Genomic DNA, 57,671 nt, shown 5'->3' on the forward strand with positions numbered 1-57,671 from the left:
GGCGCAGCTGGATGACGCGGATGCGCGCTCGCATTTCGGAATGGTGGAAGCGGTGGCGCTGCTCTCGCGGGATGTGCGCGGGATGCTGGAAGCCCGTTTCAGCAAGGGGCCGTAGGTTCTTCGCTGCCGGGGCGGCGCCACGCCGCTCCGGCGTTTCAGGCGGGTTGCCGTTGTTGTGGTGTTGGGTGGTGGCCTATCGCGGAAACCTGACGCCGTTCTTCAGACTTGCGACTCATGAGGCCTGCCGTTTGAGCTGGGCGGCGGACGGCGGTGCCATGCCGATGACCGTCCGCTCGAGCGAAGGGTTAGGCTTCACCACGGGGCGAATGCCATTACCGAAAAGATGCCTGCAAGAACAAGCAGGCACAAGGCGAGCCACCACAACCACTGCCCGCCACTGGCAGCTTGCGAAGGACCGAAACTGTACAAGCGCCCGCTGCGCAGCGCGGCAAGTTTGAGCACCAGCAGGCATACGAGACTTGCGATCGATAGGCACAGTGCAATGACCAAGCCCGTGAGACGCTCTTGGCCGGCCGCAAAGGCGCAGGCCAAGCCTAGAGCGATGGGAAGGAGTGCGGCTACCGCATTGAAGATGGCGCTTTGACGACCCACGAATTTCCCCTTGTCGCTTTTCAACTGCTCGACAATTCTTCCATCTCACCGCGTGCCACCTGCGTGGTTGCTGTGAGGCCTAACGCTTGAGTTGAGGGGCGCCCGGCCCGCGAATTTCAAAGGAGCCCGGGTGCCGCGCCGGTTTCCCCCGTTGGGGCTGGCCGATGTGAGCTCGACAATACGGATGAAGTTGGAGTGGCCCGCACGACTAGGACATTCAGGCTGCGCAAACGGGCTGCGCACAAACGGATTGCGGTCCGGCTATGTCGGAAACGCGTATTCGCGCTCGATGACGCAGACCTGGACGCGGTATTCGCTGAACAGCCGTTCCTGGCCGATCTGCTGGGCTTGCAGGTGCTCGGGATGGTTGCGCCATGCCGCCAGCGTCTCGGCGGAGGCGAATTCGACAAGGGATACCGATTCTCCGTCGGCGCCCTGGAATTCGCGGTACGACACGAAGCCCGGCATCGATGTCGCGATCTCGTACATGCGTGCGCCGAGCGCTTCGGCTTCAGATTCTGCGCCGGGATTCAATCGGGTATGGAATACGGTCAGCAGCATGGAGTTTCCTCGCCGTCAGCGTGACTTGGTGCGGCGGCCCAGCAGCATCGCGTAGATGTCCTGGTCGCTCATGACTTCGTCGCCGGGAACCAGCCCGCAGGATTTCTGGATCAGCTTCATCGGGCCGCGTGTGGTCTCGAGATAGCGCTGCTTGTGGTCGAGCGCATCGAGCGCGTAGGCAACCGCGTCGGCGTCGACGAGGTTGGCGTGCTCCCAGACGAAATAGACATCGTTGAGGCAGATGCCCTGGGCGGTGGACGCCTTTTCGGCGGCTATGCATTTCCACAGGTAGGCCGAATAGACCTCCGCATCGTCGATGAGCGGTTCCACGATGTGCGCAGCGTCGTCAGCGTTGAGCCAGAGGCAGTAGTCGAGCAGACCGCCGAACAGTTCCAGTGCCATGCCGCCGGTCTGCGCCTCGAAGTGCTCGCGCCGTCCGAGCAGACCCGTGACCTCGGCCTGCACGCCGCCCCAGCGCTCGAATTCGCCGAGGATAGACTCGGCTTTCTCGCGCGGTATCAGCACAGGCAGCGAATTGGCTTCGTCGCCGTCGCCGATCTGGGCGATGAAGTAGGGGCGGTGCTTGTGGACTTCCCACTGGTCGATGTTCCAGGTGAAGTCCCACGAGGGTCCCCATTGGTGGAATCCGTGAAACAGCCATTCCTGCACGCCGTCACGCCAGCGGATGCGCCGGATCTTGGTTTCGGTCGAGCGCTCCCACCAGCCGCTCGACAGCAACGCGCTCGGAAACAGCGTGCCGACGACGGTGAGTTTCGTTGGCCGCGCCAGCGGTGCATCCCCGTGCAGCAGTTTCGCGCGCAGGTCGGAAATCGATTCCTTGCCGCGGATCGTGCTGTCCCACGGTTCGCCGGGGCGGCGCACCCACGCGCGGTGGGGCGTCGCGCGCCCTTCCATGTACGGCCCGAGACTGATGACGAAATCCCGCCCGACGGTGGTTTCCGCGATACGTATGCGGGTTTCCTGCGACGCGTCGTGCGGATGCGCGGTAGCCGTGCCGCGGGCGGCTACCGCTTCTGAGGGTTTGCGCCGATTCCCGACAGGATGATGTCGCCGGTGCGTGCCGTCACTTTCTCGATGCTGACATCGCCGGCTGCGATCAGGTTTTCGATCGTGACATTCGCGTAGGCGTCGAGGTCGGCGATGCGGATGCCCGCCTTGCCGGCGGCTGCGGCGGCGTGCTCGCGGACAAGGTCGATGACCATCCGCGCCTGCTGCACCACTTCGAGATCGCGGCCTGCGCCGGCCTCGGCCAGCGTTTCGCTGACGGCGCCGAGCTGGGTCTTCGAATCAGGCTTGCGTTCGAGCGCATCGATGCCGATGTGTGCCCATTTGCGCTTGATCAGTGCCTTGAGGCCGTCGTAGGCGTCCTTGACGATGCTTTCGGTCGTCGGCTCGATCACGGCTGCGGCGCCGGTTGCCAGTGCAGTGGCTATCAGTCCGATCACGTCCATGACGCCCCCTGGCATTCGATTGACTCGCGAATCCTATAGTCGCCGATGCGGCGTTACAACGGCCGTACTACACATGCACGTTTCGCGCTTGCGCGGTGTCGACGGGGTGCGCGGCGCACCGCTCCGCACTGGCGGCGCACGGCACGTGCGGACTTCGGAGCCTTTCGGCGTCGCACCAAGAGAAACGCCACACCGCAGATTCAGGTCTGCGGCGTGGCGTTCCGGGCGTGCCGCCTACCGGGGGGGGTAGGGATCTTGGCGGCATGCCACAACGGGGACGGAAATCCGCTGCATAGCGTCGCAGCGTTTTCCGCTATGGCTCATTCCTTGCGATTGCCGGGCGATAGGCAAAGTACATAACGCGATAAGCGGGATAGTGCTACGTGCGGGTTTCTTCTGCACGCGCGCGTCGCGTGCGGGCTTCGCGTTGCCGCGTTATTCCAGCGAGTCGGCGAACAGGCGGTCGGCCGCGTAGACGTAAATGCCGGCGGTCGTCGTGAGTGCATACACGCGCGCGTCGCTGCCGAGCTGCAGTCGCGCGACCGCGGTGGGCAGGTCCCAGCGCTGCAGGCGCTGCGGCTGGGACGGGTTCGCGAAGCTGACTTCGTCGAGGCCGGTCTCGCTGCCGATGAAGGCGCGGTCGCCTTGCAGTGCGACGCTGAAGCCAGCGTCGGCATAGATGCCGAGTGGCTGCGGCTGGGCCGGGTTGCTCACATCGAGCAGATGAGCGGTCGTGCCGCAGGCGATCAGCGCGCGGCGGCCGTTGGCGCTCAGGGCCACGTCGCGCACGGAGCCGCAGCCGGTGTAGCGGCCGGCTTCAACCGGTGCGGCGGGATTGCTGACGTCGATCACGATCAGTGCGCCGTCCTTGTCGCCGAACGGCGATTCGTCAGCGATGAAGACGTGGTTGCCGTGCAGCGCGAGGCGCAGGATCTTGCTGGTGGGGAGGCTCCCGAGCGGCTGCGGCTGGGCCGGGTTGGTCACGTCGAGCACGACGAGTTCGCCGCCGTTGGTCGAGCGGCCGACATAGGCCAGGTTGCCGCGCGCCGCGATGGCGGTGGCGAACGGGTATTCCCAGAAACCGATCTGCTGCGGCTGCGCCGGGTTGGACAGATCGGCGATGACCAGGCCGCTGCCCCAGCTGGTCAGGTAGGCGCGGTCGCCGTCGACGGCGAGCTGTTCAAACGCGCGGCCCTGCAGCGAGGCTTCCAGGCTGGTCTCGAAGCGCGCGAGCGGCGCGAGGTCGCTCGCGCGCGCCACGTTGAGGCCGTAGGCATTGCCGAGGATCAAGGCGTGATCACCGCGCACGGTGATGTCGTAGGCCGCAGTGCCGCCGGGCAGCAGCGCTTCGCCGCGCAGGGCGGGTGTGGCGGGCTGGCTCGCGTCGAGGCGCACGAAGCGGTCGGCGCGCGTGGCGAGCAGGGCGTCGGCGTCGAGCACGGCGGTCGCGTCGGTCGCGAAGGTGTCGATGGCGGCGTGGCCGGCCGGGAAGATCTTGTCCGGATCGCCGATCGCCCATACGTCGATGCCGTCCAGTCCCAGGCTCCAGGCATGCGAGCCGAGCACGAGGCCGTCGTAGGCGACGGGCGCGTCGATGCGGCCGCGGGGCGTGATGTTGGCCGGGTCGCTGAGGTCGGTGACGTTGATCGCGAGGCCGAAGCCGTAGGCATACGGCGGCTGGACCTTGAGGCGGAAGTTGTCAAAGCCGTCGAGCGTGGCGCTGCCCGTCAGCTGCGGCGCGAGCGGCGTGCTCAGGTCGAAGATCGACAGCGCCGTGCCGGACACGAAGGTGCGGCCGGTCGTATAGAGGCGGTTGCCGTGGGTGAAGGCATGGTCGAAGTTGCCCCAGCCGGTGAAGACCTGGCTGAACACCGGCACGGCCGGGCTGGTCAGCGGGCTGGCGAAAATGCCCTGTTCGTTGTCGAGCACATAGAGATAGCCGTTCGCGACCGCGATGCTCTGCGCGAACAGGAACCCGGCGTTGCTGTAGGTGTACTGGCCGAGCAACTGCGGCTGGTCGCGATCGGCGATGGAGTAGACGGCGACGCCGGAGATGGTCGAGTCGTAGCCGCGGTAGCTGGCATAGAGATAGTCGCCTTCGCGCACGAGCCCGTTGAGGAATCCGTGTGCCGGCGTGGTGCGGCTGTCGCCGGTGTAGTCCAGCGCGCCGCTGGCGTTACGGTTCCATGCGGTCACGGTGCTGCCGGTCGCGAGGTAGACGTGCGTGCCGGCGGCGACCGGCGCGCTGACGCTGCCGCCGCGCGCGGCGATGAACGTGGACGGTGCCGGCGGTGCGGCGGCGGCGGTCGCCGCGAGCAGGGACAGGAACAGGGCAGCAGGCGTTTTCATGGACACTCCAGGCAGGGGTTCAGCCGGCCCCAGTGTCGAAACGCGCGCGGTATCGCGCACTCGTCGCGCATGCGTTTCGCATGCGGATTGCATGTTTCGCGCGTATTACGGCAGCGGCCGCTCGCCTGCCAGGGCCCGGACGCGCCGCTCGGCGGCCTCGAGCGCGTCGGTGCGGCCCAGCGCGGTATGGATGCGCACGAATACCCCGGCCGCGCGCAGGTCGCGGTCGGACCACGGCGCCACGCGCGCGCTGAGCGCCTTCGCCGCGTCGAGCCGGCCACTCTTCACGAGCAGCGCGACATAGGGCGCAACGACCTCGACGACGTCGTCGGGAATCGCGCCGGCCGCGTCGAGCTGGCGCAGGGCTTGCTCGAACAGCGGCAAGGCGGACTCCGCATCGCTGCCGGCGGCGCGCTGTTCGGCCTCGGCCAGGCTCGCGTAGGCCAGGCGCCACGGGTCCGTATGCGCGTCCACCCATTCGCGCAGCTGGCCGGTCTCGCGCGCGGCGGTCACCAGGTCGCCCTGTTGCCGCAGCGCGCGTAGCCGCAGCAGCCAGGCCTGCACGTAGCGCACCGGGTCGCTGTTCTGCAGCACCGGTGTCAGCGCGAGTCCGGCCTGCGCCGCCGCAGCGGCGGCATCGTCGCGGGCCGCGGCAATGCGCGCGCGCACGACCTGGCTGCGCGCGATCGTGACTGCGTCGAGTTCCGCATCCGCTTGCGCCAGCACGGTGTCGGCCAGCGCCGCGGCCGCCGTGAGCGCTCCGGTCTCGAGCAGCGCCTCGGCGCGCACGTGGGCCAGCTTGTGGCGCAGGCGCAGGTTCTGGCTGTGCGCCTGCGGCGGCCAGTAGCGTTCGGTCGTCGCCAGCGCGCCTGCGTGGTCGAGCAGGAGCTGCTGCACCTCGGCGATGCTCGCGACGGTGAAGACGTATTCCTCCTGCGCGCCGAGGCGCTGGAAGCGCGCGGCCGCCTCGGTCAGCACCGGCAGTGCGGTGGCCGGGCGCAGGCGGCGCACCTCGATCAGCCCGAGGTTCAGATCGACCTGCGCCGTGCCGAGCGCATTGCCGGCCGCCTCGGTTTCGCTGCGGGCGAGGCCGAGGTCGGCCAGCGCCGTGTCGTAGTCCTCGCGCAAGGTCGCGATCAGGCCGCGGCCGAGCAGGGCCAGGCCCAGCGCATCCGGCGCCTTGCGCCCCTGCAGCAGCGCGATCGCCTCGTCATAGTGCGGCGCGGCATCCTGCGGCCGCTCGCGGCGGATATAGCTCGCCGCGAGCGTGACCAGCGCGCGGCCGCGCAGCTCGGCGTCGCGACTGGCCGGGATGGTGTCGAGCAACTGCACGAGGTGCTGCTCGACCGCGAGATAGTCGCCGGCGCGCAGTTCGATCTGCGCCTGGCGCAGCGCGATCTCGGGCCGCGCGCGCAGCGCCGGGTCGGCACGGCGGATCAGTTCCCCGGCCAGCTCCAGCTGGTCGGCCAGCATGGCCGCGCGGCTGCGCTGCAGCAGTTCGGCGAGGTCCTGCGGCGTGTCGTCCTGGTTTTCGGGCGGCAGGTGGCCCAGGCGCAGCAGCAAGGTGTCGGCGGCGTCGCGCGCGGCGGTCATCGCGTCGCCAGCGCGGGTTTCGACGTCGATGCGCCGCGTGCGGTCCTGTGCGCGCAGTTGCACGCGCCATTGGCCGTGGCGCAGTTCGATCTCGGGCAGCACGCGCAGGCTGTCGGGTGCGGCGAGATCGGGCGCGCCGAGCAGCGCGGCGGCATCGGTTTCGGTGCGTTCGCGCAGCAGCGCGACGACGCTTTCGCTCGACGCGGTCGGCACGTCGCCGCGGCGCAGGCGGCTGGCAATCAGGTCCATCAGGCCCAGGCGCAGCCAGGCCCATTCCTCGCCGGCATCCACACGCGCCGGCAATACCAGCGCCAGTGCGCCGCTGGGTGCGCGCGCGGCGGAGGGCCCCGCGGTGGGGCCGTCGGCGACGCGCTGTTCGCGTCGCGCCGACAGCGCGAGTACCAGCAGCAGGGCAGCGACGGCCGCGGTGGCGGCGATGCCGGGCCAGCGTGGCCGTACCGGTGCGGCAACGGGCGGCGCGGGCAGGGGGTTGGCCGCAGGCGGCGCGGGCGGCATCGCGAGCGGAATCGACGCGGCGCTGGGGATCGGTACGGTTTCCGCTTCGGGCCGGGATGCGGCGATTGCCGCCGTCGGGTCCTGCGCGGATTCGTCATTAGCGACGATCTCCTCGACCGCGCCGACCCAGCGATAGCCGAAGCGGGGCACGGTGCGTATCCACTGCTGCGTATCGCCGCTGTCGCCGAGTGCACGGCGCAGGCGCACCAGGGTCTGGCCGAGCAGGCTGTCGGCCACGTCGGCGCGGCCCCAGATCGCGGCCATGAGTTCGTCGCGCCCGACGGCGCGGTCGCGGTGGCGGACCAGATACACGAGTCCGTCGAACGCGCTGCTCGGCAGTTCGATGCGCGTGCCGTCGCGGTGCAGCTCACGTGCGGCGGGATCGAGTTCGAACCCGCCGAAGCGGAAGGACGGAGGCGTCATGCGGACGGCGACGGGGAAAAGGACGGCCAGACGCCGCGGACCAGCGCATCGTCGCACTGTTTGCCGGCCGCGTCGCGCGACGCGGGTCGCAGTGGGGGCCGCAGTGGGGGCCGCAGCGCGACGCGCTCCGCACGACGGCGTGTCAGCACGCGCAGCGCACCGCCATTCGCGACCGCGCATCGTGCCGTCATCGGCAACAGCATCGCGCTAGCGCAGCGCCGATCCGCGCCTCAGCGCAGGCTCAGGAAATCCTGGCTGCAGACGAAGCGCACCGCATCCAGCCGCGGCCGTGCGCGCGGCAGCGCGTCGGCAATGGCCGAGCGTTCGGCATCGAGTTCGTCGATTTCATCGGCGCGCACGGCCGGGTTGACCTCGCGCAGCGCGCGCAGGCGCGCGATGTCGGCACCAAGGGCAGACTGCGACGTGGCCAGTGCCTTGTCGATCTCGCGCGCGGCGATGTCGCGCGCGACCGTCTCGCAGCGCTCCAGCATCGGCGGCACGAGCTGGGCCAGGAACTTGCGGTAGCGGTTGAAATCGATCGCGCGGTCGACGGATTTCTTCAGCGAGACCGGATTGGGCTTGTACTCGCGCGCCTGCAGCCGCGTGTCGACGACGACGCGCAGCGGCATCGGCGGCAGGAAGCGGTCGATGCCGAGGCTGCGCCGGGCGATGCATTCGAGCACGTAGACGGCCTCGATCAGCACGGTGCGCGGCGGTAGTGCGTCGTCGACGAGGAACGCGGCGTTGCCCTGTTCCCCTTCGAGCAGCAGGTCCAGCGCGCCGATCACGAGCGGATGGTCGTTGCGCAGCAGCGGCAAGTCTTCGCGCGCGAGCGCGGTGGCGCGATCGAAGGTGACCTGCTGCGGGCCGTCCTTGAGGCCTGACAGGCCCTCGGTGCTGACGTATTCGGGATCGAGCACCCAGGTGCGCGGCGCGATTTCCTCGTGTTCGATGCCGAACTGTTCGAACAGGCGCAGGATGAAGTCCTCGGTTTCGAGGTCCGCGTCGACGGCCGTCAGCGCATCGCGCAGGGTTTCCTCGCGCGCCTCGCGCGCGCTGGCGAGTTCGAGCAGGCGGTCGCGGCCCGCATGCACGAGGCGCGACAGCTCTTCGTGCGTGGCGCGCGTCTCGGCGATCAGCGAATCCAGTTCCTGGTCGGGGTCGGTGCCTTCCATCGCGTGCGTCGCCGCGCGTTCGGCCAGGTCGGCGCCGAAGCGCTTGTACAGTTCGCGGCCGTCGGCGGGACTCAGGCGCAGCGCGTCCAGACCTTCCTGGTACCAGCGCAGCAGCACATGCTGCGCGCTGCCGCTGTAGGCGACGGCGTGCAGTTCGATATCGTGCTGCTGGCCGATGCGGTCGAGACGGCCGATACGCTGTTCCAGCAGGTCCGGATCCAGCGGCACGTCCCACAGGATCAGATGGTGCGCAAACTGGAAATTGCGGCCTTCCGAGCCGATCTCCGAGCAGATCAGCAGGCGCGCGCCTTCGGGATCGGCGAAGTAGGCCGCGTTGCGGTCGCGGTGGATGATCGACAGGCCTTCGTGGAATCGCGCGAGGTTGATGCCGCTGCGCGTGCGCACGGCTTCTTCCAGCGCCAGCACCTTGGCCTGGCTGCGGCAGATCAGCAGGAACTTGTCGCGCGGGAATTTCTCCAGCACGCCGATGAGCCAGGCCAGGCGCGGGTCGGCGATGTAGTCGTATTCGTGCTGCGACGGCGGCTGCTGGATGTCGGACAGGAATTCGGTCAGCAGGCGCTGGCGCTCGTCGTCGGAAAGGTCGACGCCGTCGAGGATCTCGATGTTCGCCACGCGCCGCGGAAATCCGCCGACGACGGCGCGGCGGTTGCGGAACATCACGCGGCCGGTGCCGTGGCGATCGATCAAGGCGTCGAGCAGTGCGCTCGCGGCGGAGGCGTCATCGCCGAGCGTGTCGAGCAGTGCGAGGCTGGAGGCGTCTTCACCGAGGCGCTGCGCCAGTTCGGCACGCTCGTCTGCGTCGAGTGGTTCGCCGTCGCCGAGCTTGGCCGCGATCTGCGACAGCTTGAGATAGCCGTCGGCTTCGGCGGTATAGCGCGCGAGATCGTGATAGCGCGCCGGATCGAGCAGGCGCAGGCGCGCGAAATGGCCGGTGCGGCCGAGCTGCTCCGGTGTGGCGGTCAGCAGGATCACGCCGGGCGTGGTCGAGGCCAGGGTTTCGATCAGCGCGTATTCCGGGCTGGCCGCCTGCGGCGTCCAGGCGAGGTGATGCGCCTCGTCGACGACGAGCAGGTCCCAGCCCGCGGCGATGGCCTGCTCGGCGCGGCGCGCGTGGCCGGAAAGGAAAGCCAGGTCGGTGATGACCAGCTGCTCGTCCTCGAACGGATTGCGTGCGTCGCCGGCGACTTCGATCGCGGCGCAGCGTTCTTCGTCAAAAATGGAAAATTGTAGATTGAAGCGTCGCAGCAGCTCGACGAACCACTGGTAGACCAGCGGTTCGGGCAGTACCACGAGTACGCGTTCGACGCGGCCGGCGGCGAGCAGGCGCGCGAGGATCATGCCGGCTTCGATGGTCTTGCCGAGGCCTACCTCGTCGGCGAGCAGCACGCGTACCGGACGGCGGCTCGCGCCGATCTGCGCGACGCGCAGCTGGTGCGGCACCAGCGCGATGCGCGCGGCGCCGAGGCCGAAATCGATGCCGCGGCGTGCGCCGGCGCGGCGGTTCAGGGCTTCGAGGCGGAAATCGAAGCGGTCGGGCCGGTCCAGGCGCCCCGACAGCAGGCGCTCGTCGGCCTGCGACAGGCTTTGCACGTCGTCGAGCTCGCCCTCGACCAGGTCGTGGCCGCCGCCGTGGTAGTGCAGCAGGCCCTGGTGGGTCTCGACGCGTTCGACGGTGAAGCTGTCGCCCTTGCCGCTGACCTTCTGCCCGACGCGGAACTCCGCGCGCACCAGCGGTGCCGCGTGGGCCGCGTAGTGCCGCAGCACGCCGGCTTTCGCGAACAGGACCTGGATGCTGCGCCCCTCGATGCGCAAGATGGTGCCCAGCCCGAGTTCGGGTTCGGCATTGGAAATCCAGCGTTGACCGGGGGTGAAATGCATCAGCAGGTGATTCCAGGCGAGTGGGCCGCCGATTATCCCGTGTGTCCGTGGCTTCTGGGAACTGGCCGTGGGCGGCAGTAACGGAAACCCTTGGCTAAAGCAGGCTCCAGAAGCAGGGCGTTCGTTATGTCTCCAGTCGTATCTAGGCTTAAGCGTCTAATGAGCGCAAAGGTCGTGACAAGCCCTCCCCTTCAAGGGGAGGGTTGGGTGGGGATGGTGTTCGCGTGACGCAAGAGCGTGGCGCAAGATGCTGTATTCGCCGTAGCGAGCGTATTTCTTGTTCTCGCTCGACTGAGCAACGTCAACCCCATCCCCACCCAACCCTCCCCTTGAAGGGGAGGGCTTAGTGCTCTCGGCGTGGCTTTACGCCCTGGCATGCCGTTGTGCGGTCTTAACAACAGCGCGAGCGCCCGCGGCCGTAGCGCGCTTCGAGGCGGTCGGCGAAGAACGCCTCGTAGCTCAGCGGCGGTGTGTCGGGGTGTTGCGCCGCGTGATGGCGTAGGTAGGTGCCGTAGTCGGGCACGCCGACCGCGAGCCGCGCGGTTTCGTTGAGCGAGCGCCAGAATCCACGCAGCGCGGTCCCCAGGGCGGACAGCGCTGCGCGTGCGGCGGGTCGGTTCACGCGCCCACCGTCGATGCCGCCACGTACGGCGTTTCCTGCGCGGTCGAACTGCTGTTGCGGCGGGCCGCGAGAGCCGCGCGGATGCCGAACACCAGGGTCACGATCACGACGGTCATGAACAGGCCGCACAGCGCCGCGTCCAGATAGTTGTTGAACGCGACGCGCTGCATGTCGGCCACGGTCTTGGCCGGTGCGAGGATCTCGCCGCGTCCGGCCGCGTCGGCGAAGCGCCGGGCATTGGCGATGAAGCCGATCTTCGGATTGTCGTGGAACAGCTTCTGCCAGCTCGCGGTGATGGTGCAGATGACCAGCCACGTCGCCGGCAGTGCGACGATCCAGACATGCCGATCGCGCTTCATCTTGATCAGCACGACGCAGGCGAAGATCAGCGCGAGCGCGGCGAGCATCTGGTTGGCGATGCCGAACAGCGGCCACAAGGTGTTGATGCCCCCGAGCGGGTCGACCACGCCCTGGTACAGGAACCAGCCCCAGCCCGCGACGCACAGTGCGGTCGCGATCAGGTTGCCGGTCCACGATTCGGTATGCCGCAGCGGCGCATGCACGGAACCGAGCAGGTCCTGGATCATGAAGCGGCCGACGCGCGTGCCGGCGTCCACTGTGGTCAGGATGAACAGCGCTTCGAACAGGATGGCGTAGTGATACCAGAACGCCATCATTCCATCGCCCGAGATCACGTTGTGGAGGATCTGGGCCATGCCGACGGCCAGCGTCGGCGCGCCGCCGGTGCGCGAGAGGATGGTGGTTTCGCCGATCTCGCGCGCGGTCTGGCTCAGCATCTCCGGCGTGATGACGAAGCCCCACTGGCTGATCGCCTGGGCGGCAGATTCCACCGTGCCGCCGAGTACGGCCGCCGGCGCGTTCATCGCGAAATAGATGCCGGGCTGCAGCGCGGTCGCGGCGACCAGCGCCATGATCGCGACGAAGGCTTCCATCAGCATGCCGCCGTAGCCGATAAGACGGATGTCGGTTTCGTTCGCGATCATCTTCGGCGTGGTGCCCGAGGAGATCAGTGCGTGGAAGCCCGACACCGCGCCGCAGGCGATGGTGATGAACAGGAACGGGAACAGGCCGCCGGACCAGACCGGACCGCTGCCGTCGATGAAGCGCGTGAGTGCCGGCATCTGCAGGTCCGGCCGCACCAGGAAGATCGCGAGCGCGAGGATGACGATGGTGCCGATCTTGAGGAAGGTCGACAGGTAGTCGCGCGGCGCGAGCAGGAACCACACCGGCAGCACCGAGGCGACGAAGCCGTAGGCGATCATGAGCCAGGCGAGCTGGCGGCCGTTGAAGGTGAAGGCGTTGGCCCAGGCCGGATCGGCCGCGACATGGCCACCGGCCCAGATCGATGCGAGCAGCAGCACCAGGCCGATCATCGACGCCTCGAGGATTTTGCCGGGCCGCAGCCAGCGCATGTAGCAGCCCATGAAGATCGCGATCGGGATCGTCGCGGCGACCGTGAACGTGCCCCACGGACTCTCCGCCAGCGCCTTGACCACGACCAGCGCGAGTACGGCGAGCAGGATGATCATGATGGCGAGGATGCCGATCATGGCCGTGGTGCCGGCGGTGTTGCCGAGTTCGCCGCGGATCATGTCGCCGAGCGAACGGCCGTCGCGGCGCGTCGAGCAGAACAGGATGATCATGTCCTGCACCGCACCGGCGAAGATCACGCCGGCGAGTATCCACAAGGTGCCCGGCAAGTAGCCCATCTGTGCGGCGAGCACGGGGCCGACCAGGGGTCCGGCGCCGGCGATGGCGGCGAAATGGTGGCCGAACAGCACCCAGCGATTGGTCGGCACGAAATCCAGGCCGTCGTTGCGGCGCCAGGCCGGTGTCGCACGGGTCGGATCGAGCTGCAGCGCCGTATCGGCGATGTAGCGGCTGTAGAAGCGGTAGGCGATCGTCAGGATCGCGACGGCCGCCGCGACCAGCCAGATCGCGTTGACCGGCTCGCCGCGCTTGAGCGCGACGACGCCGAGGCAGGCCGCTCCCACTAGCGCAAGCGCTACCCAGCCGAGTTTGCTGAGCAGCGTGTTGCTCCCCATTGCTGTCGTCATCGATGCCGTCCCCACGTCCGCGATGCGCAAGCGTCGGCGGGTTCGCGACGAGGGTCAAGCCCACTTTAGTCCCGCCGGTTCGGCGTCGGCACGCGGATTGTTCGGGGTCTGTTGGTGCTGCGCTGCGTCATGGTCGCTGTGGTCGACGGGTGCTTTCCACAGACGCACCGCGTGACAGGGCGCCGCAGGGGCCGGCGTGGCGGCTCTGGCATACTACGCGGCCCTCGCTTCCAGCCAGCCGACACCGTCATGTCCAGCACCGAGCCGCGTGGTCCCCGACAGATACTCAAGGCGCTGCGCTGGTCGTGGCAGGGGCTCAAGGCGGGATTCGCGTTCGAAGCGTCGTTCCGGCTCGAGGTGTATCTGTTTGTGATCTTCGCGCCGCTCGGCCTGTGGCTCGGCATCGGGCCGATCGAGAAGGCCATTCTCGTCGGCAGCCTGATCCTCGTGCTGTCGGCCGAACTGCTCAATTCGGCGATCGAGGCCGTGGTCGACAAGGCCAGTCCCGAATTCCACGAACTGGCCGGCCGCGCCAAGGACATGGGCTCGGCCGCGGTGTTCATGCTGATGACCAACGTGATGCTGTGCTGGGGGCTGATACTCGGGACGCGGTGGATGTTGTAGCGCGCGTTGACGCGATGTGGCGTTCGCCACGCGCTGACGGAGAAATCGGGTCTGCTCGTGTCGGATTTTGTGCGGGGTAACACCATCCCCACCCAACCCGCCGGCCCGTTGGGCGTTCAAGTCGACCAGAACCTGCGGTCCTAAGCGGTCGCCTTTCACCCCCTTGAAGGGGAGGGCTAAAACTAGCCCGAACGCGCTTTGAAGCCCTCCCCTTCAAGGGGAGGGTTTGGGTGGGGATGGTGTTGCTCGACAACGAGATCAGAAATTCAGTGCATTGAAAATGCGGAGGAGCGAATCTTCTTGCATTCTGCTGTGCATTGCTTGTAATTATTTTCTTTTTATACTTTTTAAAGGTTCCCCATGTCCGACGCCGTCGAATACCCCGCGCTGTTCCTCAAGAAAGGCGAGGACGCGCGCCTGCGCGCCGGACATCTGTGGGTGTTCTCCAACGAGGTCGACGTCAAGCGCTCGCCGCTGACCGGCTTCACGCCGGGTGAGCTGTGCATCGTCGTCGACCATGCCGCCAAGCCGATCGGTGTCGGCTACGTCAATCCGAATTCGCTGATCTGCGCGCGCCTCGTCGCGCGCGGGCTGGAACACGCGCTCGACCGTTCCCTGATCGTGCACCGGCTCAATATCGCGCTGAGCCTGCGCGAGCGCCTGTTCGACGAACCGTACTACCGCCTCGTCTACGGCGAGTCGGACGGCTTGCCAGGGCTGACCCTCGACCGCTTCGGCGACGTCTTCGTCGGCCAGACCACGACGGCCGGCATGGAACGCTTAAAGGACGAGATCACCGAAGCCGTGGTCAAGGTGTTCAAGCCGCGTGCGCTGGTGTGGAAGAACGACGCCGGCAGCCGCAGCATGGAACAGCTGCCCGAATATTCCGACATCGGCTACGGCGCGCTCGATGCGCCTGTGGTGGTGCGCGAAGGCGGCGTCGAATTCGAATGCGACGTGATCGGCGGACAGAAGACCGGCTGGTTCTACGACCAGCACGCCAACCGCGACCGCATGGCACGCTATGTGTCGGGCAAGCGCGTGCTGGACGTCTGCAGCTATCTCGGCGGCTGGGGCCTGCGCGCCGCGGCCATGGGCGCGAGCGAAGTGGTCTGCGTCGACGCGTCCGGGCATGCGGTCGATGCGATCCGCCGCAACATCGAACGCAACGGCATGGGCGACCGCGTCACCGCGGTCAAGGCCGACGCGTTCGACGAACTCAAGCGCCTGCGCGAACAGCGCGAACGCTTCGACGTCGTCGTGCTCGATCCGCCGGCCTTCGTCAAACGCAAGAAGGATTTCGCCGAAGGCCGCATCGCCTATCGCCGCCTCAACGAGATGGGCATGCAGGTGCTGTCGCGCGACGGCATCCTCATGACGTTCTCGTGCTCCTACCACATGCCACGCGCCGCGCTGCTCGACAGCGTGCAGCAGGCCGCGCGCCATCTCGACCGCCAGGTGCAGGTGCTCGAACAGCTGCAGCAGGGTGCGGATCACCCGGTGCATCCGGCCATTGCGGAGACTGATTACCTCAAGGGGTACATCTGCCGCGTGTTGCCGGCGTGAGCGCTGGCCAGTAGACGAACTCCGTCCGGTTCGCGCCTGCGGCCGGATGCTCGTCGCGCCCGGCCGTCACGGTGCTGGGAGGATGGTCGCGCAAGTGGCACATTGACGGTTCGCGGGGCCGTTTGCACGACCCTGCTCCTATCCTTGCCGGAGGCGTGGCTTGGAAAGCGTGCTGCGCTCGATCCTGGATTACTGGGGCAAGGCCGGGAACGATCCGGCGGGCGGGCCGTCCTCGCATCCGCTGATCCTTCACTGCCTCGACGTCGCCGCCGTTGCCGATGCGCTGATGACGGCTCGCCCGGAAACGCTGCGCCGTATCGCCGCCGCATTTCGTCTGCCGGTGTTGGCGGCCAGGCGACTGCTGCTATGGCTGATCGCGTTGCACGACCTGGGCAAGTTCGCCGGCAACTTCCAGGTCCGCGTGCCGGAGCTGGCCGCGCGACTCGGCCTGCACGCTAACCACTACGGCGGATCGGCGCGTCACGATGCGGTAGGCCTGGCCATGGCGGAACAGCTCGCTGCAGAGTTGCATGCGCAAACCGTGGCGCGCGTGTCCGACGTGCTCGAGGTCCGCGAGTTGATTCTGCTGCTTTCGGCCACGACCGGGCATCACGGCGCGCCGCGCTCGTCCGGTGCCGTCAGGTGCAGCGAGTGCTGGAAGCCGCAACAGATGACGCACGCTCGGCAGTTCGCCGAGCTGATGTGGACGTTCTTCGGTGTCGACACGATTGAGCCGGCTGTGGCGGCGCCGCTGGATGAAACGGAGTTCAACGCGGCCAGTTGGGATATTGCCGGCCTGACCATCGTGGCCGACTGGCTCGGATCGAACACGGACTGGTTCCCCTACGCGGCCTGGCTGAGCGCAGCGGACCCCCGGGCGACGCCCGCGAACCTGGACGACCTGCGCGAGTACTGGAACGACGCACTGAAAAGGGCCGCCGAAGCGGTTGTCGGGTCGGGGCTTTGTCGCGCAGATCCATCGCCGTTCGACGCGATTCACGTCGTTCCCGCGCAATACCGGTTGCGTCCTGCCCAACAGGCTGCCTGCGAGTTGCCGCTATCGGCGGAGGGCAGCCTGACCGTGCTGGAAGACCAGACCGGTTCGGGCAAGACCGAAGCAGCACTCCTGCTGTTCCACCGTCTGTTCGCCTCGGACCTGGTCGACGGCATTTTTCTGGCGTTACCGACCCAGGCGACCGCCAATGCGCTGTACGCGCGTGCCTTGCCCATCCTGACGAACCTGGTGCTCGACCCTGCCCAGGCCAGTGCTGTGCTCTCGCATTCGGCGCGCGACCACAACAGTGTGTTCCGCCGCGGGTTGATCGCGCCTTCCCGAACGGAGCGACTGGTGAGTGGCGAACAGGAACCCGCGAGCATCGGCTATACCGCCTGGCTGGCGGAAAGCACGAAACGTGCGCTGCTGGCCCAGTTTGGCGTCGGCACGATCGACCAGTCCCTGCTGACCGTACTGCGCAGCAAGCACCAGGCGCTGCGGCTGTTCGGTCTCGATCGCAAGTTGCTGCTGGTCGACGAAGTGCATGCGTATGACAGCTATCAGGCGCAAGTGCTGAAGACGCTGCTGGCGCGCATTGCTGCCCGTGGCGGCCATGTCGTGCTGCTGTCCGCGACGTTGCCCATCGCGCAGCGTCAGCAGTTCATCGATGCGTTCGCCCGCGGCTTGCGGGGACGCACGTCGATATCGGGGCGCCGATTCGAGCCGATGGTGGCGGACACTCATTATCCGTTGCTGACCCGACTCGACGGTGCGGGAATAACTGAAACTCCCTTCGCTGCGCTGCAGCGCCCGCACGCCTACGCGATCCGCTATGCGACGCGTATCGAGGACGTCGTCGAAGCGCTGGTTGCCGCTGCGGGAGCAGGAAAGGCCGCGGTCTGGGTGCGCAATACCGTCGCCGAAGCACACGAGGCATTCGTCCTGCTGCAACGCCTGCTTCCGCCCGCGCTGCAGCAGAAGCTGCAACTGTTCCATTCGCGTTTTGCGCTCGGCGATCGTCTGCGCATCGAGCAGGACGTGCTGGCGCGTTTCGGCAAGGGCTCCACGGCCGAACAGCGAGCTGGCTGCATCCTCGTCGCGACGCAGGTGATTGAGCAGTCGCTGGACCTCGATCTCGACGTGATGGTCACGGATCTCGCCCCGGTCGACCTGCTGATCCAGCGAGCGGGCCGCCTGTTCCGGCATATGCGCGACGAATCCGGCAATCCGCTGCCGGTCGGCCCCGACCGGCGCGGCGAGCCACTGCTGTGGATCTTTGGCCCCGAGCGCGAAGGCGAGGTATCGGCGGACTGGGTGTCGGCCTGGTCACGCGGCACCGCTCTTGTCTACGACAACCACGCCTACCTCTGGCGTACGGCCCGGGAGCTGGGCGATCGCCTGGATCTGGGCGCGGCGCCGCGCGCGGCGATGGAGGCGGTCTACGACGTGGGCGAGGACGACTACCCGCAGGCGCTGCAACGATCGGCGTATCAGGCGGAAGGACGCCGGCGAGGCGATGGACAGGTCGCTAACTTCAATACGATCGCGGACAACGAGGCGTACGAGAACAACGGGTTGGACTGGCCGGACGATATGACCGCGCCGACGCGGTTGACGCAGCCGACCATGGAACTGGTGCTCGCGCGAGTGGAACGAGGAAGCATTGTGCCGTGGGCAGACGGCGCGGACGACTGGGCAATGAGCGTTGTCAGAATTCGCAAAGACAATCTGCGTGGCCGGCCGTCATTGGGCGATCTGGAAGCCGAGGCGTGCCGCATTGAAGAATGCAATCCAACCGTACGTTGGAGAACATTATTTGTTTTGCAAAAAAATCCTTATTTATATATAGGTGGCCTGGAAGCGGTCGACGGAACATCTGTCTGTTTTTCGTACGACTCCACGCTGGGCCTGAGGCGGACGTCGCAAGAAGCCGGGGAGAGCGCATGAACTTGTTGTTCGACACCTGGATCCCCGTCATCACGCGCAGCGGCGCCCGGCGCAAGGTTGCGCCTGTCGATCTGACGGATGGCGATGACCCGCCGGTCGAGCTCGCTGCCGTGCGGCACGATTTCGATGGCGCGCTCGCGCAATTCCTTATCGGTGTCTTTCAGTCGTTCCTGCCGCCACGCGGCGACAGGGAATGGGAGCGGCGGCTGCGTGAGCCGCCGCATCGCGATGAACTCCTACAGGTGCTTGGCGCGCGGCGCGGCGCGTTCGAACTGTTCGATGCAGAACATCCATTCCTGCAGGACACGTCCGTGTCGGGTGGGCTGGCCGAAGCGGACGCTGTTTCCGCGTTGCTGATCGATGCGCCCGGCGGGAATACGCTGAAAGAGAACAAGGATATTTTCGTCAAGCGCGGCAAGCTCGCTGCATTTGCACCGGATATTGCCGCACAGGCGCTGCTCAGCCTGCAGATCAACGCGCCCAGTGGCGGCGTTGGCTACCGTACCGGCCTTCGCGGCGGTGGCCCGCTCAGTACGCTGGTATGGCCACGCTGGCACGGTGGCCCGACGGCGCAGGCCACGACCTTGTGGGAAAAAGTCTGGCTCAATGTGCTCAAGGTCGACTGGGAGGACGACGATGTCGACTGGGCTGTCGCGCTGCCGTGGCTGCGTCCTGCGCGCACCAGCCGCAAGGGCGATCGTGACGAAAGCATCATGCACGGGTCGCTGCGGCAAGGCCGTGGCGTCGATCCGCTGTGCTATTGGGCCAGTCCGCGCCGGATTCGCCTGCTGCGCGGCGATGTCACCGCGCGCTGCGATCTCAGCGATGAAGTGGTCGACCAGCCGGTCATCGGCGTGCTGGCCCAGAACTATGGCCCCAACTATCCGAGCGACCGTTTTGAGCATCCGCTGAGCCCGTATTTTCGCGGTAAGGACGACCCTTCCCAGTGGTTGCCGCTCCATCCGCGAGGTAGCGGCCTCGGATTCCGCGACTGGCCGACCTTGTGCGCCGATACCGGTGATGGTTCGGCGCTGCGCCGGGCGGCGGCGAACGTGCGCGAGCTATCGCGCACATCGCGCCGACATAGCCTGAAGTCGCTCGCGGCCGGATCGAAGGCACTGTGGGCATTTGGCTATGAACTGGACAATGCCAAAGTCCTGACCTGGCAGGAAAGCGAGTTGCCGCTATTTCCCGAATACGAGGATCCTGTGCTGCTCGCGCAGTTCGCCGGCTGTCTCGTGGCGGCGGCGGAGTCCGCGCGCAGCCTTCTGCGCGGCGCACTCAAGGAGGTCTTCGGCAGCGCGGATACCTCACTGTCCGATGCGGCCGAACGCCTCCTGTTCGATCAGTCGGAGCCAGCCTTCTACGCGGCGCTGAATGCGTTTGTCGGCTTGCCGCCACAGTCCGACGGCGAACCGGCCGACCGCGATCTGCGCGAGCGCTGGGCTTCGACCCTGCGACATGTGCTGTTGCACGTGTTCGACAGCTACGCCGATTCCGCGGACGTGATTGCTGACACGCGGCTGCGGCACGTGAAGCTCGTCGCTCAGGCGCGCGGCCGGCTGCTTGGCCTATGGCAATCGCAGTACCGCAAGATCCTCAGCCTTCCTGTTCCCGACGACGGCGCTGCGGCCGTCGTATCCCGTCAATCCCGGAGTGGCGCATGAGCAAATTCGATCTCCGCAAGCGCATCGCGACGGTCGTTCCGCCGTGGCTCAGGCAGTTGGAGGAGCGCAAGGGAGACCGTGCCGCCTTGCGACGCGCACAGCAGGGTGCCGACGTCTACGCGATCGAGCTCGCACATCGTCTTGCCGATCAGCTGGATCTCGGGCGGGAAGAGTCGGACGCCCCATTCTTCCTCGCCGCGCTGCTGGCGCATGTGCGCGAACCGCAGGCCCGCCCGTTGATTGTTAATCTGGCGGAAACCGCGAGCAACGGAAAACCCGAGGACGGGAAACTCAAGCCGCAGCGTTTCGCGCGGCTGCTGCAGGCGAATGACTTGCCTGACCGGCTGCGTCTGTTCCGTCGTGCACTGCAACTGGTCGACGGCCGTGCGGACGTGATCAATCTTTCCTACATCTTTCTTACCTGGGCGGAAAACGCGACGAAGCGCGAGTTCGCGCGCGTCTATTACGCGCCCCGAAGCCTTCACGATGCCGGCGACGATGCCGTCGCCGCCACTTCTTCCACTGATGCGTGAGAGAGCAGCCATGTCCCGATTCCTGCAGTTGCATTTCCTGACCAGCTACGGCCCGGCCAATCTCAATCGCGATGATCTCGGCCGCCCCAAGACGGCGTTTTTCGGCAACGCCCAGCGCCTGCGCGTCTCCTCGCAAAGTCTCAAGCGCGCCTGGCGTACCAGCGAGCTGTTCGAAGCAGCGCTCAAGGGCCATGTCGGCAAGCGCAGCAAGCGTTTCGGCCAGGAGCTGGTCGGCATCCTGCGCGAAGCCGGTGTCGCCGAGAAGCAGGCCATCGAATGGACGGCGGCGATCATGGCGCAGTTCGGCAAGCTCGAAACGGTCAAGTCCGGGAAGAAAAGCGAAACGGCAGAGTCCGCGCTCAAGGCCGTCGATCTCACGACGCTGCTGTTCCTGAGCCAGGACGAGATCGCGAACCTCGGTGCTCTTGCGCGCAAACTGGCGGCGGAAAAGCGTGCTCCGCTGGCCGAGGAACTCAACGCGTTGCGTGCGAAAGGCAAGGCCGCGGATATCGCGATGTTCGGGCGCATGATCGCCGATCATCCCGGCAGCAACCTCGAGGCCGCCGTGCAGGTGGCGAACGCGATTACCGTCAATTCGACGGAAGTCGAGGATGACTATTTCTCCGCGGTCGACGATCTCAATACCGATGCCGAGACCGGGTCGGCCCATCTGGGCGAAACCGGGTTCGGTGCCGGCGTTTTCTACAGTTACCTTTGTGTTGATCGCGAGCTGTTGCGGGAAAACCTGGACGGTGACGACGACCTGGCCCGGCGCGCCATTGCGGCGTTGGCCGAATGCGCGGCTACCGTGGCACCGCGAGGCAAACAGGCGAGCTTCGCGTCGCGTGCATACGCACTGTATGGCCTCGCCGAGAAGGGCGACCGTCAGCCGCGTTCCTTGAGCATGGCGTTCCTCAAGCCTGTCGCCGACCAAAACCTGGGACATGATGCGATAGCGGCGCTGGAGGCTGCACGCGACGGGCTCGACGCCGTTTATGGCGCGCATGAGCGCCGCTATGCCTTCAACGCGCTCAAACCCGAAGGCAAGTTCGCCGAATTCCTGCAGTTCGCCAGTGCCGACGAATGAGGTTGCCATGAACTGGCTGCTGTTTACGCTGGCCGCACCGCTGGTCAGTTTCGGTCGCGCGGGACCGCTCGAAACCCGCGGGTCGTCACCACTGCCGACGCGATCGGCGCTACTGGGAATGCTCGGCGCCGCTCTGGGGATCCGCCGCAGTGATGCGGCCGGACTTGAGGCGCTGGCGGATACCGTGCGCTTCGCCTGTCGCGTGGAGCAGCCGGGCCGGTTGCTACGGGACTACCACACCATACAGACGCCGTCGCAGTCGCTGCTGAAGAAGGCCCCGCACGCGACGCGCCGGGACGAACTTGCCTTCGACTCAAGTGAACTCAACACCGTGCTTTCCACGCGGGAGTATCACGAGGATTTCCGCGCTACGGTGGGGGTGCACTGTAACGACGCGCAGATCCTGCAGCACTACGCCCGTGCGTTGACCGAACCGAAGTTCGTGCTTTACGTCGGACGCAAGGCCTGCGCGCTGTCCTGGCCTCTTGCGCCGCATCTCATCGATGCCGCGCATTGGGAAGCCGCGCTTGGGCAGTTCGATGAGCGGCGGGCGCAGGAATCCGAGTGCTGGCGCAACGCCGTACGCAGTACGTCGCTGCCCTGGCCGATGAAGCGCACGCAACGCGTCACGCATGCGGTCGAACGCGACCTCGCCGATGGTGTGGTCGACCGCTCGCAGTGGCGAGAGACCATCAGTCGCGATGATCCGCGAGATCGCCTGCGATGGCTGTTCTCGCGCAATACCTGGCTGGAGCGCACCGAAACGGGAGCGGCCGCATGAGTGCCTATTTTTCCGAGGCGGTGTTCAGGCCGACGGCAGCGGCTGACTACCGCGAGCTGGCGAGGCTCGGCAGCGACGTCGACGTGCAGCACAAGACGTTGTGGGGATTGTTTCCGAGTCCCGCCGGAACGGCGCGACCCTTCCTGTATCGGCAGCGCGTCGACGATGAAACCCAGGACGGCAACGCTGCGCGATTCTGGTTGCTGTCAAACGCCCTGCCGGAAGCGCCGGATGTACGCTGGCGCATCCGGTCCAAACCGTATTCGCCGATTTTCCGCGAGGGCCAGCGGCTGCGCTTCGAATTGCGTGTTGCCCCCTCGGTGACCCGCATCGATCCACGACAGGCAGTCAAACCCGGCAAACGTGTGCCGCGTTCGACGCGTTTTGATCCGGTTGCCGTTGCTTTGGCGGCGTTGCCTGCTCAAGAGCGCGCAATCGAACGCCAGCGCTGGGTCGACGGGAAACTCGGGTTGTGGTTGCACGACAAGGCCATGCGTTGCGGCTTCACGTGGGGTGATCCCGACCGCGTCTGCGTCGTTCGTTACGAGGCTGCCTCGCAGGAGCGCAGCGAACGCGAAAACCTGCGCTTCAGCATCGCCGACTTCCGTGGCGAACTGGAGGTCACCGACGCGGCGGCGTTTACCCAGGCTGCGCTGCACGGCGTGGGACATCAGCGAAGTTTCGGTTGCGGGCTGTTGCTGTTGCGGCCTGCGCGCTGTGATGACAGCGACGACAGCGACGATAGCGACTGAGCCGGCTCATGGGCGAGACCATACTGCCACCGCTTACGCCCAGTCCGATCAAGGACAGAGCCAGCATGGCCTGGGTCGAATACGGGCGACTCGATGTCATCGACGGCAGCTTCGTCCTCGTCAGCGAGCAACATGTGCGCACCGTGATTCCGGTCGGCGGCCTGGTCTGCATTTTCCTGGAGCCCGGGACGCGCGTTTCGCATGCGGCCGTCGCACTGGCCGCACGAGCAGGCACCTTGCTGGTCTGGGTCGGCGAGGCAGCGGTCCGGCTGTATGCCGCCGGTCAGCCGGGCGGCGCACGATCGGACCGGCTGCTGTTCCAGGCAAGGCAGGCGCTCGACGAGTCGGCACGCCTGCGCGTAGTGAGAAAAATGTACGCGTTGCGTTTTGGCGAGCCGGCCCCCGAGCGTCGTTCGGTGGTGCGGCGCGAGCCCGTTGACTGGCAGGGACTGCGATTGGTCAGCTTCCATCCGGATCACTCCGAGATCTGACGCCGGCCCGAGGCATCGCGCTAGTCCACCACGTTCTGTCGACGCAAGAATCCTGTGGCGAAAAGCCACCGGCAATCGGTGATTTCTCGAGGCGCTGATTACTCTTTGAAAATCAAAGGGTTGAAATTGGAGTGTTTCCCGCGCGTGCGGGGATGAGCCGCGCGGTGCAACGGTCGGGAACTGGTGTGCTACGTGTTTCCCGCGCGTGCGGGGATGAGCCGGCCCGCAAGATCGCGATAGAGGACGGTGACCGGTGTTTCCCGCGCGCGCGGGGATGAGCCGTCCTCAATGTCCGGGCCCATGACCGTTCCGTCGTGTTTCCCGCGCGTGCGGGGATGAGCCGGTGGTTCACCCGCCGCTGCCGGCGCGCCCGTAGTGTTCCCGCGCGTGCGGGGATGAGCCGACTGCCGAGGCGGTCACCGTATCCTTCGCTGGGTGTTTCCCGCGCGTGCGGGGATGAGCCGCACCTGCGGTTCCGCCTCTACAAGGGCGCGGAGTGTTTCCCGCGCGTGCGGGGATGAGCCGGGGATAAGCCGCGAGCAGTGAGACGAAGTGGAGTGTTTCCCGCGCGTGCGGGGATGAGCCGTCCTGCGCCATCCTGGCGCTGCGAGAGATGCGGTGTTTCCCGCGCGTGCGGGGATGAGCCGGTGTTGATCAGTGCGTGGGTACGCAACGTCACGTGTTTCCCGCGCGTGCGGGGATGAGCCGTCGGCGCGCATCGGCTACACGAAGATGATCGTGTGTTTCCCGCGCGTGCGGGGATGAGCCGGCGTTGGTGCGGGCGGTGCGTGCCGTGTCCCCGTGTTTCCCGCGCGTGCGGGGATGAGCCGCTGCGGATGGCGCGATGGCGGTGTCGGTGCATGTGTTTCCCGCGCGTGCGGGGATGAGCCGGTTGAAATGTCGCCGCACGTTCAGCTCAGCGAGTGTTTCCCGCCCGTGCGGGGATGAGCCGTCCCAAAACGGGGCGCCTGACAGTACGTCGCGGTGTTTCCCGCGCGTGCGGGAATGAGCCGACCGCAGGGGAAGCTCATGTCTTCACAGTTTCGTGTTTCCCGCGCGTGCGGGGATGAGCCGCATCGTGTCCGGCGGATCGCCGATAGTCACGTGTGTTTCCCGCGCGTGCGGGGATGAGCCGCTGCGTGCACAGCTAGACACCGCGGCAAAGCAGTGTTTCCCGCGCGTGCGGGGATGAGCCGAGGTCAAGCTGATCGAGGTATCGCCGGTGACGGTGTTTCCCGCGCGTGCGGGGATGAGCCGCCGCTCACGACCGCCGAGCAGGCCGAGCTGATGTGTTTCCCGCGCGTGCGGGGATGAGCCGACCGACAGCAGGCCGACGAGCGCCACGCCTGCGTGTTTCCCGCGCGTGCGGGGATGAGCCGGAAAAGCGCCTCATCCGGCTCTCGTTCTCGAGGTGTTTCCCGCGCGTGCGGGGATGAGCCGTCGGTATCCGACGCGATCGTCGGCGTTTCCCAGTGTTTCCCGCGCGTGCGGGGATGAGCCGACTGTGCTGCGCAATAGCGCGGCAGCGGGCGGGTGTTTCCCGCGCGTGCGGGGATGAGCCGACCCAGCTCGAAGGAGAGCGGATCAAGGGGCAGTGTTTCCCGCGCGTGCGGGGATGAGCCGCGCTTGAGCCGCTGGGCGCGGCCGTCGGCATTGTGTTTCCCGCGCGTGCGGGGATGAGCCGACCCGGATAGCGAGCGATTCTTCCATTCGACCGTGTTTCCCGCGCGTGCGGGGATGAGCCGGTCAACGTGCCGACGGTGCGCTACGACGATCTGTGTTTCCCGCGCGTGCGGGGATGAGCCGATCGACAAGCTGTCGAAATCAGGCGAGGCCGGGTGTTTCCCGCGCGTGCGGGGATGAGCCGCTCAGGGTCCTGCTCAATCGACAGGACAACATGTGTTTCCCGCGCGTGCGGGGATGAGCCGCAGGTGTGTTGCTTCCTGGCCTTGACCATCTCGTGTTTCCCGCGCGTGCGGGGATGAGCCGTCGCTAACCCACGTTGCGAGCCGCTGCAGTCTGTGTTTCCCGCGCGTGCGGGGATGAGCCGACGTACGAGTTCGAGGGGGCGCGGCGCACGGTATGTTTCCCGCGCGTGCGGGGATGAGCCGACGATCGCTTCGTAGAGCCGCGACCGAGCCAGAGTGTTTCCCGCGCGTGCGGGGATGAGCCGGTAGAAAGTCGATCCGAGATCGTCACCGCAATGTGTTTCCCGCGCGTGCGGGGATGAGCCGGTGCCACCGCCGTCGACGCTGATGAGGGTCACGTGTTTCCCGCGCGTGCGGGGATGAGCCGCTGATCGAGTACCGCACCAAGACGCCGAGCGCGTGTTTCCCGCGCGTGCGGGGGATGAGCCGCGGTCAGCCCGGGCGCGTAGTCGGTGCGCACCGTGTTTCCCGCGCGTGCGGGGATGAGCCGATTGCATTGCGCCAGGCCGCAACGGTCTATCCGTGTTTCCCGCGCGTGCGGGGATGAGCCGAATCGCTGCGGCCAGACGTGTGGGGTGGAAGCGTGTTTCCCGCGCGTGCGGGGATGAGCCGTGTTCGACCTGGTTCTTGTGGTCGTACGCAAAGTGTTTCCCGCGCGTGCGGGGATGAGCCGTGACCGCCCTTCACCTGCGCGCATTGCGTGCGGTGTTTCCCGCGCGTGCGGGGATGAGCCGGAAGCGAACGCCGCAAAGACGCGCATTGCGATGTGTTTCCCGCGCATGCGGGGATGAGCCGAGACAGAGCAACGATTTAGCGGATGGGCCGGCGTGTTTCCCGCGCGTGCGGGGATGAGCCGCTCTGCGTCAGCACCAGCTCGCGAGGCATGTTGTGTTTCTCGCGCGTGCGGGGATGAGCCGTGCGGGGCGTGCCACTACACCGGCCTCGTCGCGTGTTTCCCGCGCGTGCGGGGATGAGCCGTCCCTGATCGGCGGCCCCAACGGCGAGCCGATGTGTTTCCCGCGTGCGGGGATGAGCCGGTACGAATGCGGCGCGCTACGCTGGGCATAGCGTGTTTCCCGCGCATGCGGGGATGAACCGGTCGCATTGACAGGATCGGTATCGACGCAAACGTGTTTCCCGCGTGTGCGGGGATGAGCCGTCGCCCAGGTCGAGGTGCAGCAGATAGTCGTGGTGTTTTCCGCGCGTGCGGGGATGAGCCGCTGACGACGCCGCCGGAATCGGCATTGCGCATGTTTCTCCCGCGCGTGCGGGGATGAGCCGAAATTACGGCGTTGCGAATGATGCTCCTGGGTGTGTTTCCCGCGCGTGCGGGCATGAGCCGATGCGCCAGGCGAAATACTCGTGCGTCCAGCCGTGTTTCCTGCGCGTGCGGGGATGAGTCGATCGAAGACACCGTCGTCGAGCTGCACGACAAGTGTTTCCCGCGCGTGCGGGGATGAGCCGGACGGGAAGAACCGGATGGTCAGCCACGCCGCGTGTTTCCCGCGCGTGCGGGGATGAGCCGTGGAACAACACCGTGAGCTGTTCGGGGGTGATGTGTTTCCCGCGCGTGCGGGGATGGGCCGCAATTGAGGGTCGGCACCGCGCCGCCGGCTCCATTACCCCGGTCAGCACCTGACTCCATTACGGCGATCCTGGAACGGCTTCATGGGGGCGGTCGGTGACAGCAGCGACGCCCGACACCGGCGTCGCCGCTGTTGTTTCCGCCGCCACCGCGATCGCCGGTTCCGCCCTGCCCGCCGACGTTTTGGGATTGCGTGGCTTCCGCTTGGGGCGCTTGCCCCGCGGTGGCAGCGGGATATAGCCGATGCTCACTGCATCCAGCGCACTGGGGTCATGCGCGCTGATGGGCTCGGGCGGATCGAGCGTGGTGACGACGAAGTGGTCGAATACGCGCACATCGATCAGCTCCAGCGCCCGGGTAATCGCGCGGGTGATGGCGATGTCGGTGCACGATGGACAGCTGTTGCCGGACGGATGGTTGTGCGCGAAGAAAACCGCGGCGGCATTCTGGCGCAGGGCTGCCTTGACGAGTTCGCGTACGGGGACTGGCGTGTAGGCCAGCGTGCCGCGGAAGAGTTCTTCGAACGCGATCAGGCATCCCCGATTGTCGAGCCAGGCTGCGGCGAATACTTCATGCTCGTACTCGCACAGGCGCAGGCGGAACCAGTTGGCGAGATCGGCATGGTCATGCAGCCGCTCGCCGGGACGACGGGCACGACGTTCGATGGAACGCAGCGCCTGTTTCACGCAGCGGTCGTGCCTCAGATCGGCAGCGGATTTCGCGGGTTTCGGCGAACTCACGGCGACACCTCCTTGCCATGTACACCCAACGATGACGCACTGATCGCGGGCGGTAGCGCCTTCCTTGGCGGCCTGCTCCCGGAAAAGATAGTACAGATTTTCTGTACGTAACGTCAAATATTTTAGGACGACACATGTGGTGCATGTCGCCACACTCGGGCGATGAAAACCTTCGGCGATCGTCTCAAATCCTTTCGTAAGGAGAGCGGGCTTACGCAGGAAGCGATTGCTCTGGAAGTAGGACTGACAAAGAGCGCGGTTTCTCAATGGGAAGCCAACGCGAGCCAGCCAGACTTCGCGTCGCTGCTTGTACTCCGCGATCTTTTGGGCGTCACACTCGACGAGTTGATCGGTGGCGCAAAAGCTACAGATGGAGAAAAAATTCTCCTTTCGGCCCAGGAGCGCGAGCTGATTCAGCTCTTTCGCAAGCTCACGCCGAAGAGGCGCGCTGCGACGCTGCAATTGCTCTCGCATTAGTGCTACCGGCACCGATCGACGGTATGAAGTGCGGAACCGGCGAAGCGTTGTCGGCCGCGATCCGCTGAATTGCGCCGAACTACGTCTTTCTCGCTCTCGACTCGAGCCCGCAGTTGGTCGCCATTTCCTTTCCTGGAAATGCCGGTGGTTGATTTCCACTCATCGTCGATTGATGGTCAGTCAGCGATGACTGATTTCCAGTCATGCCTGAGTGGCAATCAGAGGACGGCGGGTGACGCGATACCCATCGGTGACTGAAAATCAATCACCGCCGGGTGCGGCGCCCATCAACGATGACTGACTTTCACTCGTCGTTGACCGCGGGTCAGTCATCGCTGAGTGGCCATCAGTCAGCCGTGAGTGGCGATTACTCGTCGCTGAGTAGCGAGCCAATCATCGGCGACTGATTTTCAGTCTCGCCTGACTGATTTTCGGGCATCTTGCATGTTCGCCGGGTGTGCCGTGGATGGTCCGGCGGGTCGCAGTGCAGATCGCGCGTATCCGGACAGACGAAAGCCCCGCACGCGGGGCTTTCGTTCGTGCTGCACGGCAGGTCAAGTTTCCGGGTCAGGGCTCATCGGCGGCTGCCGCCATTTTCTGATTGATGCGGCCGGGCGGGTGGGGAAGCTGTTCTCCGCCCAACAGGTTGTAGTTCACCGATCCCGGATGGCGCTGCGCGCCAATACCATGGATTGCTCTTCGGTATAGCCGGCCCGGCGCAGGCGTCCAGGACGGAGCGCGTCACTTCTAATCTGCCGCGTGCTGCCGACCTAAAGCGATTCAGAACAGGCTGAAAGCATCGGCGAAGATGCGATCGCCGGCGCCGGCCGTCAGCGTGATGCTGCCGAGGCGCACGCCGGCCGCCCCGGCGTCGCGCGGACTGTTCTGCAGCACGATGCCGGGCCGGCCCGCGACGGCGTCGGCGATGACGAGGCGCACGGTGTAAACGCCGCCGGCGAGGCCGCTCCACTGCAGACGGCCGCGCCAGGTGCTGGATGCGCCCGGTTCGGCCGTATCCAGCGTGATCGCCAGCGGCGTCGTCGCGCGCACCATGTTGCCGGCATCGAGCAGTTCGAGCCGGGCCTGGGTCGCGTGATACACGGGCGCGCTGCCGCGGTTCGCGAGTTCGAGGCGCCACGGCAACGACGCGCCCTGTGCGACTGGCTCGCCGAGCACGAAGCGATCGACGCTGAGGTCATAGCCGAGCGCACGCTCGATGCGGGCGAGTGGCGTCGCGAAGCCGGGCTGTTCGTGCTTGCCTGCCGGCCCCAGGAAACTGAAGTGGTAGTTGCGCAGCACGGTGATCACGTCGTCGGTATCGCCGGTCCAGGTGTTCTGCTGGCTCGCCGTCGGGCTTTCGCCCGAGACCGGATTGAGGCGCCAGTTCTGCCGCGCCGCCGGCACGACGTTGGCGAGGCCGTATTCCAGACTCCAGTCGCCGCTCGCATCACACAGCGGAAATCCGTAGATGCAGTTCGCCGTGAACGACGGGAAATAGTCTTCGTGGAAGGCGAAATCCGCGCCGACGACGTCGGGACTGCGCGCATAGCGCGTCTGCAGCCGCGCCGTCGCGAAGGCCTGCGTGTATGCGTCGCGCACGGCGACCTTGATTGCGTTGCCGGGGGCGCGCGCGTCGCAGCCGCTCTGATGCCATTCGCCCCAGAGGCCGAGCAGGCCGACCTGTATCGCCGTGATGCGCGGGTCTGCGTCGTAGCGCTGCGCGAGCGCCTGCACGAGCTGCACGGCCTGCGTCGCGAAGGCCGGCGCGTTCCAGTCCGGGGTGCGGCCCGGGCCGTCGCCGTCGCAGCTGGTGTAGTCGAACCCGGCGATGTTCAGCGGCGGCTGTTCGAGGAACAGCGGATAGTCGCGCTCGGGCTGGCCGCCGGTGTAGTGGAACGAGAGCCCGGTGCCGACGCTGTCCGGATAGTCGGCGACGAGGCGCAGCACGAAGGTGGCCTTGGGATCATCCGCGAGGATGGGCTGCAGATGGCGCTGTTCGAAGCCGGCCCAGTCGAACACCTGGTCGGCGGTTTCGAGTTCGCGCCAGGGCACGTAGACGTGGTAGATGCTCGCGCCGTAGTGGTTGTCCGCCACGCCCTGCGCCCAGGTCGTGCCCCAGAGCATGTAGCCCTTGTGCGGATTGTCGATGTCGTCGTTCGTCGACGCCGGCGCGAACTCGAGCGCCGCGGCAGTAGCGCTGCAGAGCAGCAGGGCGAGTGCGGCAATCGCTTTCATCGTAGGCGTCCGAAGGTTTGACGGCGGCGACTGTACGGCGGTTGTCCGCACGACGTACGGCGGCGGGTCACACAACGGCGGCGACGAGGGGATGCCTGCGCGCGAAACCCGCGCCATGAGGCGCAGGCTTCGCGTGCCGGCCCGTCAATTCTCGAAGCGGCTGCGGAAGATCCGATCGCCGTCGAGCACGAAATCGATGCCGTTGGTGGCCTGTCCGGCGCTGACCGTGATCGGCGTGCCGAATGTCTGCGGGCCACTGGACACGCAGGGATGGCCAGAATAAGCCTCGCAGGCGCCGTTGCCGTCGGCGGTCAGGAAATACGTGCCCGGCAGGACGGGTGGCGTCACATAGCTGCCGCTCGCGTCGATGGTGTGCTGCCAGATCGCCGCGCCCGTCGCGGCGGAAAACAGCGAGAGCCGGATCGGCCCCGGCGTCACGGCGGTGGTCTGGCCGCTCAGCGTGCCGCCGCGTGCGAGCGCGAAGTCGTAGGTCTCGTCGCCGCCTTGTTCGACGGCGAGCAGTTCGCCGCTGGCCCAATCGCAGTCGCGCGGACACGGTCGGTCCGGCCAGATCACGCCCACGGCGTCGGCGGTGCCGTCGGTATGCAGGCGGAACGGCAGGCCCGGCGAGGCGTACAGACGATAGCTGCCGTCGGTCGCCGTCACGGTTTCGATGTGGCTCGGAATCAGGCCGTTGAACAGGTGCAGTTGGCGGACGCGCACGCCGGCGAGCGGCTGCTGCGTCGTTGCGTCACGTACCGTGCCGCGGACGATCGCACCCGGTGTGATCGCGAAATCGATCCCGGCCAGCGTTTCGCCGGCGGCGAGCGTGATGGGCGTGCCTTCGGTGATCATGCAGTTCGTATGGCAGGGGCCAACACCGTAGAGGTGGCGCGAAGGGGCGATGGTGTTGATGCCGAAGGTCGTCGACGCAACGATGTAGTAGGTGCCCGGTGCGAGTCCGCCGGTGCGGTAGTCGCCATCGCCGTCGAAGATGCTGATCATTTGACCGTAGGCATCATGGATTTCGATTTGCGCGGAAACGGGCTGGTTGGTCAGTGCGTCGCGCACGTGGCCGCCGATGGTCGCGCCTGGAGCCAGGTCGAAGTCGACGGCGTTGCGCACTTCGCCGTCGCCGAGCACGACGATCTCGAACTGCTGCATGCCCAGGGTCGCGGGCGAATCCTGATGGTCGTAGCACTGCATGCGCAGCGACGACGATGGTCCGTAGGTGCAGACGCGGTAGTTGCCCGGGCGCAGACGGCCGATGTCGTACAGGCCCTGGGCATCGATCAGGTCGTCCAGGCATTCGAAGTAGTCGCCCTGGCCGCTGATGTCGCGGCAGGCCATCACATAGACCTCGTTGCCCAGCGGAATGCCTGCGGAGACCTGGCCTGAGATCATGCCGGGGCGTGCCAGCGCGAAATTGATCTGCGCCGCGCCGGGTGTCGCTGGCAGGTACTGCTGTTCCGGGAAATACGGATCGAGACTGGCGACCAGGAAGCAGTGATCGTCGCAGTCGGCGGTCAGCGTGTAGTGGCCGGTCGGGCTGGTCGCGGTCCGCGTGACGAGGGTCGGGAGCGGGAAGCCGGGCGCGTAGAGCGCGACGTCGGCACCGGCGGTCGGCGTCAGTAAATCCAGCTGGGTCACGCGGCCGCTGAGGTGATAGATGGCCGCGGAGGCCGGGCCGACGGAGAACAACAGGAACAGCGACAGCAGCAGGCGGCGCAATGACATGTGCGGGGGCAGCATCGGATGAAGGCGGCGCAGCATACCGGCCGGGCGCCGTATCGTCATGGGACTCGCGCAAACCGCCGGCGAAGCGACTGGACGCCGCGCCGCATCTGCCCAAGAATCCGCGCTTCGCTCGCCGCCGGATACACCATGCCCTATTTCCACGACATCAATCCGATCGCGCTGTCGCTGGGTCCGGTTTCGATTCATTGGTACGGGCTGATGTACGTGCTCGCCGGGTTGTTTGCGTGGTGGCTCGGCAAGCGTCGTCTCGCGCAGGGGCGGCTGCCGGTCACTTATGAGCAATATGCCGACCTGATCTTCTACGGAATGATCGGCGTCATCCTCGGCGGGCGCATCGGCTACATGCTGTTCTATGGCTTCGCGCAGATCCTCGCCGATCCGGTGTCGCTGCTGCGCGTCTGGGAAGGCGGCATGTCGTTCCACGGTGGGCTGCTCGGCGTGCTGGGGGCCGCGGCGTACTGGTCGCGCAAGAACCGCGTGCATTTCTTCGACACGATGGATTTCGTTGCGCCGCTCGTGCCCATCGGCCTGGGCTTCGGCCGCCTCGGCAATTTCATCGGTGCCGAGCTCTGGGGCCAGAAGACCGATCTGGCCTGGGGCGTGATCTTCCCGCGCACGCTGGATCACCTGGGCAAGACGCGCGACGAACTGCTGGCCATGTATCAGGCCGGCCAGCTCAACCACGAGGCGCGGCATCCCTCGCAGCTGTACGAAATGCTGCTCGAGGGGGTGCTGCTGTTCGTCGTGCTGTGGCTGTTTTCGGCCCGGCCGCGGCGGCGCTATGCGGTTTCCGGCTGGTTCGCGCTGCTCTACGGCATGTTTCGCTTCAGTGTGGAGTTCGTGCGCGAACCTGATGCGCAGCTGGGTTATCTGGCGTTCGGCTGGGTCACGATGGGGCAGGTGCTGTCGTTGCCGCTGATCCTGCTCGGTATCGGCCTGCTGGTCGCCTCGCGCCGGCAGCCACTGCCGGTCGGTGTCGCCGCTCCTGATTCCGGCCGGTAGGCGGGACCGGCGCGGCCGCTAAGGCGCAGTGCCGGTGCGCTGCAGCACGAAATGGCGGTCCTGGTCCTCGCTGCGGCTGCCGTCGTTGCCGATCGCGATCAGGCGGGCGTGATAGCGGCCCTCCGGCAGCGCAGCCGCGACCAGGGTGACGGATATCCGGGCGTCACTTTCCGGCATCAGGTCGGGAAAGGCGCGCGTGCCGCCGCCGGGCAGGTCCAGCTCGAAGACGTAGTTGCGCACGGTATCCCGGCGCGGACGCGTGAACTGCAGCGCGAGCTGCGGCGCGTCAGCCTGCAGCGCGATCACCACTTCCTCCGCTACCGGCCCGCGCGACGTGCCCAGGGCTTCGAACTGGGTCTTGCCACCGATGGTGCCTGTCGTTGATGCGGTGTCGGTAGGGGGGGGAAGCGAAGACGGAGCGGGGCTACGCGCGATCGCGCCGATCAGCACGCCGGCCACGAGGCTGGCGGCCAGCGACAGCCACTGCGCGGCGGCCGCGCGACGCGGCGGGAACGGCACCACGGTCTTGCTGCCGGCGGCGCTGCGGCGTGCCTCGATCTCGCGCAGGCCTTCGCGCAGCAGGCGCTCGGCATCGACGGCTTCGGCCAGGTCCGGGTCGTCGAACAGCGACAGCTCGAACGCCTCGAGTTCCTCTTCGCTCAGCGTTCCGTCCAGATAGGCGCGGATACGTTCGCTGGCAGGCGCGGCGAGGTTCATCGGAGCCTCCGCGGCAGTAGTCCGCTGGCGGCGTTGTGTTCAGGGTGATTCATACGGTTTCTCCACCAATTCGATCGGCTGCGGCCGTTGCGAGACGGCGGCAGGCACGGGCCAGACACGCGCGTGCAGCCGCTCAGCGGTAGCCGCGGCGCTTGTCCAGCAGTTCCTTCAGGCGCACGCGTGCGCGATGCAGCACGCGGTCGAAATGCTCGGAGCTCAGGCCATAGTGCTGGCACAGCGCCACCTTGTCCTGGCCGTCCACGAGGTAGCGTCGCAGCAGGTCGCGGTCGCGTTCCATCGGCAGTTCGTCCATGAGCTGGCCGATCATCGAGACCAGCTCGTCGAGCTCCACCGAGTCCGACGGGCCCAGCGCCTCGTCGATGACGATGTCGATGCTGTCGTTGTCGTTGTCGGTACGCTGGCGCAGGTACTTGCGCCGCTCGCCGTTGGCGAGGTTGATCGCGGTCTGGCGCAGGAATCCGCCGATGCGGGTGGGCTCGTGGATGCCGTTGTCGCGCATGCGCGCGATCACGACGATGAAGGTTTCCTGGGTCAGATCGTAGACGCGGTCGGGCTGCACCCGCTTCTGCAATACCAGGGTGACGGTACGCTGATGGCGGCGTACGAACGTCGTTTCGGCCTGCCGGTCGCCGCGGGCAACGCGAGCGGCGAGATCGGAGTCGATGGTCGACGTCGGTTCGGGCACAGGATCCAGGCCATTGGTCATGCGGAGGGTTCGCAAGCATGAACTTCGGTTCGATCCTAACCAAACTGTTAAAAGCTGCAAAGCTGTGCGGTCCGCCTCAACAATGCAAAAGGCCATTCCAGGCCCGCCCGGCCGGTTCGACGATGCCCGGCGCGGCCGGGCGTGCCAGCTCCCCGGGTGACGGAACTGGCGGCGTGGCGCGGTGGCAATGGCGGGTTGCGGAGATGGCATGGGACCGGGTTCCGATAGGCGGGAATTCGCGCGCGGTGGCCTGATCCTTCCCCCCGGACCCGCAGGATCAGCCGACGCTCGACAGAGGTTGACTGCCGCCATTGCCGTCATCCTCGCAGCGGCGCGCCAGGTCCGTTCAGCTAGCGGTCATCGGATGGTGAGCCCCGGGGAACCGTCCCGGCCGCGAATGCATCGTGTCAGCGGACGCGGCGGCGGCTCAGAGCCATTTGGCCCGGCGCAGCACGAACAGCAGGCCGGCGATGACCGCGACCGTGCCGGCAATGAAGTAGTAATAGCCGTTGCCGAGCTCGGGCATGTTCCTGAAGTTCATCCCGTACCAGCTCGTCAGCAGGGTCGGTGCGGCCAGCAGGGCGGCCCAGCCAGCCAGGCGCTTGACCACTTCGTTCTGCGCCACCGTCACGAGCGACATGTTGACGCTCATGGCGGCGGTCAGCATCTCGCGCATGGTGTCGGTGGCTTCGTTGATGCGCGCGGCGTGGTCGGACACGTCGCGAAAATACAGCCGCACGTCGTCGCGGATCAGGTTCGGATGAAAGCGCATGAGCTGGTTGAGGATGTCCTGCAGCGGCGCGACGGCCAGACGCAAGGTCACGAGTTCCTTTTTCAGCTCGTACAGGTTGCGGATGGTGTCGCGCTTGAAGGTGTCCTCGAAGATGTCCTGCTCGAGTTCCTGCAGCTCCGTGCGGAAATCGCGCACGATGGGCAGGAAGTTGTCGACGATGAAGTCGAGCACCGCGTAGAGGCCGTAGCTCGGCCCGAGTGCCAGCAGTTCCGGCGACTGCTCGCAGCTGCGTCGCGCCGGCTGGTAGGACAGCGAGGCGCCGTGGCGCACGGTGACCAGGTAGTTGCGGCCGAGGAAGATATGGGTCTCGCCGAACGCGATCTTTCCGGCGACGGCCTGGGCTGTGTGCACGACGATGAACAGCGAGTCGCCGTAGACCTCGATCTTGGGTCGCTGGTGCGCCGCGTGCGCGTCCTCGACCGCCAGCTCGTGCAGATCGAATTCTTCCTGCAGGCGTTCGAGCAGGCTTTCGTCGGGCTCGTGCAGGCCGACCCAGACGAAGTTGCTCTTGTCCTTGAGCACTTCGCTGATCTCGGCAATGGTGATGTCGCGCAGGCGCTGGCCGGTTTCGGTCGAATACGCCACACAGTTGACCACCATCGCATGCGGGTCCACAGGCAGGGGCGGGTGGGAGCTGGGCGCGATGTTCATGGGCGGCTCGGCGGGCAGGGCGCGGCAATGATGCCGCAACGAGCGTGGGAATCGGGAATCGGGAAGGGGGAATCGTCAAATCAAGGCGCAGACGTTCCGCTTCGCTTCTGCGATTCCCCATTCCCGATTCCCGGCTTCTCAGCCGCCGAAGCCCTCCAGCACGATCTTGCCGCGCGCCGTGCCGCTCTCGATCAGGGCGTGGGCGCGGCGCAGGTTGGTGGCGTTGATCGTGCCGAAATGCTCGCCTACGGTGGTCACGAGCGTGCCGTTGTCGATGAGGTCGGCGACCGCGCCGAGCAGGTGGTGCTGCTCGATCATGTCCGGCGTCTGGAACAGCGAGCGCGTGAACATCAGTTCCCAATGCAGCGACAGCGCCTTGCGCTTGAGCTTCATCACGTCCAGCGGCGTGGCCGGATCGTCGATGAGGCCCAGGCGACCCTGCGGCTTGAGCGCCTCGACGATCGCGTCGAAGTGCTGGTCGGTGTGGGTCAGGCTGGCGACGAAGTCGATCTGATCGGCGCCGATGCGTCGCAATTCTTCGCCGAGCGGCCTGGAATGATCGATTACGTCGTGCGCGCCGAGCGACTCGACCCAGCTGCGCGTTTCGGCGCGCGACGCCGTGCCGATCACGCGCAGGCCGGTCAGGCGACGCGCGAGCTGCACGAGGATGGAGCCCACGCCGCCGGCAGCTCCGGTCACGAGCAGGCTCTCGCCGCTGCTGTCGCGGCGCACCTGCAGACGGTCGAACAGCAGTTCCCAGGCAGTGATCGCGGTCAGCGGCAGCGCGGCCGCCTGGGCGAAATCCAGGGTCGCGGGCATGCGGCCGGCGATGCGTTCGTCGACCAGTTGCCGCTGCGCATTGGAGCCGCCGCGGGCGATGGAGCCGGCGTACCAGACGCGGTCGCCGGGCTTGAACAGGCTGACCTCGGCGCCGACTGCACGCACCACGCCGGCGGCATCGAAGCCGAGCACGCGCGGCTGTCCGTCCGTGGGCGCGGCATTGCGGCGCAGCTTGGTGTCGACCGGATTGACCGACACGGCGCGCACGTCGACGAGGAGATCGTGTGGGCCCGGCTCGGGTTCGGGCAGATCGAGTTCGACCAGCGCGTCAGCCTGGTCGATGGAGAGATTCGTGTAGTAGCCGATGGCTTTCATGTCAGTCCTTTCAGGGGTGTGTGCGCGGCTCAGGCCGCAGAGGCGTAGGCGGGGTAGCTGGTATAGCCGTGCGCATCGCCGCCGAACAGGCCGCCGTCGAATGCGGCCAGTGGCTAGCCAAGGCGGAAGCGGGCAGGCAGGTCGGGATTGGCGATGAACGGGCGGCCGAAGGCGACGAGGTCGGCGAGCCCGCAGCCCACGATGGCGCCCGCACGCGACTGGTCATAGCGGCCGGCCACGATGAGCCTGCCGGCGTAGGCGAGGATCAGCGCGGCGCGGCGTCCGCACCGCACAGCCGCGCGTTGCGCGCGCGTTCGCCATGGCGCAGCGTGCGTTCGAGATAGAGACGTCCCGCGGCGGCGCGCTCGGCCGGGGGCATCGTTGCGTCCAGCTGCTGCAGCGCATGCAGATCGACGAGCAGCATCGCATCGTCGGGCCGCGGCGAATCGACATAGCAGCCGTGCGCGTTGAGCCATACGCGCCAGGCATGCCAGGCCCAGGCTTGCGCCGGCGCGGCACGCGTATCTGCGCGGGCCAGCTGCGCGTCGATGGCCGCGTCGGCGCCGAGTTCGGCTGCGCGCTGCTGCCACGCCGGCGCGAGCGCCGGCTGCGGCGCGAGGCGACCGTAGCCATGAGTGAGGACGCTGGCGGCGAACTCGACCTGACCGTCGTCGCGTTCCGCCAGTTGCAGCAGCAGGCGCAGGCCGGCTTCGTTCTGCGCCGGGCCTTCGTCGCTGAGCAGCTGCAGCACGAGTACGCGACCGACGCGGCTCTGCGACTGGCTTTCCCAGAGTGCACGCAGTCCCTCGCGCAGCCGTGTCAGCAGGTCCGGTGTCGGTGGTTCCAGCTGTTGCTGCGCGCGCAAGGCCTCGAACGCGTCCGCGGTGGCGCTGCCCGCGTAGGCGCGGCGTGCGGCATCCAGGCGCTGCTGTGCGTCGCGCCAGGCCGCGCAGCGCTGCTGGCGTTGTGCAAGCCGCTGCACGCGCGCTTCCAGGCTGGCGCGCGCGAGCGCCTGCGCCGCGGCTTCCAGGCCGCGCAGCAGTCCGGTGTCGAGGGTCGTCGGCGCCGCGGCCGTGTCCGTATCGCTGCAATCGTCGTGCAGGTCCGCGGCCGCCGCCGCGGCCGCGCGCTCGCCGCGCTGAATGCCTTGCGTGACGGCTTCCATCGATTGCGCCGGCGTCCTGTCGGGCCTCAGCCCACCGAGCTGTCGACGCTCCTGCGCCATGGCCGCGGCGTCGAGGTTGCGGCGCCACTGCGGCGGCGAGAACGCGCGCCGCGGATCGGTGGCGGCCTGCGCGCCGCCGGCCTCGTCGTTGGCGTCGCCTGCGTCGGCAGAAGCTGAAGCCGGCGCGGCCTCGGTCGGCATGGGCGGTGCCTCCGGCGGCGTCACTGCGGCGCGCGTGCGCGGTTCCGGGCGCAGGGGCGCAGGCTGCAGTGCCCAGGCGAACAGCGCGACGTGCAGCGCCACGACGGCGAGCAGCAGCGGATAGTTGATACGGGACGCAGGAGGTTCGCGCATGGGCGCCGCGGCTGGCCGGAGAAGCGCCAGCCTAAAGCAACCGGCGCGTCGCGCGCACCGGCCGGTGCGCGATGCCGGTGCGCGACCGGCTACACTCGGGACCGCCCGCCCTGCAGGTTGCCCGCGTGGAACTCGACCGCCCGCCGCGCCGTGATCGTCTGAGTACCCGCCTGACCCGCATCGTGCTGCTGAGCACCTTGTTGATCGGCGGCGCGCTGTCGCTGGTGCAGGTGCTCGCCGACGCGCGCAACCACAGCATCGAACTCGATTTTTCCGGCCAGCAGGCGCTGACCACGCTCAAGCGCGCGGCGACCGAATCGGTCTACGAAATCGATGCCGAACTCGCCGGGCAGGTACTCGAAGGCCTGTCCGCATTTCCTGGCGTATATCGCGCCGAAATCCGCATGTTGCCGTCCACCGTGCTCGCGCAGCGCCAGGGTGAGTTGTTGCGCAGTCCGTGGCGCGGGATCAGTGACACCCTGTTCGGGGCCGAGCGCGAGTACCGCGAGACGCTCATCGATCCGCGCAATGGCGCGGCGCTGGGCGAACTCGGTGTGCGCGTCGATACCTATGTGCGCGGGCGCGATTTCCTCGCTCGCACCGGTCTGGTGTTCGGCGTCGGGCTGGCCTGGGCCGCACTGCTCGGGCTGGTCCTGCTCGCCGTGGTCAATCGCGTGCTGACCCGGCCGCTCGAACGTCTGGCCGGCGAGCTCGCCGACAGCGATGCACTGACGCCGGAGACCGTGTCGATCAAGGTGCCCGAGAACCACGAGCACGACGAGCTGGGCCGTCTCGCCCGCGCGGTCAACAACCTGCTCGCAGGCATCCGCGAGAATTTCGCGCGGCGCTCCGAGGCCGAAGCACGCGCCAACTATCTGCAGCAGTTCGACGACCTGACCAACCTGCCTAACCTTCATCTGCTGATGACGCGACTCGGCCACGCCGTCGCCACGGCCGCCTCGCGCGGTGCGCCGCGTGCCTTGCTGATCGTGGACCTGTGCGATCTGCGCCGGATCAACGACACCTATGGCCGCGCCACCGGCGATGACGTGCTGCGCGAGCTCGGCCGGCGCCTCGATGCGATCGACGGCGTATTCGTCGCGCGCGTCGTCGAGGACAAGTTCGCGCTGCTGCTGGACGAAGGCGCGTCGCGGGCCGCGGTCGAACAGCTGCTGGCCGAAGTCAAGGCGAGCCTGGCCGCGCCGCTGGTGCTCCCGTCCGGCCAGTTCCAGCTCGACGTGCGTGCCGGCAGCGCGGTCTATCCCGACGATGCCGACAGTGCCGAAAGCCTGCTGCAGAACGCCGAATCCGCCCTGGCCCAGGCCAAGGGCGATGGCCTGCGCAGCGCCGTATTCTTCGATGCCGCGCGCGACGACGAGTCGGCGACGCGCCGGCGGTTGAGCCAGGACCTGCGCCGTCACGCGATCGGCGACGAACTCGAACTGGTCTTCGATCCGCTGGTGGCGGCGCGCAATGGTCGTGTGCACGGGCTCGAAGCGTTGCTGCGCTGGCAGCATCCGGAGTTCGGCCTGCTGCGTCCGGCGAGTTTTATCCGTCTCGCGGAAGAAAACGGCACGATCCAGGCGCTCGGCGACTGGGTACTGCAGCAATCCTGCGCGCGCGCCGTAGCGTGGCGCGCGGCGGGACATACGCTGCCGGTGTCGGTCAATGTGTCGGGCGTGCAGTTGCGCGAACGCAACCTGCACGAACGCGTCGCGGCGGTGCTCGAAGCCAGCGGCCTGCCGGGTTCGGCGCTGGAGCTGGAGATCACCGAGACGGCCATTGTGGACAATATAAAATATGCCGCGGAATCCCTGCGCCGCCTGCGCGCGCTCGGCGTCGGCATCGCGATCGACGACTTCGGCACCGGCCATGCGTCGTTGGGTTATCTGAAGGAACTGCCGGTGACCAAGCTCAAGATCGACATGAGCTTCGTGCGCGACGTGCTCACCGATCTCAGCGACGCGACCATCGTGCGCGCGATCGTCGGCCTGGGCCACAGCCTCGGCCTGCAGGTCGCCGCCGAAGGCGTGGAGACGCCCGGGCAGCGCCGTTTTCTCGAGGACATCGGCTGCGACCTGCTGCAGGGCATGCTGTTTGGCTGCGGCCTGCGCGAGAGCGATGCACTGGGCTATGCGCGGCAGCGGCAGGTGATCGCTGGCTGAGTCGTGCATGCCGCGCGGCGCGGCGCCGGACGGGCCGGATTGTCCCGGACCACTGAAGAACCTGAGCCAGTCGGTTCGTGTGTTGTCTCAGGGAGGTTCCTTGAGTCAACGGAGCCGCCAGACGCGCTGCTGCCGGCGTGGACCTGGCGATCCGGCGCCGGGTACAGGAGGTTCATTCCAAGGCTGCTTCGGATCTCACGGACTCGAACTCAGGCCATGGCGCTTGCGCAGCTGTTCGATAGTACCGTCGCCGAGCAGCTCGGCGAGGCCCGCATCGCAGGCCGGGCGCGCCACCGCAGCGACGTCGGACTGGCGTGACCAGGCGATGTGCAGAGCGGGTTCCTCGATCGGCGGCTGCAGCATTTCGAGCTCCGCGCCGCGCAGCAGCGGATCGGTGCGCAGCAGGTATTCGGCGACCCAGCGGTCGGCGAAGGCCAGGTCGACGCGGCCATGCGCGAGCTTGCGCAGGTTGACGCTGTCGCTCGCCGCCTCTTCGCGCTTGAGGTAACTGGCGCGATCGAATGTGGCATTGTTTATATAGTCGCGAACTATGCCGATGCGGTATTGCGAGACGCTGCGCAGCGCGGCGTCGAGATCGTCGGACGGATCGTGCGCATAGGCAATGGCATCGGAGCGACGCCGGTACAGACCGACCGGGCCGCCCGGGAACGACGCGGAAAATGCGAACTCGGCCTCGCGCCGGGTGCTGCGGTATTCCGGCATGACGCCGGCATAGTCGCCGCGCAGCCCGAGCATCAGTGCGCGTGCCCATGGCATCACGTCGATCTGCACTTCGACGCCGTGACGAGCGCAGGCATCGCGTACGACTTCCGCGACATAGCCCTGGCCGACGAGCGCGGAACCGACATACGGCGGCCATTCGAGCGTGGCCAGGCGCACCTGCAGCCGCGCCGGCTGCTGCGCCGCCAGTGGCATGCAGAGCAGCGACAGGGCGATCGCGGAAACGACGGAGACGGCGCGCATCCCCGGAGTCTAGCGCGAAGTGGAATTTCTGGCTTTCTCTACCGGGCGCTCAGGCGCTGTCCGCGGGTGGTGCCGGCGCGCGCAGCAGGCGCCAGGCCAGCACGAGGTGCGGCGGCAGCAGCAGTGCGATCCAGACCGCGTTGTTCTGCATCGACTGCGGCAGGAGTTTCGCGACCAGGGCCAGCAGGGCCATCACGAGTACCGTCCAGGCCAGCACCCGCGTGACGCGACCGCTGCGCGCCTGCGGCCGGCGCATGCGCCACAGCGCAGGCAGCAACAGCAGCAGCAGCGGATTGACCAGCAGCAGGTTCTCGTTGCGCCAGGCCGATACGTGCTCGGTCAGGCCCCACAGCGCGGCGAGCATCAGGCCGGCGAGGCCGGCGAGCAGCGCAAACGCGCACGCGGCGAGCGCGAACGCCCGTGCGGCGCGCGGCCGCGGTGCACGCGCGAGCATCAGCAACACCAGGCTGAGCACGCCGCTCGCGAATGCCACCGGCGCGGTGTAGCCGATCGGGTAGGGGCCATGCCGGCGCAGCCACGCCTCGTCGGCCGCGGCCAGCTGCGGCCCGGTCGTGCCGAGGACGCGGCTCGCGCCGACCAGCGGCACGAGTTTCCCGTTCGCGTCCTCGACGCGTACCAGCGGCAGGTGCCGGGCGAATTCGGCGGGAATGAAGCTCTCTTCCCAGAACGACAGGCGCCGGTCCGCGTAGGGTCCGAGGCCGAGGTCCATAGGCAGCATCAGGCCGGGCAGCGGCGCGAGCAGGCTGTCGGCCTGCAGGCGATAGGTGTAGCCGCGCGAGCGGGTGACCAGGCTGCGCTGGATCGCGCCGCCGAGCGCGTGGTCGAGCGCGTCGCGTACCTTCGTCGAGCAGTTCGAGGTGAAGTATTCGTAGCGGTACCTGGCGTTATCCGGGTGCAGGTTCCAGCGCAGGAAATCGCGCAACCGCAACCGTTGTGCCGGGGTCAGGTGCAGCTCCTGCTCGAGTATCGCGCGGCCTTCGTCGCGGTAGTACGCGAGGTCCTGCTCCAGCCGCGTGGCCTCGATGGTGTAGCGCATGTGGCCGCGCAGGAAATTGAGGAAGAACGATTCTTCCTCGAAGTCGAAGATGCCGTAGTTGTAACTGACCGCTTCGCCGCTGCGCCGGTCGCGGATCGCGATGGCGTTGTGGCCAAAGCGTTCCCAGTAGACGGCGCCGGGGCCGAAGGTCAACAGCGATATCTGAAGTTCGGTGCCGGGTTCGTCGTGGGCGGCCGGTTCCTGCGCGACGGCGAGGTGAGCGAACAGCAGCAGCAACAGGCCGGCCAGCAACAGCCGGCCGCGCTGCTGCCGGCTGTCAGTTCGCATGCACGCGCACGATGAACTGGTGGACGCGGCGGTCGTCGGCCTTGTTGACGTGGAAGTTGAAGCCGCCGAGCGTGATTTCCTCGCCGGCTTCCGGCAGGTGGCCGAACTCCGCCGTGACCATGCCGCCGACCGTGTCGAATTCCTCGTCGAGGAAGGCGCTGCCGAAACGTTCGTTGAATTCCGCGATCGGCGTCAGCGCGTTGACCAGCCACTGGCCGTCGACCTCGGTCATCTGCCGCGAGTCGGCATCGTCGTCGTCGTCGTCGTGCTCGTCGTCGATGTCGCCGACGATCTGTTCGAGCACGTCCTCGATCGTGATGAGTCCGGCCACACCGCCATATTCGTCGACCACGATCGCCATGTGGTTGTGCGAAAGGCGGAATTCCTTGAGCAGGACATTGAGTTTCTTCGACGCCGGGATCAGTGCGACCGGGCGCAGCAACTGGCTGATGTCCGCCGGCACGCCGTCGGCGAGGCAGCGCAGCAGGTCCTTGGCCAAGAGGATGCCGAGGATCTCGTCCTTCTCGTCGCCGTGCACCGGAAAGCGGGAATGGCCCGATTCGATGACGATGGCAAGGTTGTCGGCGAACGGCGCGTCCGACGCGAGCGTAACGACCTGGCCGCGCGGCACCATGACATCGGAGACGGTGAGGTCGGCGACGTCGATCGCGCCCTCGACCATGGACAGGGTGTCGTTGGAAAGCAGGCCATTGGCCTGGGCCTGACGCAGCTCGTCGAGCAGTTCCTCGATATTGCGTGGCTCGCCCGACAGGGCCTGGCTCAGACGCTCGAACCAGGAACGGTGGGCGGGCGTACTAGGGTGGTCCTCGCTCATCAGTCGCGGCAACTTGCCCGGAGGGCGGGAGGCTGAGTTTAGCAGAGCGCCGCGATGGCGCTATTGCTTCGTGCCTGCCTGCCGCTACGTTGGATTCTTCTGCAAAATCAAGCGTCAGCGCGCCGCCGCCGAGCGCGGGAGCACGATTTCCCCCATCGCGCCGAGCCGCGCGCCTGGCGCGGCGCCGGACGGGCGCTACTGGAAACCGTTGCCGAAGATGCGGTCGTTGCCGGACGGCGGCAGATCGGTGCCCTGGAAGATGCCCAGCGGCGTGTAGCCGGAATACCCAGGGAATGCATAGTACACATTGGGATTACGCAGCCGGCGGATCACCGCTTCGGACATGACGCGCCGGTAGTCGGTCGTGACCATCACGTCGGCGCCTTCGAACAGCTGCGCCGTGGCGAGGCCGGCGAAGCTGCCATAAGTCAGGCCGCCGTTGACCGAGCCGCCCAGGGCGAGCATCACGCTGCCGTAGCCGTGGTCGGTGCCGCCGTCGTCGTTCTCGCGCACGCGACGGCCGAACTCGCTCATGACCACGACGCTGGTCGTGCCGGCGTAGTTGCTCGCGCCACTGCCGTTGAGATCGGCATAGAACGCGCCGAGTCCCTTGGACAGCTCTTCGACCTTGTTGCCGAAATAGTCATAGCTGTTGGCCGGGTTGCCCTGGCCGTCGTGGGTGTCCCAGCCGCCGAGGTCGATCGTGGCCACGCGCAGGCCCACGTCGCGCTTGATCAGCTGGGCCAGCATCTTGAGCTGCTGCGCGAATCCGCTGCCGCTGTCGTAGACCGCGCCGTTGGCCGGCGCGTAGGCGCCGAAGTCGATCGGCTTGATCACGTTGAGCGCATCCAGCGTCTGGCGTCCGGCGGCTTCGAACGCGCCGGCTTCGCTCCACAGCTCCGGCAGCATGCTGAAGATGCCGCGCGCGCCCGGGGGCGCGGTGGTGCGGAAGTCCGGTTCCACGTTCCAGGCCCAGGAGCCCGAGTCGATGCGGAAATCCGAGCCGCTGCCCATCGTGATGGTCTCGGTGCTACCGAGCAGGCTGGTGGCGGTGATGCTGCCGGCGCTGACTGCGGGGATCTGCACCGTGCCGGGCAGGTTCGCCGTTTCCAGCACGCGCGTGAGCCAGCCCACGCCGCCGCCTACGCCGGCGAGGCCGACTTCCATATTGGCCTGGGCATCGAAATGGCTGCGCGTGACCGGCGCGGGCATGCCGGCGCCGAGCACCACGGCCATCTTGCCGCCGGTGTAGAGATCGCGCAGTTGCGGCGCGCGCGGGTGCAGGCGCCACTGGTCGGCGCTGACCGCCAGCCCGGCGCCGGTGCCGCTCAGCGGAATCTTGAGCGACGGTCGAGCGCTCTCGTACGCCGCGCGGTTGGCGTTGCTGCCGCCCGGCGAGAACAGGCTCAGCGCGTCCATGCCGCCGCGCAGATAGACCACGACCAGCGTGTCGTAGCTGTTGGCCGCGGTGGCGCCGAAGGCGAGCTTGCTGCCGCCGGCCAGTGCCAGAGCGCCGCCGCCGGCGACGCTGCTCTTGAGGAAATCGCGACGATCGAACATGGGGATCTCCTCAGCGGCGCAGGGCGTCGGGGCTGCACAGGATCAGCGCGACGGTGGAACGCAGGCGCGACTGGGTGTAGTGATTCTTGAGATTCGGGTTGGTGCCGCCGGCCCAGGCCTCGTTGAGCACGAGCACCTCGGTCGGCGTCGCGTTCTGGCGCAGGAAGTCGAGTGCCTTGGTGTAGACCGGCTCGGGACGGAAGCCGAGGATGACGTCGCACCAGTAACCGACGATGTTCGCCGCCGTGCGCGAGGCGGCCGGAAAGGTCGCGTTCGTGACGCCGACGACATCGATCACATTGGGCCGCGCGCTGTCGTAGCCGACCTGCTGGCGGATCTCGGTCAGGCGCACGAGCATCTTCCAGGTCATGGCGAGGCTGCCGGTGCTGGCCCAGGCGGCGCTACGGTCCGGATAGCCGTTCGGCGCCGGCCAGTAGAACTTGCGCTGGCCAGCCTGCTGCACGCGCGAGTTGATCTCGTCCTTGGTCGACCACTCGGTTCCGTACGTGGCCAGGGTCGGCACGAACTCCCCGAAAGTCGCGCGCACGGCGCCGACCAGCGCGTTGAACGGGCGCTTGATCTTGGTGCCCCAGGTGTTCTTGAACTCCGCGCTGAGCAGGATCGCCTGCGTGACCTGCCTGAGCTGATCGGGTGCCTGCCAGGTGTTCTGGAACAGTTGCGCGATGCTTGTCACGAGGCTTTGCGGCGGATCGTCGCCGATGAAGCGCCGGCACAGCTTGCGTGCGATGAAATTCGCCGTGCCCGGATGCGAGGCGAGCAGGTCGAACAGCTTGAAGCCGTCCTGCTGGCCCTGGTCCGGCGCGAAGCGGCGGTTGAGCACGTACTTGGTGAAGCGGTCGTGCCAGTCGGCCGAGTCGCGGAACACGAAGGTGCCGTCGTTGTCGGCCGGGTATTGCCAGTGACCGTTCTTGAGGGTCCAGCCGGTCAGCGCACGCGTGGATTCGTAGACGTCCTCGTCGACGTATTTCAGGCGCGCGGTCTGGCCGTCGCCGATGACGCCGACCGGCAGCGACGGATCGGTCGGATCCATCACGCCGGCGTAGTTTTCCGCGCCCAACGTGTGCAGTTCGATGAGTTCGCGCGCGAAGTTCTCGTTCGGACCCGCGACGGAACTCGCGTACAGGTCGAGGTAGTACATCATCGTGGTGGACTTGGCGACCGCTTCGAGCATCGTGCGGAAGTTGCCGAACACGTTCGGCCGGATCACGTCGCGGTCGTAGTGCACGAACAGCGGGCCGGCGTCGTAGTCCCAGCCGAAGGTGCTGAAGTGGTCATGCCAGAAGTCGGTCATGACTTCGAACAGCTGGCGCTTGGAATAAATGGCACGGATCGTCGTGGCGCACTCGATCTCGGCTACCGGGCGCATGCGTACGGCGTAGTCCGTGCTGCCGCGGTGCTGGCTCCAGAGCTGCGGCAGGGTCTTGGCGAGCGTCGTGAAGCCGGCGCCGGCCAGTCGCGAGTCACAGGCACTGTCGCTGATGGCGGCGGGATCGAGTTGCGCGCCGACCCAGTTCGCCCAGCGCGCGTCGTCGGTGGCGCCGGGCAGCTGCCCCAGCGCGAGGTTGTCGAAGAAGTTGTATCCGAATGTCGCCTTCTGCAGCCAGCGCACGGTCGGCGGTGGCATCGCGAGGTTGGGCTCGGGTGCCGCCTTGGGAGCCTGTACGGAAGGTTTGCCGGGCCGGCGCATCGCAACCGGATCGATGGCGCCGATCGCGCCGGCCAGGGATTGGATCAGCTGGCGTCGGGAGACGACCTGGCTCGCAAATACGCTGGCCATGGGAATTCCAGGAACGGGGACGGAATTCGGGAAGGCTAAACCGAATGTGAGCGAATGCCGTGAAAACGGTCCCAAATCGACCAGAGTCGTAGACGGGCGGTGGCGACGGGCCGTCAGACGATCCGCGGCTCCGCATCGAGCGCCACGCCGAAGCGCTCGGCAACCCCTGCCTGCACCCGCTGTGCGAGCGCCCACAGTTGCGCGCCGCTGGCGCGTCCGTGGTTGACCAGCACCAGCGCGTGCTGCGCGGCGATGCCGGCATCGCCGTCGCGGACGCCCTTGAAGCCGGCCTGCTCGATCAGCCAGGCCGCCGACAGCTTGCAGCGGCCATCGGGCAGCGGCCACAGCGGCAACTGCTCATGCGTTGACTTGAGTGCGGCCGCGGTGTCCGCGTCCACGATCGGGTTCTTGAAGAAGCTGCCGGCGTTGCCGATCACGGCCGGGTCGGGCAGCTTGCGCCGGCGCAGGCGCGAGATCGCCTCGGCGACGAGGCCCGGCGTCGGCTGTGCGACCTTCATGGCGGCCAGTTCTTCGCGCACGCCGGCGTAATCCAGGCGCAGCGCCGGTGCGCGCGACAGGCGCAGTTGCAGCGCGGTCACGAGATACCGCCCGGGTTCGCGCTTGAACAGCGAATCGCGATAGGCGAAGGCGCAGGCGGCTGCGTCGAAGCGGACGGGCGCTTTCGCCGTCCGGTCCCAGGCTTCGACCGCGTGGACGAACTCGCTGAGCTCGACCCCGTAGGCACCGATGTTCTGGATCGGCGCGGCGCCGACCGTGCCCGGGATCAGGGCCAGGTTTTCCAGGCCGGCCAGGCCGTGGCCAATAGTCCAGTGCACCAGGTCGTTCCAGTTCTCGCCGGCCTCGGCACGCACGATCGCCTCGGCGCCGGGTTCGGCGACGATCGCGATGCCGCGCGTGGACAGGGTCAGCACCGCGCCGGCCACGTCGCGCGTCAGCAGCAGGTTGCTGCCTTCGCCGAGTACCAGCAGCGGCACACTGGCCAGCAGCGGGAACGCGAACACGTCGGCCAGCGCCGCCGTGTCGCGCACGTCGACCAGCAGCGCCGCGCGCGCGTCCACGCGAAACGTGTTGCGCCCGGCCAGCGAGGCGTCCTCCAGAATGCTGTAGCCGTTGCCGTCCAGGCGCGCCGGGGCGATGCGGAAGTCGCTCACGGATGCGATGCCGCGCGGGCGCGCAGCGCGTCCACGCAGGCGCCGATCAGCGCCGGGCCGCGATAGACCAGTCCGCTGTAGACCTGCACCGCCGTCGCACCGGCGTCGATCTTCGCCGCCGCGTCGGCAGCGTCGAGGATGCCGCCGACGCCGATCAGCGGCACGCGGCCGCCGAGCCGTTGCGCCATGCCACGCAGCACCGCGGTCGAGCGCGCGAACACCGGACGTCCCGACAGCCCGCCGGCTTCCTTCGCATGCGCATGGCCGGCGACGGCGTCGCGCGCGATGGTGGTGTTGGTGCAAATCAGCCCGTCGGTGCGCGTGGCGAGCAGCACGTCGGCGATCGCGTCGAGTTCGCCCTCGCCGAGATCCGGCGCGATCTTCAGCAGCATGGGCTTGCGCACGCCGTGCTGCGCGGCGAGCTGTTCCTGGCGTTCGCGCAAGGTGCCGATGAAACGCTTGAGCGTTTCCTCTTCCTGCAGGTCGCGCAGGCCCTGGGTATTCGGCGAGGAGATGTTGACCGTGACGTAGCTGGCCCGTGCGTAGACGCGTTCGAGGCAAAAAATGTAGTCGTCGACCGCGTTCTCGTTCGGCGTGTCCTTGTTCTTGCCGATGTTGATGCCGAGCACGCCGCTGTAGCGTGCCGCCTCGGCATTCTTCACGAGTGCCTCCACGCCGCCGTTGTTGAAGCCGAGGCGGTTGATGATGGCCTCGTGCTCGGGCAGGCGGAACATGCGCGGCTTCGGGTTGCCCGGCTGTGGCCGCGGCGTGGTCGTGCCGACTTCGACAAAACCGAATCCGAGCGCGGCCAGCGCATCGACATGCGCCGCGTTCTTGTCCAGTCCGGCGGCCAGGCCTACCGGGTTCGGCAGCGTGATGCCGCAGAATTCCGTCGGCAGCGGCGCCGGTCGCGAGGCGAGCAGCGGGTTGGTGCCCGTGCGGTAGGCCAGTTCCATGGCCTTGAGGCCGAGGTCGTGCGCCTTCTCGGCGTCGAGACAGAACAGGAACGGGCGGGCGAGCTGATACATGCGGACAGGATGGTGGCGCGGGGGCGCGCATCGTGCCATGGAAACGACGCCAGAATCCGCACGCGTGCGGCGACGGGTATTCGTTTGGACGGTAGTTTCTGGAGCAGCGTTCTGTGTGGCGTGGTCGGTTGGGTGGGGATGGGGTTTGCATGCCGGAGAAGAGGGCACTTCACGGAACAGGCCGCTCGAACGCGTCGCGGAACAGGCGGTCTTCCGGCGCCATGTCGATGGCCAGGCCCTTGGCGATGACTTCGACCTCGGCCAGCCCGGCCGCCGCCGCGCCGTCGAAGGTGCCCGTGACCCCGAGGATTTCCACGCGCACGCGGCGCGTGGCGACATCGGCGAAACCGACGTCGGTGCCGAACAGCAGCAGGCTGCCCGTGGTGCGCGTGTCGAGCACGCCGCCGTTCGCGTCGCGCAGGGTCACGCGCGTCGAGGTCACCTGCAGGCTGCTGTTGGCTTCGTCGCCGGGGCGCGGGTTGTACAGGCGCACGCGGCGCACGGCGACGGAGACGGGGAATTCGAGTTCGACCCACTGGCCGCTGACCTGGCCCGGCGCCGAGGTCCAGTACGCGCGGATCGGGCCGAGGAATACCTTGCGATCGACGAGGCCGTCGCGGTTCGCGCCAGGCCTTGCGGTGCTCGCGTGCAGGCGCGCGCCGGGCGCGAGGTTCGACCACGGCGCGTCGGTTTCGCTCGGCACCGGAATCAGCGTATGGCCCGCATGACAGCCGCTGCACAGCGCGGCGACGCCGGCGCGGTCGTGGTTCATGCCGGCCACGTGGGCGCGGCCGTTGCCGCGCGGCCAGCCGGTGCGTGGCACCTCGTAGCCGGCGCTCGCCGCGCTGCGCAGCTGTTCGAACAAGGGCAGGAAGGCGGGTGCGTTCGCGCTGACGCGGCCCGCCGCGGAAATGGCCTGCTCGCCGAGGAATACCGGCCAGTCGAGCGACGGGAAGGTACCGAGCGCGGTGCGCTGGTAGTCGGCGTAGAAGCGGATGCTCGCGGCGCTGCCCACCGCGGGTGCGCTGGCAATGTCGACGTCGACCGCGGCATTCGCATACACGTTGCGCGCGTCGAACACGAAGCTGCCGTCGCGTGGCGCGGTGCCATTGGGCGGTGGCAGGAAATGCGGATACGGTGCGAGTTGCGGCGCATCGCGATAGATGTCGGGCAGCACCGGTGGCGGCGTGCGCGCGGCTAGCACGCGCGGGCGCAGTTCCGCGGTGCCCGGATTGTCGTGCACGAGCTGCGCAGTGCCGCCTGGCGTGGCGACCCACAGGCCGTAGTCCTGGCCCGTGTCGGCGGCGCGTGCGAAGACGATCCGCCCGTCGGCCAGCACTTCGGCGTCGGTCGTATACGGTCCCTGGTACAGCTGTGCCGCTTCCGGCGTGCCGGGCAGGCGCAGCGCCGGGTCGCGCCGCGTCACGCCGGACTGCGCGCTGCCGCGCGTCGCGCCGCGCGCGTAGGCGCGAATGCCGCCGAAGCCGGCGGCGGCGGCGAGATCCAGTGCCGGAAAATAGTTCGCGTACAGCGTGCCGTTGGCGCCGAAGCCGCCGCCGTAGCCGAAGCCGTCGTCATCCGAATCGGGCTTGCCACCGAACAGGACGAGCTCGGCGCCGTCGGGATTGACGCTGACGATCTGCCAGCTGTTGCGCGCCGGCACCGCGCCTTGCGTGGCGAGTCCCTGATGCCGCAGCCAGCCGAGCTGGGGCTGGCCGTCGATGAGCAGCGCGTCGTCCATGCGTGCTTCCGGCAGGCGCTGGTTACGCCACCAGCGGAAGTAGACGATCTTGCCGCTGACCGGGTCGACCAGTGGACGGTCGGCGCCGTTGCGTTCGCTCGTGATGCGGTGCAGGCCGTTGCCGTTGACGTCGACGATCCAGAGGTTCGACGCGCGCTGGTCGGCGAACTGGGCGAACGCCGGCCAGCGGGTCGAGGCGAAGACGAGGCGGCCGTCGGGCAGGTAGGTCGGGTCGTAGTCGTCGTAAGGCCACGGCGAAGGGCCGGCGCCGAACTGGGAATAGTCGGCGGCGATATCGCTGTGCGTGATCGCGCGCAAGCCGCTGCCGTTGGCATGGATCTGGTAGATGCGCCACGCGCCCGGATGCGCCGACGGCGCCGTATTCCAGTTGCCCGGTGGCAGGCCGGCAAAGGCGATATGCGTACCGTCCCAGCTGACGCTGGGTCCGGCCATGTCGATCAGCGGAGCGTCCGGCGCGGTGCCGTCGAGCAGGGTGCGCAGGCTGCCGTCGCTTTCGCGTACGCGCAGGCGTGCCGGTCCGGCCGGGCGTGTGCGCGCATACGTGCCGACGCCCGGCAGCGCGCGGGTCGTGGTCCATGCGGCGTTGCCGTCGGGAGGGATCTGCCGTTCGACGAAGACCAGCGGCGGCAGCGACTGCGCGCCTGCGGCGAAGCTGCAGGTCGCAGCCACGGAAAGAAATACTTTTTTTATCAAAATGCGCACTGTGCAGATTCGCTCAGGCGCGGCCTTGCGCAGGCCGGTGCCGTCGAGGTCCGGCGAGCACGTCGCGAACCCGACGGCCCCTCGCGTCAAGCGAGGAGCCGCACGGTAAAGGTGCCGCCGCGCGAACGCGACGGCACCGGTTTCCGGATCACGCCCGCACATGTACACGCAGGCGCCGCGATTGCCGCGCGGCGATCAGCCCAAGACCCAGCAGCAGCAGTCCCAACGACCACGTCGACAGCGCCGGCACCGACTGCGTGCCGAGGCGCACGCCGGTTGGCGTGTTGTCGGTGTTGGGATTGCCGCCCGGCGCCGGATCGGTGCCGTCATGGGACAGATCCGATACCGCGACCGAGGCGACGAAACCGCTGCCGACGACCTGGTTGACGTAGGTCAGGCCGGCGGTGAACTGCACGTTGACCACGAGGCGGATCGTCGTCGTCGCGCCGGCCGCAAGCGTGTCGGTGCCGGTGAGCAGGCTGGTGCTGGTGCGGCCGTCGTAGGCCGGGTTGAGGCTCAGCGTCGGTGCCGTCACGCTGACCACGCTCCAGGTCGAACCCGCGCCGAAGGTGCTGACGAGGTTCTCGACCACCTGCAGGTTGTCGACCGGCTGCGTGCCGTAGTTGCGCAGCAGGATGACGTAGGCCAGTTGCGCCGTGTTCGGCGTGCCGCCGCCGCCATAGGCGCCGCCTTCGCTGAGCGACAGCACCTGCGCCTGCTTGGCCACGCCGAGCGGCGAGGTGACGCCGGGCGGGCCGAGCACGATCTGCGCCGGATCGGCATCGTCTTCGTCGGTGGCCGGATCCGTGCCGCCGGGCGTGCCCGTGCCGTTGCCGCCGATGGCGTCGTCGGACGGTGTGCCCGCGGCGCCGCCGGCGTCATTGCCCGGGTTGCCGTCCGGCGTCGAGTCGATGTCGGTCGGCGGCGGCGTCTGCGAATCGCCGTCGTCGTCGGCCGAGCCGATTTCGGCACGGTTGACCAGCGGCGAGACCGCGCCGGGCAGGATGCGCAGCGTGATCGTCACGACCGTGCTCGCACCCGGCAGCAGCGGACCGCTGATCGTGCGCGTGGCCAGGCTGGCGCTGACCGGGCTCCAGTTCAGCTCGGTCGGGCTCAGTTCGAAACCGGCCGGGATGTAATCGTTGATCACCATGGTCGTGGCCTGGACCGTGCCCTGGTTGAAGACCTCGATGTCGAAGCTGACGTCCTGGCCTGCCGCGAACGGACCCGGCTGGCCGGCGCTGACGCGCTTGCGCAGGGCCAGATCGAAGCCGGTGCCGAAGCTGACTTCGGCCGGGTCGGCATCGTCTTCGTCGGTGACCGGATCGGTGCCGCCCGGCGTACCCGTGCCGTTGCCGCCGATGGCGTCGTCGGACGGCGTGCCCGCGGCACCGCCGGCGTCGTTGCCCGGATTGCCGTCCGGCGTGGAGTCGATGTCGGTCGGCGGCGGCGTCGATGAATTGCCGTCATCGTCGGCCGAGCCGATCTCGGCGCGGTTGACCAGTGGCGACACCGCAGCCGGCTGGATGCGCAGCAGGATCGTGACCACGGTCGATGCGCCCGGCGCGAGCGGACCCGCGATCGTGCGTGTTGCGAGCGTGGGGCTGACGCTGGTCCAGTTGGTCTCGCTCGGGCTCAGCGCGAATCCGGCCGGGATGTAGTCGTTCACGACGATGGTCGTGGCCTGCAGGCTGCCCTGGTTGAACACCTCGATGTCGAAGCGGATGTCCTGGCCCGGGGCGAACGGACCCGGCTGGCCGGCGCTGACGATCTTGCGCAGGGCGAGATCGAAGCCGCCGCCGAACGTGACCTGCGCCGGATCGGCGTCGTCCTCGTCGGTGGCCGGATCGGTACCGCCCGGCGTGCCCGTGCCGTTGCCGCCGGTCGCATCGTCGGACGGTGTGCCCGGCGCGCCGCCCGCATCGTTGTTCGGATTGCCGTCCGGCGTCGAATCGACGTCGATCGGCGGCGGCGTGCCGGCATTGCCGTCGTCGTCGGCCGAGCCGATCTCGGCCCGGTTGACCAGCGGCGACACCGCACCGGACTGGATGCGCAGCAGGATCGTGACGACGGTCGATGCGCCCGGCGCGAGCGGACCCGCGATCGTGCGTGTCGCGAGCGTCGGGCTGACGCTGGTCCAGTTGGTCTCGCTCGGGCTCAGCGCGAAGCCGGCCGGGATGTAGTCGTTGACGACGATGGTCGTGGCCTGGATCGCACCCTGGTTAAACACGGTGATGTCAAAGCTCACGTCCTGGCCGATGAGGAACGGTCCGGGCTGGCCGGCGGTCAGCGACTTGCGCAGCGCGAGGTCGAAATTGCCGACCAGGCCGAAGTCGACGCTGAGGTTGCTGTTCGCATCGGCGTCGCCGTCGTTGACCGGCTCGCCGCCGACACTGAGCGTGACCGGTGCCGAGCGGATGACCGCGCCCTGCAGCGTGCCGTTGTCGTCGTTGTTGACGTCGTTGTCCGGATCCGGCGCGGGCTCGTAGGTGCCGGTCGGCAGGTACGGCGGCAGGCCCGAGCCCGTGCTGGTGCGATAGCCGGCGGGTGGCGTGATCTCGACGAGGTAGGTGTCGGGATCGAGCGCGGCAAACAGGTAATTGCCGTTGCCGTCGGTGCTCGTGGTCGCGATCGCGGCGCCATCGGGCGTGCCGTTGTTGTCGCTGTCGCGATAGAGCACCACGGTCACGGTGCTGATGCCGTTCTCGCCGCCATCGACGAGGCCGTTGTTGTTGCGGTCGTTCCAGACCAGGTTGCCGAGGCTCAGCACGCCGGCGCCGCTGGTGATCGGATAGTCCTCGACTTCGCCGTTCGCGGCCGGTCCGGCCGGACTGCAGACCGCATCGGTGCTCAGGCGGAAGCGCGCGTAGCTCGCCGCGGCTGCGCTGTTCGGCACCGTGCCGAAGTTCAGCGTGAACAGGGCTGCGGTGCTGCCGTTGGGCACGGCGGCCTGTGCGGCTTCGCCCGCATCGGCGAAATCGCCGTCGGCGTTGTAGTCGAGATAGCCGCACAGCAGTGCGGCCGCGCCGGTGCCGTTGGTGGCGGTCACGCGGACGGCCGGCGCCACGCCGCGCTGCAGCGCGAGGTCGGCAGTGTTCACGCCGTCCTCGTCATCCGGCGTGCCGTTGGCATCGTCGCCATTGGCGCCCGCGGTCGGCTGGCCGTTGGCTTCCGCATCGACGCCCGCACCCATGGCGAGGTTCGCCACGATCGGGTGGCGCGCACCGTTGTCGGCAAGCAATGTGGAATAGTTGCCTGTTCCACTGCCCACTCCCGTGTCCGGCAGATCGCCGAAGTCGATCAGGGTGATGCCGACCGGATAGTCCTCGACCTCGCCGTCCGTGGCCTGGCCCAGCGGCGTGCAGGCGCCGGCGTCGGTACTCAGGCGGAACCGCGCATAGCTCGCCGTGACGGCATTCGCCGGCACCGTGAAGCCGGGACTGAACTGCACGTTGGTCGAGCCTGTCGGCACCGCGACACTCGCCGTCTCGCCCGCATCGGCGAAGCTGCCGTTGCCGTTGAAGTCGACGAAGGCGCAGATCTGCGCGGCGCTGCCGGTGGTGTTGGTCGCGTTGACGCGGATCGTCGCAGCGGTGCCGGCGGTCAGGTTCAGGTCCGCCAGCGTGACGCCGTCTTCGTCCGCGCCGTCGCCGTTGGCGGCCACGTTGGGCTGGCCGTCGGCCTCGCCATCCTCGGTCGCGCCGAGGAACAGGCCGGTCACGATCGGATGGCGTGGTCCGTTGTCGGCGAGCACGGTGGAATAGTTGCCAGTTCCACTACCCGGGCCCGTGTCGGGCAGGTCGCCGAAATCGAGCAGGCCGACGCTGACCGGATAGTCCTCGACTTCGCCGTCGGTAGCCGCGCCGTTCGCGCTGCACGCGCCCGTGTCGGTGCTCAGGCGGAAGCGGGCGTAGGAACTCGCCGCTGCGCCGACCGGCACCGTGCCGAAGTTGAGCGTGAACTGCACGTCGTTGCTGCCGGTGGCCACGCTGGCCGCGGTGGCGGTTTCGCCGGCGTCGGCAAAGTCGCCGTCGCCGTTGAAATCGATGAAGCCGCAGAGCTGCGCCGCCGTGCCGGTCGTGTTGGTCGCGTTGACGCGCACGTTGGCCGGCGTGCCGCCGACGAGGGCGAGATCGGCGAGCGTGACGCCGTCCTCGTCATCGGGCGTGCCGTTGGTGTCGTCGCCGTTCGCGCCGACGCCGGGCTGGCCGTCCGCATCGCCGTCCTCGTTCGCGCCCAGGCGCAGGCCGCTGACGATGGGATGGCGCGGGCCGTTGTCGGACAGCAAGGTGGCGTAGTTGCCCACGCCGCTGCCGGCGCTGGTGTCGGGCAGGTCGCCGTAGTCGACCTGGCCGATGCTGACGGCGTAGTCCTCGACTTCACCGTTCGCGGCGATGCCGGTCGCGGTACACGCCGTGGCATCGGTGCTCAGGCGGAAGCGCGCATACGTGCTGCTGACCGCGCTCGTCGGCACGGTGCCGAAGGCGACGCTGAACTGCACGTTGTTCGAGCCCGCGGCGACGGCGACGGCGGGTGCGGATTCACCGGCGTCGGCGAAATCGCCGTCGCCGTTGAAGTCGATGAAGCCGCAGAGCTGTGCCGCGGTGCCGCTGGTGTTGGTCGCGTTGACGCGCACGTTCGCCAGGCTGCCGCCGGTCAGCGTGAGATCGGCGATGGTCACGCCGTCCTCGTCGTCGGGCACGCCGTTGGCGTCATCGCCGTCGGCGTTCGTGGACGGCTGGCCTTCGGCTTCGCCGTCCTCGTCCGCACCCAGGCGCAGGCCGGCGACGATCGGATGACGCGGACCGTCGTCGGCCAGCAGCGTGGCGTAGTTGCCCACGCCGGTTCCGGCCGCGGTATCGGGCAGGTCGCCGAAGTCGAGCAGGCCGGCGCTGACCGGATAGTCCTCCACTTCGCCATCGGTGGCCGCGCCGGTCGGGCTGCACGCGCCGGCATCAGTGCTCAGGCGGAAGCGCGCGAACGAACTGGTCGCCACGCCCGTCGGCACCGTGCCGAAGGCGAGCGTGAACGGCGCGGCGTTCGAGCCGGCCGGCACGCTGACCGCGGGAGCGGTCTCGCCGGCATCGGCGAAATCGCCGTCGGCGTTGAAGTCGATGAAGCCGCAGAGCTGTGCCGCGCCCGCGAGCGTATTCGTCGCGGTGACGCGCACGTTCGCCGGGGTGCCCGCGGTCAGCGCGAGATCGGCGGTGTTGACGCCGTCCTCGTCGTCGGGCGTTCCGGCCGCGTCGTCGCCGTTCGCGGCGGCGCTTTGCTGGCCGTCGGCTTCGCCG

General features: G+C 67.7%; 38 protein-coding genes and 1 CRISPR repeat array (1 of these 39 running past the window's edge). Of the genes, 11 read left to right on the top strand and 27 right to left on the bottom strand.

The window, feature by feature from the left end; translation table 11 throughout:
• Positions 1-312: 312 nt before the first annotated feature.
• The 9 genes from RUU78_RS09140 to RUU78_RS09180 form a co-directional block, all read right to left on the bottom strand.
• Positions 313-636, bottom strand: a complete 324-nt coding sequence (locus RUU78_RS09140; protein ID WP_313915833.1) for a hypothetical protein — start codon at positions 634-636, stop codon at positions 313-315.
• Positions 637-873: 237 nt separating this feature from the next.
• Positions 874-1,173, bottom strand: a complete 300-nt coding sequence (locus RUU78_RS09145; RefSeq protein WP_313915835.1) for an antibiotic biosynthesis monooxygenase — start codon at positions 1,171-1,173, stop codon at positions 874-876.
• 15 nt (positions 1,174-1,188) lie between these two features.
• Complete coding sequence (locus RUU78_RS09150) at positions 1,189-2,088, bottom strand: hypothetical protein (protein WP_313915837.1); 900 nt, start codon at positions 2,086-2,088, stop codon at positions 1,189-1,191.
• A gap of 110 nt (positions 2,089-2,198) precedes the next feature.
• The gene (locus RUU78_RS09155) at positions 2,199-2,645 is read right to left on the bottom strand and encodes a hypothetical protein (RefSeq protein WP_313915839.1); all 447 of its coding nucleotides are present in this window, start codon (positions 2,643-2,645) and stop codon (positions 2,199-2,201) included.
• Positions 2,646-3,080: 435 nt separating this feature from the next.
• Positions 3,081-4,994: a hypothetical protein gene (locus RUU78_RS09160; protein ID WP_313915840.1), complete on the bottom strand. Its 1,914-nt coding sequence runs from the start codon at positions 4,992-4,994 to the stop codon at positions 3,081-3,083.
• A 105-nt stretch (positions 4,995-5,099) separates the two neighbouring features.
• On the bottom strand, positions 5,100-7,526 hold the full coding sequence (locus RUU78_RS09165) for a transcriptional regulator (protein ID WP_313915842.1): 2,427 nt from the start codon (positions 7,524-7,526) through the stop codon (positions 5,100-5,102).
• Positions 7,527-7,756: 230 nt separating this feature from the next.
• A complete protein-coding gene (rapA, locus tag RUU78_RS09170) occupies positions 7,757-10,600 on the bottom strand; it encodes an RNA polymerase-associated protein RapA (RefSeq protein WP_313915844.1) in 2,844 nt (947 codons plus the stop codon).
• Positions 10,601-10,991: 391 nt separating this feature from the next.
• The gene (locus tag RUU78_RS09175) at positions 10,992-11,186 is read right to left on the bottom strand and encodes a YbdD/YjiX family protein (RefSeq protein ID WP_313915928.1); all 195 of its coding nucleotides are present in this window, start codon (positions 11,184-11,186) and stop codon (positions 10,992-10,994) included.
• Positions 11,187-11,218: 32 nt separating this feature from the next.
• Positions 11,219-13,300, bottom strand: coding sequence for a carbon starvation CstA family protein (locus tag RUU78_RS09180; protein WP_313915846.1), 2,082 nt, complete (start codon positions 13,298-13,300; stop codon positions 11,219-11,221).
• 249 nt (positions 13,301-13,549) lie between these two features.
• Here RUU78_RS09180 and RUU78_RS09185 point away from each other — a divergent pair, with 249 nt between their 5' ends.
• From RUU78_RS09185 to RUU78_RS09225, 9 genes are all read left to right on the top strand, one after another.
• Complete coding sequence (locus tag RUU78_RS09185; RefSeq protein ID WP_313915848.1) at positions 13,550-13,924, top strand: diacylglycerol kinase; 375 nt, start codon at positions 13,550-13,552, stop codon at positions 13,922-13,924.
• Between the two features lie 360 nt (positions 13,925-14,284).
• A complete protein-coding gene (locus RUU78_RS09190; protein WP_313915850.1) occupies positions 14,285-15,490 on the top strand; it encodes a class I SAM-dependent rRNA methyltransferase in 1,206 nt (401 codons plus the stop codon).
• 169 nt (positions 15,491-15,659) lie between these two features.
• A complete protein-coding gene (gene cas3, locus RUU78_RS09195; protein WP_313915930.1) occupies positions 15,660-18,431 on the top strand; it encodes a CRISPR-associated helicase Cas3' in 2,772 nt (923 codons plus the stop codon).
• Positions 18,428-20,098, top strand: a complete 1,671-nt coding sequence (gene casA / locus RUU78_RS09200) for a type I-E CRISPR-associated protein Cse1/CasA (protein ID WP_313915851.1) — start codon at positions 18,428-18,430, stop codon at positions 20,096-20,098. The genes cas3 and casA overlap by 4 nt, the downstream gene beginning before the upstream one ends.
• On the top strand, positions 20,095-20,631 hold the full coding sequence (casB, locus tag RUU78_RS09205) for a type I-E CRISPR-associated protein Cse2/CasB (protein WP_313915853.1): 537 nt from the start codon (positions 20,095-20,097) through the stop codon (positions 20,629-20,631). The genes casA and casB overlap by 4 nt, the downstream gene beginning before the upstream one ends.
• Before the next feature lie 10 nt (positions 20,632-20,641).
• Positions 20,642-21,718 (top strand): type I-E CRISPR-associated protein Cas7/Cse4/CasC, encoded by a 1,077-nt coding sequence (gene cas7e, locus RUU78_RS09210; RefSeq protein WP_313915855.1) that lies wholly within the window; start codon positions 20,642-20,644, stop codon positions 21,716-21,718.
• Between the two features lie 7 nt (positions 21,719-21,725).
• A complete protein-coding gene (gene cas5e / locus RUU78_RS09215; RefSeq protein WP_313915857.1) occupies positions 21,726-22,499 on the top strand; it encodes a type I-E CRISPR-associated protein Cas5/CasD in 774 nt (257 codons plus the stop codon).
• Positions 22,496-23,251: a type I-E CRISPR-associated protein Cas6/Cse3/CasE gene (gene cas6e, locus RUU78_RS09220; protein WP_313915859.1), complete on the top strand. Its 756-nt coding sequence runs from the start codon at positions 22,496-22,498 to the stop codon at positions 23,249-23,251. The genes cas5e and cas6e overlap by 4 nt, the downstream gene beginning before the upstream one ends.
• Before the next feature lie 8 nt (positions 23,252-23,259).
• Positions 23,260-23,742, top strand: coding sequence for a hypothetical protein (locus tag RUU78_RS09225; protein ID WP_313915861.1), 483 nt, complete (start codon positions 23,260-23,262; stop codon positions 23,740-23,742).
• A gap of 131 nt (positions 23,743-23,873) precedes the next feature.
• Positions 23,874-27,256: a CRISPR direct-repeat array (repeat unit 29 nt; unit sequence GTGTTTCCCGCGCGTGCGGGGATGAGCCG).
• 58 nt (positions 27,257-27,314) lie between these two features.
• Here the strand turns inward: RUU78_RS09225 and RUU78_RS09230 are convergent.
• The 3 genes from RUU78_RS09230 to RUU78_RS09240 all read right to left on the bottom strand — a co-directional run bounded on the left by RUU78_RS09230 (position 27,315) and on the right by RUU78_RS09240 (position 32,504).
• A complete protein-coding gene (locus tag RUU78_RS09230; protein ID WP_313915863.1) occupies positions 27,315-28,469 on the bottom strand; it encodes a JAB domain-containing protein in 1,155 nt (384 codons plus the stop codon).
• Positions 28,470-29,252: 783 nt separating this feature from the next.
• Positions 29,253-30,707, bottom strand: a complete 1,455-nt coding sequence (locus RUU78_RS09235; protein ID WP_313915865.1) for a DUF4832 domain-containing protein — start codon at positions 30,705-30,707, stop codon at positions 29,253-29,255.
• A gap of 144 nt (positions 30,708-30,851) precedes the next feature.
• The gene (locus RUU78_RS09240; protein ID WP_313915867.1) at positions 30,852-32,504 is read right to left on the bottom strand and encodes a carboxypeptidase regulatory-like domain-containing protein; all 1,653 of its coding nucleotides are present in this window, start codon (positions 32,502-32,504) and stop codon (positions 30,852-30,854) included.
• An 87-nt stretch (positions 32,505-32,591) separates the two neighbouring features.
• On the opposite strand from RUU78_RS09240, the gene lgt reads away from it, so the two are divergent.
• Positions 32,592-33,467: a prolipoprotein diacylglyceryl transferase gene (gene lgt, locus RUU78_RS09245; protein WP_313915869.1), complete on the top strand. Its 876-nt coding sequence runs from the start codon at positions 32,592-32,594 to the stop codon at positions 33,465-33,467.
• Between the two features lie 18 nt (positions 33,468-33,485).
• Here the strand turns inward: lgt and RUU78_RS09250 are convergent, their stop codons facing one another.
• The 6 genes from RUU78_RS09250 to RUU78_RS09275 form a co-directional block, all read right to left on the bottom strand.
• Complete coding sequence (locus RUU78_RS09250) at positions 33,486-34,184, bottom strand: hypothetical protein (RefSeq protein ID WP_313915871.1); 699 nt, start codon at positions 34,182-34,184, stop codon at positions 33,486-33,488.
• Between the two features lie 133 nt (positions 34,185-34,317).
• Positions 34,318-34,911: a sigma-70 family RNA polymerase sigma factor gene (locus RUU78_RS09255; RefSeq protein ID WP_313915872.1), complete on the bottom strand. Its 594-nt coding sequence runs from the start codon at positions 34,909-34,911 to the stop codon at positions 34,318-34,320.
• A gap of 427 nt (positions 34,912-35,338) precedes the next feature.
• Positions 35,339-36,355, bottom strand: a complete 1,017-nt coding sequence (locus tag RUU78_RS09260; protein WP_313915874.1) for a magnesium and cobalt transport protein CorA — start codon at positions 36,353-36,355, stop codon at positions 35,339-35,341.
• A 138-nt stretch (positions 36,356-36,493) separates the two neighbouring features.
• On the bottom strand, positions 36,494-37,510 hold the full coding sequence (locus tag RUU78_RS09265; RefSeq protein ID WP_313915876.1) for a zinc-binding alcohol dehydrogenase family protein: 1,017 nt from the start codon (positions 37,508-37,510) through the stop codon (positions 36,494-36,496).
• A 113-nt stretch (positions 37,511-37,623) separates the two neighbouring features.
• On the bottom strand, positions 37,624-37,803 hold the full coding sequence (locus RUU78_RS09270; protein ID WP_313915878.1) for a hypothetical protein: 180 nt from the start codon (positions 37,801-37,803) through the stop codon (positions 37,624-37,626).
• Positions 37,776-39,029 carry a hypothetical protein gene (locus tag RUU78_RS09275; protein ID WP_313915880.1) on the bottom strand — a complete coding sequence of 418 codons (1,254 nt, stop codon included), beginning with the start codon at positions 39,027-39,029 and terminating at the stop codon, positions 37,776-37,778. The genes RUU78_RS09270 and RUU78_RS09275 overlap by 28 nt, the downstream gene beginning before the upstream one ends.
• Before the next feature lie 125 nt (positions 39,030-39,154).
• Here RUU78_RS09275 and RUU78_RS09280 point away from each other — a divergent pair, with 125 nt between their 5' ends.
• On the top strand, positions 39,155-41,194 hold the full coding sequence (locus tag RUU78_RS09280) for an EAL domain-containing protein (protein ID WP_313915882.1): 2,040 nt from the start codon (positions 39,155-39,157) through the stop codon (positions 41,192-41,194).
• A gap of 195 nt (positions 41,195-41,389) precedes the next feature.
• On the opposite strand, the gene RUU78_RS09285 is transcribed toward RUU78_RS09280, so the two are convergent.
• The 9 genes from RUU78_RS09285 to RUU78_RS09325 form a co-directional block, all read right to left on the bottom strand.
• A complete protein-coding gene (locus RUU78_RS09285) occupies positions 41,390-42,178 on the bottom strand; it encodes a transporter substrate-binding domain-containing protein (protein ID WP_313915883.1) in 789 nt (262 codons plus the stop codon).
• Positions 42,179-42,227: 49 nt separating this feature from the next.
• Entirely contained in the window at positions 42,228-43,523 is a 1,296-nt protein-coding gene (locus tag RUU78_RS09290; RefSeq protein WP_313915885.1) for a DUF4105 domain-containing protein, read from the bottom strand.
• Positions 43,513-44,358: a transporter associated domain-containing protein gene (locus RUU78_RS09295; protein ID WP_313915887.1), complete on the bottom strand. Its 846-nt coding sequence runs from the start codon at positions 44,356-44,358 to the stop codon at positions 43,513-43,515. The genes RUU78_RS09290 and RUU78_RS09295 overlap by 11 nt, the downstream gene beginning before the upstream one ends.
• A 195-nt stretch (positions 44,359-44,553) precedes the next feature.
• The gene (locus RUU78_RS09300; protein WP_313915889.1) at positions 44,554-45,918 is read right to left on the bottom strand and encodes a DUF1501 domain-containing protein; all 1,365 of its coding nucleotides are present in this window, start codon (positions 45,916-45,918) and stop codon (positions 44,554-44,556) included.
• A gap of 10 nt (positions 45,919-45,928) precedes the next feature.
• Positions 45,929-47,716 carry a DUF1800 domain-containing protein gene (locus tag RUU78_RS09305; RefSeq protein ID WP_313915890.1) on the bottom strand — a complete coding sequence of 596 codons (1,788 nt, stop codon included), beginning with the start codon at positions 47,714-47,716 and terminating at the stop codon, positions 45,929-45,931.
• 113 nt (positions 47,717-47,829) lie between these two features.
• On the bottom strand, positions 47,830-48,888 hold the full coding sequence (murB, locus tag RUU78_RS09310; RefSeq protein WP_313915892.1) for a UDP-N-acetylmuramate dehydrogenase: 1,059 nt from the start codon (positions 48,886-48,888) through the stop codon (positions 47,830-47,832).
• Positions 48,885-49,916: a quinone-dependent dihydroorotate dehydrogenase gene (locus RUU78_RS09315; RefSeq protein WP_313915894.1), complete on the bottom strand. Its 1,032-nt coding sequence runs from the start codon at positions 49,914-49,916 to the stop codon at positions 48,885-48,887. Before RUU78_RS09315 ends, murB begins: the two co-directional genes overlap by 4 nt.
• A gap of 169 nt (positions 49,917-50,085) precedes the next feature.
• The gene (locus RUU78_RS09320) at positions 50,086-52,347 is read right to left on the bottom strand and encodes a hypothetical protein (protein WP_313915896.1); all 2,262 of its coding nucleotides are present in this window, start codon (positions 52,345-52,347) and stop codon (positions 50,086-50,088) included.
• A gap of 181 nt (positions 52,348-52,528) precedes the next feature.
• Positions 52,529-57,671 carry the 3' portion of a GEVED domain-containing protein gene (locus tag RUU78_RS09325; protein ID WP_313915898.1) on the bottom strand. It continues 5,129 nt past the right edge of the window, so only the last 5,143 of its 10,272 coding nucleotides appear in the window; the start codon falls outside the window, past its right edge; its stop codon occupies positions 52,529-52,531.

The sequence above is a fragment of the Tahibacter sp. genome (assembly GCF_032229445.1).
In the GTDB taxonomy this organism is placed as follows: Bacteria; Pseudomonadota; Gammaproteobacteria; order Xanthomonadales; family Rhodanobacteraceae; genus Tahibacter.

Excerpts from the sequence above, each read along its gene's own strand:
- RUU78_RS09145 (WP_313915835.1), bottom strand. The coding sequence starts at position 1,173 with ATGCTGCTGACCGTATTCCATACCCGATTGAATCCCGGCGCAGAATCT.
- RUU78_RS09150 (WP_313915837.1), bottom strand. The coding sequence starts at position 2,088 with ATGGAAGGGCGCGCGACGCCCCACCGCGCGTGGGTGCGCCGCCCCGGC.
- RUU78_RS09155 (WP_313915839.1), bottom strand. The coding sequence starts at position 2,645 with ATGGACGTGATCGGACTGATAGCCACTGCACTGGCAACCGGCGCCGCA.
- RUU78_RS09160 (WP_313915840.1), bottom strand. The coding sequence starts at position 4,994 with ATGAAAACGCCTGCTGCCCTGTTCCTGTCCCTGCTCGCGGCGACCGCC.
- RUU78_RS09165 (WP_313915842.1), bottom strand. The coding sequence starts at position 7,526 with ATGACGCCTCCGTCCTTCCGCTTCGGCGGGTTCGAACTCGATCCCGCC.
- rapA (WP_313915844.1), bottom strand. The coding sequence starts at position 10,600 with ATGCATTTCACCCCCGGTCAACGCTGGATTTCCAATGCCGAACCCGAA.
- RUU78_RS09180 (WP_313915846.1), bottom strand. The coding sequence starts at position 13,300 with ATGACGACAGCAATGGGGAGCAACACGCTGCTCAGCAAACTCGGCTGG.
- RUU78_RS09185 (WP_313915848.1), top strand. The coding sequence starts at position 13,550 with ATGTCCAGCACCGAGCCGCGTGGTCCCCGACAGATACTCAAGGCGCTG.
- RUU78_RS09190 (WP_313915850.1), top strand. The coding sequence starts at position 14,285 with ATGTCCGACGCCGTCGAATACCCCGCGCTGTTCCTCAAGAAAGGCGAG.
- casA (WP_313915851.1), top strand. The coding sequence starts at position 18,428 with ATGAACTTGTTGTTCGACACCTGGATCCCCGTCATCACGCGCAGCGGC.
- casB (WP_313915853.1), top strand. The coding sequence starts at position 20,095 with ATGAGCAAATTCGATCTCCGCAAGCGCATCGCGACGGTCGTTCCGCCG.
- cas7e (WP_313915855.1), top strand. The coding sequence starts at position 20,642 with ATGTCCCGATTCCTGCAGTTGCATTTCCTGACCAGCTACGGCCCGGCC.
- cas5e (WP_313915857.1), top strand. The coding sequence starts at position 21,726 with ATGAACTGGCTGCTGTTTACGCTGGCCGCACCGCTGGTCAGTTTCGGT.
- cas6e (WP_313915859.1), top strand. The coding sequence starts at position 22,496 with ATGAGTGCCTATTTTTCCGAGGCGGTGTTCAGGCCGACGGCAGCGGCT.
- RUU78_RS09225 (WP_313915861.1), top strand. The coding sequence starts at position 23,260 with ATGGGCGAGACCATACTGCCACCGCTTACGCCCAGTCCGATCAAGGAC.
- RUU78_RS09230 (WP_313915863.1), bottom strand. The coding sequence starts at position 28,469 with ATGCGAGAGCAATTGCAGCGTCGCAGCGCGCCTCTTCGGCGTGAGCTT.
- RUU78_RS09235 (WP_313915865.1), bottom strand. The coding sequence starts at position 30,707 with ATGAAAGCGATTGCCGCACTCGCCCTGCTGCTCTGCAGCGCTACTGCC.
- RUU78_RS09240 (WP_313915867.1), bottom strand. The coding sequence starts at position 32,504 with ATGACGATACGGCGCCCGGCCGGTATGCTGCGCCGCCTTCATCCGATG.
- lgt (WP_313915869.1), top strand. The coding sequence starts at position 32,592 with ATGCCCTATTTCCACGACATCAATCCGATCGCGCTGTCGCTGGGTCCG.
- RUU78_RS09250 (WP_313915871.1), bottom strand. The coding sequence starts at position 34,184 with ATGAACCTCGCCGCGCCTGCCAGCGAACGTATCCGCGCCTATCTGGAC.
- RUU78_RS09255 (WP_313915872.1), bottom strand. The coding sequence starts at position 34,911 with ATGACCAATGGCCTGGATCCTGTGCCCGAACCGACGTCGACCATCGAC.
- RUU78_RS09260 (WP_313915874.1), bottom strand. The coding sequence starts at position 36,355 with ATGAACATCGCGCCCAGCTCCCACCCGCCCCTGCCTGTGGACCCGCAT.
- RUU78_RS09265 (WP_313915876.1), bottom strand. The coding sequence starts at position 37,510 with ATGAAAGCCATCGGCTACTACACGAATCTCTCCATCGACCAGGCTGAC.
- RUU78_RS09275 (WP_313915880.1), bottom strand. The coding sequence starts at position 39,029 with ATGCGCGAACCTCCTGCGTCCCGTATCAACTATCCGCTGCTGCTCGCC.
- RUU78_RS09285 (WP_313915883.1), bottom strand. The coding sequence starts at position 42,178 with ATGCGCGCCGTCTCCGTCGTTTCCGCGATCGCCCTGTCGCTGCTCTGC.
- RUU78_RS09290 (WP_313915885.1), bottom strand. The coding sequence starts at position 43,523 with ATGCGAACTGACAGCCGGCAGCAGCGCGGCCGGCTGTTGCTGGCCGGC.
- RUU78_RS09295 (WP_313915887.1), bottom strand. The coding sequence starts at position 44,358 with ATGAGCGAGGACCACCCTAGTACGCCCGCCCACCGTTCCTGGTTCGAG.
- RUU78_RS09300 (WP_313915889.1), bottom strand. The coding sequence starts at position 45,918 with ATGTTCGATCGTCGCGATTTCCTCAAGAGCAGCGTCGCCGGCGGCGGC.
- RUU78_RS09305 (WP_313915890.1), bottom strand. The coding sequence starts at position 47,716 with ATGGCCAGCGTATTTGCGAGCCAGGTCGTCTCCCGACGCCAGCTGATC.
- RUU78_RS09315 (WP_313915894.1), bottom strand. The coding sequence starts at position 49,916 with ATGTATCAGCTCGCCCGCCCGTTCCTGTTCTGTCTCGACGCCGAGAAG.